Origin of the sequence: Bacillus sp. FSL R12-0074 (assembly GCF_038005725.1) — a bacterium.
GTDB classification, from domain to species: Bacteria; Bacillota; Bacilli; order Bacillales; family Bacillaceae_G; genus Bacillus_A; species Bacillus_A mycoides.
In genome coordinates, this window is the sequence record NZ_JBBOTR010000001.1 from 3,059,426 (window position 1) to 3,117,096 (window position 57,671).

Genomic DNA, 57,671 nt, shown 5'->3' on the forward strand with positions numbered 1-57,671 from the left:
AATCTTGAATACTATCAGTTATTTTATTCGCAGCTAGAACAGTCAAACTAAAGAAGATTATCGGAACCATTGGAATCCAAGTATCAGCAGATAGAGAAGGATAGTACATCCCAATTAAACCAGTCCACTCATGTGTTACAGAATCAGCCTCATCACCATAAAGAACTGTTCCACCAAAAAACAAATTTATTAAACCTAAATGAAGCAACAATGTTAGTGTTTGTACGAATTGTTGCATAAGCATTATTATAAACGTTGGAACCAGGTGAGGAAGAATGTGCTTAACAACAATGTATAATTTTCCGCCACCGAGTATCTTTGCAGCTTCAACAAACTCTTCAGTTTGCAATTTCCTTACTTCATTTGCAACATATAATGATAGAGTGGGAACACTTAAAAGAACAATCACAGCCAATTGGAATAGAAGTCTTTGGTAAAATGGAGCCGGTATCGTCCCATTAGCATAAATAAGTACTTCTGATAATATGAAATAACAAATCATAACCATTGGTACGATTGTAAAACTATCAAAAAATGCTTCAATTTTTTTAAACCCTCTTTTAACATATGCACCAAGTAAAAAACCGATTATAATGCCTAACACCATGCGTAATATGGCTACTACGATTGCAAACCCAATAGTCCATTTTGCCCCTTCAATTATCAGATTGAGTAAGTCGTACCCCGCTCTGTCGGTACCAAATAAAAATTGCATTGAAGGTGGAAATGGAGGCACTTCAGGATAACCAGTTTTATCATATTGAAGGATTACTTTATGTATATTTCCGTCATTAAAAACAGTATTTCCTATACTTAGGACCATTAATATTGTTAAAAATAAACCACCTAACCAGAACCGTTTATCACGTTTTAAATAATTCCACATATTATATTTTCTCCTTCATCGCAGTAGGTACCAACCAATGGAAACATTTAAAAAATAAGAATATAGGTAAGTAAATTAATATTAATCCAACCGTGAATACCTCAACACTTTGGTATTCTTTAATAAAAACAAAGAATCCGAGAGTATTGAAAATCGATTCTATTATGTATAAGTTAGAGAGCATAAACCATATATTAGCTTTTACAAAGAACAAAGTACTTAATAGAACGTTTCTTAGTACATGGTGGTTTAAAATATGAAGACGATCCATACCCTTTGAAGCAGCGAACAACACATAATCCTTTCTCAACTCATCCTCAAATCTTAGAAGTAAGAACTTAACAAACATGATAACGGTAGGTATACAAAAACAGATAATCGGTAAGAGTCGCACCTTCTGGTCTCCAATTCCTGCTACTTGTGCTGCCATAACACCAGTTTTCTGGAATATCCATACCACCAACAATTGGGAACCAACAATAAACAATATGTCAGGTAAAGATTGAAGAAATAACATGAATTCTTTAATCCTATTCTGCCATTTTTCGTTAACCCTTAAGATTACGTGTACTAGTATAAATGACACTATTAATGAAACAATCAGTGAAATTGAGAGTATAACCATCGTCTCTTTATAGTGAAAAAATATTTGTGGGAACAAATCCTTTTTAATCTTCATACCATACCGCATAGATGAAGCATGTAGTATTATCTTCTCGCAAATTTTATAAATACTACTAAAATACCCTGGAATATCTATTGAAAGCCCTTTGAATAGAATTGGTAGAGAGCCAACCGCTAGTATACCGACAAACGACAACAATAGATGAATAATTAGCTCCCAGCCTGATAGAATGATTTTCTTCGACACATAACCACATCCTTCTTACTTAATTTTCCACCCTTAATAATAGATTTAATTTTCAGAAATGTAAACCCTTATATCGGTATAGGTAAACTTTCAACGGGGCATTTACAAAAATATGATTTAATTCAAAATTGAATTAATCCATATTTTTGTAAACACTAAACTTATAAACTTGGAGCTCTATTATAGAATTGGCTAAAATCTAACATCATTTAGAGCATCGTTATTTTAAAGCCCTTGATAGTTTTGTATTTCCTATGATAAGGGAAGTCCGTGAAAAAACGGATGATCTTTAGCCTATTCTATTACCGTTGAGGAGTTTGAAAAGGCCGTAATGGAACTTCTTACAGGGGTACCGTCACATTGCTATCAGGTAAAAAAATACAACTACCCACAATGAGATTTTGTGCTAACTTGTAATAAAAAGCTTATTTTTTCGTTTTGGGGGTATTTGCTTTTCTTAGCTTGATGGTGATGGGGTATTACCACATGCCCATCAAGCTAAAATTTTATAGTACCCCCAGAACGAAATTTTGTACTAACTTGTAACAAAATACTCATTTTTTCGTTTTGGAGTATTTGCTTTTCTTAGCTTGATGGTGATGGGGTGGTACCCCTACTAGAAAAATTGTCTCCGCGTGAACGTGAAGAACTTGAAAAATTTAAAAAAGAAGCAATGGAAGAATCACCGGATTTCTTTGAATATATTCAGTCTACCGAAAAAGATAATAAATGATACATAATGCCTCCAACAGAATATTTATCAAATTGATAACATATGTATTCCTTTCATTTTTTACAGAAATTGTAATAATATAAGTATATGCATATGCGTATAGAAGGGGAGGCATAGATTCTATGAAAAATGTTAAGTTTTATGGGTTAATTCTAGCATTCATCTTGCTACTGGCAGCTTGTAGTAGTAATTCCTTTGAAGGTTATACATCAAAAGCTGATAAGAACATTAAGGATAAAAAGTATAGCGAAGCTATAAAGAATTATCAAGAGGCTTTGAAGTTGAAGGATGATAAGAAGATTAGAAGTAAGTTAGAACAAACCGAAAATTTAAAGAAAGCGCAAGATGCTTTTGATAAACATGAAATCGGGAAAGCTATGAATAATGCTCAAAAGGCAAAAAGTGATGAAAATAAAGAATTAACAAAGCAAGCCAATGCATTGCAAGGTGAGATTCAACAAGAATTTTTAGCTACATTTAATAAGTTGAACATGAATGATATTACTGGCGATGTAAAAGAAGCCCGTAAATCTTTAGATGATCTTAAGGCTTGGATACAACAATCTGACCTATTAAAATCTCAAAAGGATTTTGTTGATACGTTACCTGAAAAAGAAGCAAGTATCTCTAAACTAGAGAAAAGTAAAAAATAAAGAAAAGAGGTTGCCCAAAAGTAACTATTCAGCAACTTTTGGGACAACCTCTTCTTTTCGTTGTGTACTTTCAAGAAAATTTAGAATAAAATAAAAAAATAGTCATCTACCTATTATTCACTAATGAAAAGAAAAGGGGATAGCGAAATGCAACTGAAGTATGGGAAGCACATTAATATATTATCTATTGTTCTAACTTTGTTCTCTTTTTCCGTAATTGTAAGTTTCTCTACCTGGTTGAGTGGATATTCAATTCCCAACCTTTCTACAATGGTTAAGGTAACAATGTGGAGTGCATTTATTCTTGGAATTATAGGGTTTAGACAAGAGAAAAGCGCACTAGCGATTATAATTATGGGAATATGTGCCTTTGGTCTAGTCGTTCTATATACTTATGCGGTTATAAGTTTTCTTGAGCATTAAACACCAAAAAAAAGAAACAAACATTTTTGTTCGTTTCTTTTTTTGTGATGATTATTATAAAATAGCCTCTTCTAATGATTGAGTGCTGAATCCAAGAATTGATTTTTGAGTGTTATTTTCATGATCTTTTACAATGATATATGGAACGCCCTGTACGTTAAAGGAATTATACTTTTCTTTTCCTTCTGGGGTATTAGGGGTACCACCCCATCGCTATCAAGCTAACAAAACTAAATTTCCTTAAAATGAAAAAATACGTTATCCTTTCTGTAGAATCATAGGAAAGAATGGCGTTTTTGTATGTCTATTTCTGTATCCGATGAATTACAACTATTTGCTCAAGAGATTCAAAACCTTTTATCTCCAAATATCTTACGAAATCTTTCTAAAAATGTTGGTTTTGTACAACGAACTAGTAAGTACCAAGCAAAAGATTTAGTTGCTTTATGTGTATGGATGAGCCAAAATGTCACTACGACTTCTTTAACTCAATTATCTAGTTGCTTAGAAGCATCAACAGAAGTGCTCATCATTCCTGAGGGATTGAATCAACGATTTAATAAAGCGGCCTAATTCAAAAAATGAAACCCGATAGGGTTTATTTCGCATGCAAATTTTTAAATTCTCTACACTTAGCCTTTTAAAAAAGAAACAACCTCTACTATAATTGAAGTTGTATTTTCTTAGCTTGATAGCGATGTAGTGCTATCCCTAATTAAGTTGGATATATTAAAGTTTAGTAGTTGTATTATAAATTAAAGCTATTGAGTAAAAAATCCGACTCATAAGCTTTAAGTCGGATTTTCACTTATAAATTTTCATAAAGTTTCCCTAAATCTTTCTTTATCTGAGATTTCAGTTGATGATTTTCGTCTTCTAGTGTCTTAACTTTCTGTCTTAGTAGCTTTATTTTATTTTTTAAAGTTTCTATAATTACATCTTTTGAAGCATCAGATGTATTTCTTTTTATCTTTTTTAAATCGTGTATTCCTTCTTGCTGTTGACGCAAATCTTCAATCCTTTTTCTGATTAAGGGTTCTCTATATAAATATGCTTTAGAAACAAGGGCTTTTTCTGAAACTGAATTAAAATTGATTTTTTGTCCTTCTTTAATCATTAACTGTATTACTTCATTCACTCGATATTGTGTTTTCTTCTTTTTTTTAGAAGCATGATTCAATAACCCCGTTGTATTCGGATGTTTGTTAACCATCAATTTTTCTTTCCTCTCCTATATATTCACGTTTATGTTTCGGCATACCGAAGATCCCAATTTCATTTTTCAATGAGTCTCTAATTTCCTTATACTTATTAAGTTTTGGTTTAATCAATTCAATAGAACGAGTACGACCGCTAGTTTGATATTTTATAATATCCTCTTCCATCTTCGATATCTGTACATTATAGTAATCTAAAAATGTTGTATCTACATGAAAACTTCTACAATTATTTTTAATACAAGGGGTTTCTAACGAATAATCTAAGAATTCACAGCTAACCTTAGGACTTTTTATGCATAATCCATGATCTAAACGAATAGAGTCCATGTTATGGCGAATCCATTCTAGTTCCAAACCGTTTTCTTCTGCCTGCTCGGGGAGACTAGTTTGTATTAATTCTCCAGTTGTATCGATACGTATTGAGTTTTGAACTTTTTTCCATTCCATACGCAGAGTGTTATCTGAAATTTTCGCATAAGTTAATGTCATTTCAGGACTAGTATGTGCCATTAACTTTTGTACATGAAGAATATTCATGCCATTATTAATTAGATTAACCCCATATCTATGTCGAAAAGCATGGTTCTTAAACAGAAATATTTCTCCATTTTTATCAAGGATTTTATATTTTTCCCCTAGTTGATTTAATGCATAGGTAACCGATTTTTGTGAAAAAGCCATTCCCCTATTTTTCCCAGTAAGAACAGGGAACAAAAATTGATTTAGGTTATTATGCTTTTTTTCATGATTGTTAATATATTCTTGTTGTATTTTAACGATTTCTACAATTTCTTCTGAAATGGGAACAATATGTTCTTTTACATTTACCTTTCGTTGATCTCCTACCAACCACCAACCATCTTGCTTATATACTAAACAATTTAATTGTAACTGACACACATCTGAAACTCTAAATCCTGTTGCTTCCATAATGACTATTAATCGTGCAATTTCAGAATCTAAATTGTGTAGATTTTCCAATACTTGCTCCCATATAAAATCTGGTACATGTTTAACATGCTGATGATAGTTTTTCTTTTCTCTTCGTGGGAAATCTTCCGAAAATATTAGCCTGTTAAGAGGAGTTTTAGGTGCTTCTTTCCATTCGAAACTTTGCATATATTCAATTATTCTTCTTACATTTGAAAGGCACTCTAACACATGACGATTACTAGGAACACGATTTTTCGTATAACTCTTTCCTCCCATCTTACGATTTCTGACATAGAATAAAAAATCTTCAATATCCTGCCTTTGAAGATTCTGTAAATCTATCCACTTTGGATGGGTTTCTACAATGAAATCAAAAAACAAATACATTTTCTTTAAAATATTTTGGGCTGTCGCAAAGGTAATTTGTTGATGGACAAGTAATGTTTGATATACATATTTTTTAACTAATTCCCGAAAGGGAAATTTTATACTGGTGAAATTAAGAAATCTGTCTCTTCGAGACATATTATATGGAATCCCTAATCTTTTTACATTCCATTTATCTTTTTGATGTTCAGGTCGTTCGTCATAATAATTAGAGAAAAAATCGTATAAACTTTTACATACTCCAAGATAAGGTGAAATAAATTCTCCTCCACGATGATGGGATTGTTTTAACGGCTTATTATTTTCAGCTAGATATAATTTGTACTCATCTAATAATGTAGTGTAAGGAATATCAATTATCGATGTGACTTGAGGGAATTTTTCGATTAAAAATTTTGAAAGAAAGTACATTTTACTAAAATGCATGTAGATAAAGCTGGATAAATGCCAAATTTCATTGGTTAAAGAATAAAAAGAGTAGTACTTTATCTCCAGTTTAATAAATTCGTTACTAATTTTACTGAAATCAACAGATTTTATATTGTCTTTAATTTTCCCCCTTCTATCTGGTATAGGAAACGCTTCAACAGTCCATTCATCTAGAGCCCAATAACCTTTAAGTTCACTCATAGCTTTACGTTGTATTTTATTGGAATTAATAGATACTATACTCATTTTCTCATTCTCCTATGCTGCTGGGCTTCATCCCAGTGCTTTCTTATAGTTTCTTCTGATGGATGAATATACATGTTTAAAGTAGTTTGTACCTGGGCATGTCCTAATAATTTTTGAATGATACCAGCATCCATACCTAAATCATAAAGGTGTGTTGCGCATGTATGTCTAAGTGTATGAGCGGTAAAGTCTATCTTCGTTTTTTTAGACAATATTCGTATAACAGCTTGCAAAGCCCAATATTGCATCGGTTTCCCTTTATTTTTTCCTTTTAAATTAATAAACACATGGTTAGAATCTACATCATTAGTATGATAATCAATAATATAATCTTGAAATAAATTCATTGTTTCATTTGATACATATACTTTTCTTTTTTCTCCAGCTTGTGTTTTGGATTCTCTAACAGTGATACTACCATCATTGATATTGAAGTCCTCTATCCATAAACTTAATAGCTCAGAAGCTCTTAATCCTCCTTCATATAAAATACGAATCATTAACTCGTCTCTTATGTTGTTACATGCTATATGAATTAATTCTGCCTGTTTAGTAGTAATTGTTTTTATTTTTCTTTTAGGTTCCTTAAGTTTTAATATATTAATTTTTGTTGTTGAGGTATGTGTTATGTGATCTAAAAATTTACGATACTTACGCCTTGTATTATGGATTTCTTTTGTAACTTTGGATTTTACGTTAAAAAAGATTTGACCACTACGCCATTGATAATCTAAAAATTCGATAACACAATTAGCAATTAAATTAACGGAAGATTCAGTTCTTTTGGTGTACGCTAACTTCTTTGTATCATTTAAATAGATAGTATTTATATCATCTGTTGGCTTTCTTAACCAATGAATGAATTCTGTTAATAAACTTAAATCCACTTCTTTGTAATCTTTATTCTTTTCGTTTAGAAAACACCAGAATATTTTCAAATGATAACAGTACGTTTTAAGCGTATTAGGTGCTTTTCCTAAAGAATCCTTATGTTTTATAAATTTCATGACTGGGATAACAGGTTCACCATTGTTATGTAAAACCATCCAACGTTCTTCCCCAAATGATGTAATAATACTCTGTACTTTAAACATTTTTCCACCTCCAACTGTTCAATCTATCTATACTATAAATACTATCTCTTTTTACTATTATTATAGCTTCTACAAAGAGACAAAAAAATAGAATCAACTATCATTGTATACGTTATCTCTACTCATATATTATACTATTGTTAATACCATTCCTCTTCCTTTTGGCATATTAGCATTTCTCACGATTTGTGCCCTCCTAATAATGTGTTTCTGTATCTTGCTGTTGCGACGCCATCGCTATCAAGCTAATAAAAAGAAATGCCCCCTAGAATGAAAAAATACGCTATTCTTTCTGTAGAATCATAGGAAAGGATGGCGTTTTTTATGTCTGTTTCTGTGTCTGACGAATTACAACTATTTGCTCAAGAGATTCAAAGTTTTTTATCTCCAAATACCTTACGGGATCTTGCTAGAGATGTTGGTTTTGTACAACGAACCAGTAAGTACCAAGCAAAAGATTTAGTCGCTTTATGTGTATGGGTGAGCCAAAATGTAGCTATGACTTCTTTAACTCAGTTATCTAGCTGTTTAGAAGCATCAACAGCAGTGCTTATCAGTCCTGAAGGACTGAATCAACGATTTAATAAGGCGGCCGTCCAACTTTTACAACACATACTAGCTGAACTACTAAACCAAAAACTGATCTCATCTATGCCGATTTCTTCTCCATATACTTCTGTTTTCAAGCGTATTCGTATTTTAGATTCAACTGCATTTCAACTCCCGGATGTATTTTCATCGGTTTATCCAGGTGCAGGAGGATGCAGCCATACAGCTGGGATAAAAATTCAACTTGAGTATGATTTGTTAAGTGGACAGTTCCTACATATTCATACAGGTCCAGGTAAACAACATGATCGCACTTACGGCTCTCTGTGTGCCCCAACTGTGACAGCGAATGATTTATGTATCCGAGATTTAGGTTATTTTCATTTAAAAGACCTTCAATATATACAAGATAACGAGGCCTACTATATCTCTCGTATCAAGTCAAATACACGTATTTATCAAAAAAATCCTAACCCTGATTATTTTCAAGATGGAAGAATTAAGAAAGGTACAGAGTATATACAGATAGATATGGAGACGTTAATGAACTCCCTTCAACCAGGACAAACATGTGAAATAGCTGATGCTTATGTAGGAATGATTGATAAAGTGCCAGCTCGTGTAATTGTTCATCGATTAACAAAACAACAGCAACAAAAACGATTACAAGATCAAGCTGTAAGAGAAAAAAAGAAAGGAATGAAGTATTCTCCTCGTAGTAAACGACTCAGTGGTATCAATGTATATATGACAAACACCCCTACAGATATTGTCCCGATGGGACAGGTACATGACTGGTATTCTTTGCGTTGGCAAATCGAAATTTTATTTAAAACGTGGAAGTCATTCTTTCAAATTCATCATTGTAAAAAGATAAAACCAGAACGATTGGAGTGCCATTTATATGGTCAGTTGATTGCCATTCTACTCTGTTCTTCTATCATGTTTCAAATGCGCCAATTGCTCCTCATGAAGAAAAAACGAGAGCTTAGTGAGTATAAAGCCATATATATGATTAAAGACTATTTTCTTCTTCTATTCCAAACTATACAAAAAAACACTCAAGAGCTATCAAAGGTGTTACTTCGCCTGTTCAATCTCCTACAGCAAAACGGGCGGAAATCTCATCGATATGAGAAAAAAACGGTCTTTGATATATTAGGTGTCGTTTACAATTGTACCATGCCTGATAATCAAGCCGCTTAATTCAAAAAAGTGAAACCCGTTAGGGTTTATTTCGTATGCAAATCTTTCAATCACCCACACTTGCCCTTTAGAAAAAAGAAACAATCTCGCCTAAAATTGACTTTGCATAAGCTTAGCTTGATAGCGATGTGTTGCGACGCTTGTGTAAGAAATCCCACGTAAAATACTGTTCTTACCAAATCGTGTTCGAATTTCGTCCATAACCTTCGTTAATCTCATTTCTTTTTCTCTTTGTATAATGTTATCGAAAAGCGAAATTTGCTCTTCTCCTTCATGTATTAAATTTGTTAAGGAAAGACTTATCGAGCGAATCGGCTCTCCTGTATGCCGTTCGTATAAAAAATATGTACAAACGTTGTAAATATCCATCGTTAAATTTGTTGCTCTGTTTAACGTATGTGCTTTTTTTATTCCTCCTCCGTATTCCCTACTATACCCAACTGAAAAATGAATCGTTTGCGCGTATTTCTTTTCTCGTCTCAATCTGTAACAAACTTCTTCTATATGCTCTAATAAAATAACTATGAACTCTTCTATCGAATAATCCCGTAATAATATTTGGCTTTTCGCTATAGATGTTGTCGCTGGAACGTATTTCTCTGCTATTCTGCTAAAATCAATCCCGTTACTATGTAGATGTAATTCTTCCCCTATTACACCGAAAGATTGCTTTAAATATTTCAAAGGATACTGAGCTAATTCTCCAATTGTATGTATACCTTTTCGATTCAATTTCATTTCAGTTTTATACGATATACCCCAAAATTTACTGAGCGGTCTAATACTCCATAACTTCTCGGGTATATCGTCATACGTCCACTGTTCTATTCCATCTTTATTCTTTTTTGCCTCAACATCCATCGCTACTTTACTCAATAATAAATTCGGACCAATACCAATCGTACTTTCGATCCGTGTACGTTCATATATTTCTCGCTTGAACTTTAATGCGAATTCGCACGGATTACTCGCAAATAAATGAATACTTGCAGTCATATCCATGAAAAACTCATCGATACTATATTGATGAAAATCTTCCGGCGCAACATACTGTAAAGCTAAGCCCGTTATGTAATTTGAACATTTCACATACGTATGCATAATCGGATTCACAATAATAATATCTGGCCGCTTCGGTATTTCGTACAACCGTGCCATTTTCTTAATTCCTAACGCTTTTAATGGCGGTGTTGCCGCTAATACGATTGATCCACTACGGTTTACATCTCCTACGACAGCCAATTTTGTATATCGTGGATCAAGTCCTTTTTTAATGCATGATACGCTTGCATAAAAGCTACGAAGATCTACACATAAAATAATGCGATTCGGTAAAAGAGAATAATCATACAAGGTTATCACTCCCAACAAAAGAACGTTTGTTCTTATTATATACGAACTAACGTTCTTTTTGAAGGTATTTTCATGAAAATTTTGGTTAAAATAACCGTTATTAAAATCTTTTTAAGAAAAACTTAAAAAATTTCCCTCTATATTCATAAGAACTATTTTCTATACTTAAAAATGTAAATAGATAAAAGGAGAAACAACTGAATTCTTCGTGAATAAGCACAGTATTTTAGAACCCATTCTTTAGTATTCAAAAAAGTCATGTATTTAAATAAATATTTTTATATTAGGAATATACTTATATAAGAAAGACTTATTTCGAAAAAGAATACTATTTAGTAGTGCTTTTTTATAGAAAATAAAATATTATTGGTTATTTTCTCAACGTTGTTTTTCTAGTTTTATCATTCAAATTTAGACACATATTTATCTAACCTACATAAACTAAAAGCGTATAATTGCATACTTTATCTATTTTTTATAACAATATCTCGAACGGACTATCATGAATCATAAATTTAATAAATCGGATACATTAATCTTTTTCAAGAAAGATTGTTTATCTGTGTTTCCCTTCTTTAAGAGAGACAGCAATTTCCCCTAATCGAATCTCTAATTACATAATTTTGTACGAGAAAGGAATTGAATTTATGCACAACTTTAATTTCATTTGTGAACAATTTGCTACAATACTTAAAGGGAAAAGTAAAATAAGTCATGTTGGTTGTTCGGTGTCTTTTCACCGCGATTTTAGAGTGCTTGTACAAGGAAAACCAAGTACCTATGTAGTACCCGCCGGAGTAAGTTTTGAATCGTTGGATCAAAATGGTGATGCATTAAATTTAGGCGAAATCGCTGTTCTACAAGAAGAGATTCCTGCATTTATGAGTTCCATTGTGCAACAAGGAATTATTGTTAGTGCTTTACATAATCACTGGCTGTACATGAATCCCTTAATTATGTACATTCATATCCAATCGGTAGAGCCCCCATTACATTTTGCAAAAAAGTTGGCGAATTCTTTTTTGTCCTTAAGTAGCTATCCTATCGCTAATAACGAGGGACATTAATTGGTGTTTGGGATGTATTTACATCTTATATTTCCCATATGTGTGAAGATAATAAAATCGTTTCACTTTGTACCCAAAAATAAAAAAGACTGCCTAACAAATTTTCAGATAGGCAGTTGTTCAAGTTAGTAAAATAAAGTATCGTACTGTTTTATAAACAAAAATATGTTAATCTACTTCAGCTTTATTTTCTCTTATTCATATATTCTTCTAAAGTTAGTTTTTCCTTGTATATTTTTTCAGCAACATCCCCTACATAGCGAATGTGCCAAGGTTCATACGCATAAACAGTTATATTTTCTTTTTCCCTCGGATAACGAATGATAAATCCCGCACGATGCGCATTTTCTTTCAGCCATTTCCCTTCCTTAGTCTTAGCAAACGATAGCTCTAGTTCATTATTTGCACTTTTTGAAGAAACATCCATCGTTAAGCCTGTTTGATGTTCGCTATGTCCTGTTTTTTCAAAAAAGGACTCCCTGTACGTTTAAGATATCGACTTTTGTTTACTTCATTGTTTTCGGCACTCTGCATCTAGACGGTATATCCACTGGCCACGGTAAGACGCTATTTCAAATCCACAAAAAATAGATTACCTGCACACTAAAAAGTATAGCGCACAGGTAATCTAGTTGTTTTTAAGATTAATAAAAAACTAATTTATTCTTTGAATTCTTCCATCAATAATAGGTTGAATTGGTTCTGTTGCTTGTTTTATATAATCTACTAATGCTTCAAAATCAGTTGGTCCTGTTTCAGCATCTTTCCCGTTTTTAAAGGACACAAATCCATCTCCTCCTGAAGCTAAAAATGCGTTCGCAACGACGCTGTAAGTTTTAGAAGGAATAATTTCTTCTCCATTTGTTAAGCTAATACTTGTTACTTTTTCTCCATTAGGCTTGTTCGCATCCCAAGTGTATTGGATCCCTGAAATTTGAAGCATTCTTGTTATGTCTTTTTGCCATTGTTGATTTAAAATATCACGAATGTCCTGACCTGTTAAATTTACTTTTATTAATTGATTTCCGAATGGTTGAATACCATATATCTCTCCCCATGTAATATCACCAGCATCTAAGTCATTACGAATACCACCAGGATTCATAAGTGCAATTTGAGATTGCATTGTTGTACGCTGGGCATCAGCAACTAAATTTCCAAGAGTAGATTCACCAGCCGTATTTAGTTTGCGATCTAGTGGAGCAATAGACTTACCTACAACTTCATTAACAAGAGGTGCGATTTTTGCTTGATATTTCTCCATCTTCTTCTTTATTTTTTTATCAGGCTCCATACCTTCATGGTAAGTTGTAACAATTTCTGCTTTTTTCTCAACAATATCTTGTGTCTTACGATCAATCTTTACATCAACATCAGCAAAAGCCATACCATACGAATTTGCTTGTACGACAAGTTTATTATTAACAGTTCCATTTACATAAGTGTGGCTATGCCCACCAAAAATAACATCGACTTCTGGATCAGTCTCATTTGCTAATCGGACGATATCACCATTTGTTACGCCGTTCCCATCTGTTGTACCTCCGTTATGTGCAAGAACAACGATAGATTTAACGCCTAGTTTTTTTAATTGCTTTACGGATTTGTTAATAGCTTCAACTTCATCTGTAATTTCCACATTCTTTAGCATAGTAGGCATAACAAGGTTAGGAACATCCGTTGTTACGACTCCGATAAATCCAACAGGAACTCCTTGTACCTTTTTTATAGTGAATGGTGGTAAAAATAAACGACCAGTGGATTTATTATAGAAATTTGCGGCAACATATGGGAATTTTGCTCCTTTAAAATTCCCTGTTTTCTCATGGTACCCACCATAAATAAGGCGGTTCATTTCTGCAACACCTTCATCAAATTCATGATTTCCTATAGTTCCAACATCGAATTTCAAATCATTTAGAAATTCAATCGTAGGTTCGTCTTGTAATAATGCTGAAACAGGAGTACTTGCTCCAACAACATCGCCAGCATGTACCTTTAATGTATTCGGATTTTGTTTTTCACGATCACGTAAATAAGCTCCTAAGTACTCAATTCCCCCTGCATCTTTATTGTTAATTTTTTTTACAGTGTCTAGTTGCCCATGAAAATCGTTAATACCGAGCATTTGCACATCTATGTAGCGGTTTGGTTCTGTACTTGCTTGGGCTGAAGGCGCAGCAAATACACTAGTAAAAGTAACTGTACTTAGTGCTAAAGCAACTGGAATAATTTTTTTCAACATAAAATTTCTCTCCCCTAATTAAAATCTGACATAATACGATGTTATTTTAATATATTAAGAGAATTATTTCTATAAAAATTCAACTAATTATAAAAATTAATAAAATTTTATTGTTTTCTGACAAAATATTTCTTCCTCAAAAATGTGAAGGTGTAAAACGACAATTTTTAGAGGGAGATGATTATTTGTAGGCTGTAAGCCTACACTTTTGGATTAGGATATAAAGGCCCCCACTCAACTTAAGAAACTTCACTACCCAAAAGAAGAAAATGTGCATTTCTTTATTTTGAGGATTATTCAAAATATTATCTTGATAGTAATATAGCAATACATCTAAGTGACCTAAAAAAACTCTAATCAATAAATTTTTGCTGTTAAGAAGAATATTCAATTCGAAACTAATGAGTATATATCAACCTAACATCTCAATATCACCATTTAAAAATGAATAGAAATTTCATAATGGAAGATTACCGTTGTGCACTACTCCTAATTTAAAAAGATACTCCTGGATTTATCCAAGAGCATCTTTTATAAAGCTTTATTTTTACTTGTTTATAATTTATCGGTTAACAATTATATAGTTGTAATCAGTCCTTTAAAAATAATAGGAGTGCTTCATTAAATTCTTTGGCATGCGTTGCATTTAGCCCATGTGGACCACCCTTTATTAACGCTACTTTAGAATTAGGAATTGCTTCATGTGTTAATTTCCCACTATATTCAAATGGTACAGTTGCATCTGAATCACCATGAATAACAAGGGTAGGTATATTAACCTTGGCTAAATCGCCTCTGAAGTCAGTTTTGCTGAAAGCAGCGATACAATCTAGTGTTCCTTTAGGTGATGCACCCGCAGCGATATCCCTATTGTAAAGTCGAAATGGTTCACTAACTAAGTCAGTTCGATCTCCAGCAGCAAAAAATCCTTTCGTAAACTCATCAAGGAATGCTAGCCGATCACTTTTTACTCCATTTTCAAATCCTTGAATTGCTACATCATCTAATACACCCTCAGGATGATCTGCTGACTTGTAAAGGAATGGTGGTACAGCTCCTGCAAATACAGCCTTCTCTACTCTATTGGTTCCATATTTTCCAATATACCGAGCTACCTCGCCTCCACCCATAGAAAAACCAACAAGTGTGACATTTTGAAGCTCTAAATGTTCTAATAGTTGATGTAAATCAGAAGTAAAGGTATCATATTCATACCCTTCCCACGGCTGAGATGATTTTCCAAAGCCTCGACGATCATATGTTATAACTCTGTATCCAGCCTCAACAAGAGCGGGAACTTGGTATTCCCAAGATCGACCACTTAACGGCCAACCATGAATTAGTACAACTGGTTTTCCTATGCCATGATCCTCATAATATATCTCAATTGGTGCTTGATTTTCGGTTCCTACAGTAATTTTCGCCATTCTTCTACCTCCAAAAAATATTTTAATATATATCCTTTTCTTCAATAATCCGGATGAATCTCGTAACCTATTTATGCGTGTTTATGTTGTTAACTCTAAGCATGAAACTCTATTGTTCCAATGAATTCATTCTCTGTTTATGGAACAATTCCCCCTCTAATAACTTTTTCATCACAAAATAATTGCTGAATATTCCTCATATTCAATTCTAGTAACAAAAATAGGTGACTATCAATACTGTTCTATCTATAGAATGTATAGGTAAAACCAATCAATTTTATGGTGAAAATAACTATAGTCACCATCTATCCGAATTATAGATAATTTAGAATTGATTAATGAATCGGTTTTCAAATACTATAAATTTGTATAGCGCTTCATATTCTGTGAATGCTGTTATAACTAATATTATCGTTCAGCTTAGTTACAAACTAATCGTAACAAACGAAGAAAATCATGATAATATTCGACTATTTAAACTTTCTTCGATTACTTAATTTTTAGGAGGAATACATAATGGCTGATCTCTATTCTCGTATTAACAAAGATGATGCTGTCGTTCTTTTAGTAGATCATCAAACTGGTCTTATGTCCGGGCTAGTACGTGACTATGGTGTTGATGAATTCAAGAACAATGTTTTAGCTCTTGCTCACACTGCTAAGTTTTTTGATTTACCAGTTATTTTAACAACAAGCTTTGAAAACGGACCTAACGGACCTTTAATGCAAGAATTGGTTGATCTCTTTCCTCACTCACAAAAAATAGCTCGACCTGGACAAATTAACGCATGGGATAATGATGATTTTGTAAAAGCAATCGAAGAAACTGGAAAAAAACAACTTATCATCGCGGGCGTAGTTACGGACGTTTGTGTTGCTTTCCCGGCACTTTCCGCTATAAAAGCTGGATATGAAGTATTTGCTGTTACTGATGCTTCAGGAACTTTCAGTAAACAAGTTGCAGATGCTGCCAATACTCGTATGGCACATAATGGCGTGCAACTTATGAACTGGTTTAGCGTAGCTTGCGAATTACAACGCGATTGGCGCAACGATGTCGAAGGTTTTGGCAATTTGCTTGCTAGTAATCTTCCAGGCTATCAAAATATAATTGGAAGCTATATGGGAGCTCAGCGAGATCTTAGTAAACAAAATGCATAAATGTATTTCAAAGAAATAGCTTTAAATCACTTTCAAAAAAATGGATAGTATAAATTTAGTGCTGATTAAATCAGCACTCTCTTTTAAATTAAAAAGTATAGTAAAGCTTTTATTTTTACGATTACAGCTTATATTGACAGAAGATACATTACTTTCAAAATTTAATCTTAAATAATAAAAAAGGAGCGTTTTATTATGAGTAATTTAGAATTGTTAAACCCGGAGAACAGCGCCTTAATCTTGATTGATTTTCAGCCTCAAATGACTTTTGGTGTTGCAAGTATTGATAGACAAACATTAATTAATAACGTTATGCTGCTTGCTAAATCAGCAAAAACTTTTAACGTACCTACTATTCTTACTACAGTTGAAACACGCAGCTTTTCTGGTTATTTTTGGCCACAAATTCTTGACATATTCCCAAACCATGAAATTATAGAACGTAGTTCAATGAACTCTTGGGAAGATCTAAAATTTGTTGAGGCAGTTAAAGCAACAGGTAGAAAGAAATTAATATTTGCAGCACTTTGGACTGAAGTTTGCCTTGCATTCCCTGTGCTTGAAGCAATTAAAGCTGGATATGAGGTTTATGCAGTTGATGATGCTTCAGGTGGTACTAGTTTGACAGCGCATAACGCTGCTATGCGTCGTGTAGAACAAGCTGGTGCAATTCCAGTGACAGCGATTCAAGTTTTACTTGAATACCAACGCGACTGGGCACGCAAAGACACTTATGATGCTGTAATGGAAATTGTAAAGGAACACACTGGTGCTTATGGTCAAGGCGTAGAATACGCATATACTATGGTGCATGGCGCGCTTCCAAGCAGGAAAATATGAAACAAGAAGGAGTAGCTGTCGGAGAGACTCATACAGGGAACACGATGGATGCTGGCGATCCAGTAACAACGATTGTTACATGGGAAATTCAAGAAGGTAGCGAAAAACAGTTTGAAACATGGAGACATGAAATCGAAGCTGCTGCTACTAAATTCCCAGGGCATTTAGGCGTAAATCTAATAGTCCCCAATAACGAATCCAGGGAGTATACTGTTATTTTTCGTTTTGATACGTATGAGCATCTACGTGCTTGGCAAGAATCAGATGTTCGTCGAGATTTGTTAAAAACGGCAGAACAATTTCAAGCTACTAATCCAACTTACAAAACTGAAAGCAGTTTGGCTTATTGGTTTGTTACTCCGAAAACGCCAGTTCCACCGCCAAAATGGAAAATGTCTATTGTTACCCTTCTGGGTGTATGGCCTCTTAGCATGTTAGTTCCTAAAGTGATAGGACCTATAATAAAACATATGAATCCTATTATGTCAGCCTTTTTTGTTTCTGTATGTATAGTGTCCTTACTATCATGGGTAGTTATGCCGATTTTCGGTAAATTATTTCATCCATGGTTACAAAATAATAGGAAGTAGACGAGGTGTGAACATGAATTTACCGGATATGATCTTATATAACGGAAAAATTACTACCCTTGATCCCTCTCAACCTGAGGTATCTGCTATCGCCATAACTGATGGTTTAATAACTGCAGTAGGTGGAGATGAGCTTCTTGATAGTGCCACAGAAAAAACAAAAAAAATAGACCTTAAAAGAAAGAGAGCTATTCCAGGCCTGAATGACTCTCATATACACGTTATTCGTGGCGGTCTTCATTATAATATGGAATTACGATGGGAAGGTGTCCCTTCACTTGCCATTGCTCTCGAAATGCTCAAAGAACAGGCAAGGCGTACACCTGCTCCTCAGTGGGTAAGGGTAGTTGGAGGTTGGTCTGAATTTCAATTTAAAGAGAGACGGCTGCCAACTTTGGAAGAGATTAATGCTGTTTCTGAAGACACACCTGTCTTTGTGCTACATCTTTACGATAGAGCACTTGTAAATCGTGTTGGGCTGCGTGCACTGGGATACACAAAAGATACTCCAGACCCTCCAGGCTGTTTAATTGAGCGGGATAAACAAGGTAATCCAACGGGCCTTTTAATTGCGAATCCTAACGCTTCTATTCTTTATTCAAGTTTGGGTAAAGCTCCAATACTTAATTTTGACGACCAGATTAATTCAACTCGCCATTTTATGCGCGAATTAAATAGATTAGGTATTACAAGTGCCATTGACGCAGGTGGCGGTTTCCAAAATTATCCTGATGATTACAAAGTTGTTGAACATTTAGCCGAGAAGGAACAATTAACTTTGCGTATTGCTTATAATCTATTTACGCAAAATCCTAATCATGAATATGAAGACTTTGCTTCATGGGCAAAAATTGTTTCTCCAGGTCAAGGAAATGATAAGTATAAAATGAATGGTGCCGGAGAAATGTTAGTATTCTCGGCAGCCGATTTTGAAAAATTTCAAATGCCACGGCCCGAACTAGCTACGATGATGGAAGCTGACTTAAAGAAAGTAATTTCTCTATTGGTAGAAAACCGTTGGCCATTTCGTTTACATGCAACTTATGACGAGTCAATAACACGTTTCTTAAATGTATTTGAGGAAGTCAACAAAGAAATTCCTTTTAATGGTCTACGATGGTGGTTTGACCATGCAGAAACAATCTCAGATCGCAGTATGGAACGTGTTAAGGCTTTAAATGGCGGTATTGCCATCCAAGACCGCATGGCTTTTCAAGGTGAATACTTTGTTGATTTATACGGAAAGGAAGCTGCAAAGCGTACTCCTCCGATTTATCGTATGTTAGACCTGGGTATACCTGTTGGTGCCGGTAGTGATGCAACCAGGGTTTCTAGCTATAATCCTTGGGTTGCTCTTTACTGGATGGTTGCCGGAAAAACCATTGGCGGTCTTTCGATATACGATGAAAAAAATAAACTTGATAGAAAAGTAGCCCTGGAATTATATTCAAAAGGAAGTGCATGGTTCTCTGGTGATGAAGGTAAAAAGGGAACCCTTGCAGTAGGTCAGTTTGCTGATATTGCTGTATTGTCTGCCGACTACTTTACTGTGCCAGAAGAAGAAATCAAAGACCTTGAATCATTACTCACCATTATGGGTGGGCAGGTTGTTTATGGAAATGATGAATTTAAAAATTTATCACCTGAACTGCCGCCAGCATCACCTGATTGGGCACCGACGGGAGTTTATGGTTATGGTGGTGCTAACCTAGCCCACACTATACTTTCTCACGATGCCCATGATCACAAGTTACATAGTTGCAGTAACCCTCTCCATCAACACACTCATACTGTAATAGGAAAAGATGGAACTAAATGGGGTATTGGTTGTACTTGCTTTGCTTTCTAAGTCAAAACCACCGGTATAATGCCGGTGGTTTTCTTTCTACAATAAGGGTTTGGAGCCGAAGACGGATCCAAATAGTATTGGTATTAAGATCATAATGGTAATATGGGCTCTATGTAGATTCGAAATAGCAGTATATCCCTAACGAAATCTATTACTATGCAATAAGACCGAATAGTTGATTGATTAACTTGATTTGTTTTTTGACAGACTTCTTTCCTTGCAAAGTTTGTCCTTTTTCCCTTAAGTAAAAGTCAATGGTATTCCCATTTAAATCGGATACACCACACATATAAATCCACTGCCCTTTGACTTTAATATAGGTCTTATCCCAAGAATTATGTATCATTTTTAATTCTCACACTATAATCATTATTGTTTCTATTATACTGATACTTTTTCAGGCTCATTTAACTTCTGCATAAAGATACGTGCTGCAAAACTTAAAAATTTATCATCAAAGTGAATAAGATTAATATCCTGACTTGGTGTCGGATCAGTAATACGAACCATGCTCAAATTATCATTATTAACAAAGTCAACCAGTGAAAGAGGTATTATGGCAACCCCATGTCCATTGTATACAAGGCTCAATAGAGAAATAGAAGATTTTGTTTCTATGTTTGCTTCAGATAAAGATAACCCTAAACTCTCAGAATATATCTTAATAGATTCCCGACAACTACATGAAACCATTATTCTACTGAGCCCTGCTAATTCTCGAAAAGAAACAAATGATTTTTCATTCAAAGGATGGTTTTTTGGAATTACAAGGACGAGCTCTTCGCTATACAAAAGGGTGCTTGTTAATGTGTCTGGAATTTGAGCACTACGTGTGATCCCTAAATCAATATTTTTGTCAACGATTTGATTTACAGCAACTTCGGACTCTATAATTTTTACTACGATGTTGGGATAATGTTGTTGAAACTTCATAATATAAGGTGTTAAATAAGTGAGATCCTCTAATAAACCTCCTATAGTAATCACACCTCTTTTTACACCCTTTAATTCAAAAATTTCATTATAAACGTCATCAAATTGTTGCATGATAAATTTTCCTTTATCAAATAGCAGCTTACCCGCTTCAGTCATTTTGATCCCTCTTCCAACTCGATGAAACAAGGGTGTATCAAGTTCACCTTCTAAAACACGTATTTGTTGACTTAAAGTCGGCTGTGAAATACCTAGAACTTCCGCAGCTTTAGTAAAACTATTATTATTACAAACTTGAATAAAATACTCTAAATGACGTAATTCCATTCTTGATACCCACTCTCCGCTTTATGAAAGATTTATAATGAAAAGGACGATATGTATACGTTATACATAACAACTATCTTTCCTACTATATCAATTGCAATTACATGATTTATTCATTTTGTATTACAATAAATTTACTACCATTTATTAATTTTTCCTCCTATTTATTTAACTTATATTTAATTAGGATATTACTAAACAGAAATAATCTCCAAAAACTCACAATTCCTGTGCGTAATATCCTAACTTTTTCAACTGTTCAATTATCATTTTTTCTCCATATAGTCCAAACTACCAAATATTTGCCGAATCCCCTCTTTATGCTGAAGGAAAATAGTATCCATTAATTCACTATCTTCTAAAATAATTGACGCATACGTGACACGGCGGTCTTTAGGACATGGTTTTCACCTCTTCTTTTCCAACCTATCCACTACATACGTGATACTACTACTTGCAGGTAATATTTTGTCTCCAATTTTTTTATAGGCTGATTGCCTTTACTGTATAGTAGCTCAAGCAATGCAAAATTAGTTGGATTAAGTCCATAATTTTTTATATCCTTTTCAATACGCTTAGTAATTGACTGTACTGCCCTTGATAATATAACAAATAACTTTAAAGATAAGCTCTCATCGTTAATCACGCTCATAATTACCAATCCTTTACAAGTTATCTTGAATTCGAGATTCATTATATTATCGTCTAAATATTATGTCAATAATCCTTTTTAGTTTTATTACACCACTTATAATTTATTTCTCAACATGAGACATATGGAATTAGAAGAAAACAATTGTTAATATATAAGTATCTCAATTACGTTATTTCTTTTAAAGAGAGCTTGTTTTCTAACGCAAGTTCTCTTTTGTCATATTCTAAATTGAATCCGGACAAATTTCAGATGATGAGTCTGCCCCTGTATATAATATGGTTTTAAAAAAAAGATTAGAGCCCTCCTACAAGAAGGAGAGCTCTAATCTTTCATATAAATATTCACCATTTTTATCATTGCGGGGACATCAAAACTTTAACTTGATGGGGATATGGCACTACCTCAATTAATAAATATTACTAACCATATACCTATGGTTAATATCTATCATATTTTTTATAAACAGGATTAATGAGATTTAAAAAAAGATTTCTTTTTCTTTACTCGTAATAAATCACCTGTCCATCCTTTGACTCGCATATACAAATACATACCACCTGTTGTGAAAATAATAAATAAGAGAGCGATTAAATAGCTATATTTCCATTCTAGTTCAGGCATATATTTAAAATTCATCCCCCACAATGCTCCTAAGGCCGTCAAAGGCGTACTTACAGCAGTTAATACAGTAAGGGCTTTCATAATTTCATTCCCACGATGAGAAGAAACAACTTCTTGTAAATGAATCATCGTGTCTAATTCTTCTTGGTACTCTTTAACAAGTTGTAATCCACGCTCTAATTTTACGTGTGTTTGTTTATAACAAAGGGTGTTTGTTATGTTTTCTAACCAAGCTTCTTTCAGGCCTTGTAACACTTCTTGTATTAAGCGAAACACATGTGTGTTCATAAATAATTCATGACGAATATGATAAATTCTTTCTAAAACTGCTATGTTATTATGATGATAAAAATCCCATAATACATTTCTAAAATGGTTTTCAAAATAGTCAACCTCTCGCAAATAGTGAGATATAAACATTGATAAGATGGCACATAATCCTTCAGCGGAACTATTACAATTTTTTATACCCATAGGGAAATTATGTATTAATTCTTGAAAATCCTCTTCCTCTTTTTCCTGGACCGTTATCAATATTCCATGAGCTACGAAATAATGAAGAAATTTTTGAATTTTGGCGTCCTTTTTATCTTGATCATATAAAAACGAACCATATACACAAGTTTGACTTGGTGATAACGTATAAACATATAATCCATTTTCACAAGGAGAACTTATTTTCTTTACAAATTGAGAGAAATAAGATGTTACATCACGAGGGATTATAGAAGAAAGTTTTTCAAGCTCACTAGTTTTCACATGATACCAATTCCATTTCGGCATTTTTATGCATTCCATATTATTCTTCCTTTCTGAATAGTTTTATGTTTGATCGAATAATATCCGTAATATGAAATTTGTATGTAGGTATTCATGTCTTCGAGGAAAAGTTTTTAGATCATCTAAATTACAAACTAAATGGCATAGGAGGTCTTATTCTGTTAGAAGGAAGACCCCCTATATATTAGTTATTTGTATTCTCAATTTTAAACATTTCCTCTATACAAGCACTTTTTATCTTTTCTTATTTATATGTGGAGAAGAAGCCACATAATTTGGCCGTCTATTCAACGAACTCCATTTCGGTCGTTATTATAATTTGGATTCATATGCAGATTGATTGGTGATGTCGTCACATACTTGACTTCCAATCATATAGTATCCATGAAGTGCAGCCTCTTTCGAAGCGTCTACCATACGGAAAGAAGAAATTTCACCTTGCATTTTTTCAATTCGTTTTTTGTGGATATCTACTATTCCTCCTGTCCAAATAATAGTGTCATACTGGTCTAACTTAAATTGTTCTTGTAATACACGCATAACGTCTTGGAAGTGTGTATCCAACTCTTTTTGAATCAAAGTATCAACCTGACTTGTCTGAGGATTTTCTTCTCGACCTCCATATCCTTTTTCTAATATTTTTGGCATGTCGTTAATATGCAAGTGATTACTTTCCCCCGCATGATTCTGCAGGATATTCTTAATATTTTTCAAAGGCTTGCTACATCCTAGTTCTGTCTCATAATGATTTAAAATGACATTCTGTTTCATATCTGTCATTTCTAATGTACGAAATCCACCATCAATAATTAAGATACGATCTCGTTCCTGAATGATTCCCTCTTTTAAGAAATAGGCATGTAAAGCGACCGGTTGCTGAAGAATCAAAGCATTTTCCACCGTAATATTAATAAATTTCCCATCAATTTGCACGGAAGTTTCTTTTTTTAATACATTTTGTAATTGTTCATGCTGACTACCAAAACAAGTAACGGGAAGCCCGGTAACAACTAAAGGTAACACGATATTTTCTTTATAATCCTTTGCAATGCAACCAAATATTTGTTGTTTAAACTGTTCGCTTTCATAATAATTTTCTATTTCTTCGTCAAATGGAGGAAGAAATGAAGCGTCAGATTGATGTGCTTCATTTCCCATGTAGTATGCAAAGTCTAAGTCTATAAAACTTACCTTTGTTAAATCTTCACTTTCAGCATGATTAGGTACAGGGGCTAGTGTGGAAGCTTCACTCTTAATCGTCACCTCAGAATCTACATCCTGTCGATATGCCCGCTTGGTAAAGCCAATTCCTACATCAATTGCATACAGAGATTTCATACTTTTTTCCTCACTTTCTCTTTTTAGAATTAAATCTAAGCACTCTCTTCTTTCCCTTCTTTCATATATTTCTTTTCATTTTTCGTTTTCTCCCCGTCTATGTCCTTACTATTTTGATTTATTTCGTAATCCTTTTCATCTTTTTTCTTTTTGTTATTTTCGTTTTCTGTTAAATCTTTAATGGTAGAAATGACAACTGGTGTGGCTGTAAGCAGTTGTGGTAATGTTTGTTTTGCAACATTAGCTGCAGTTACAGAGAATTGTTTACTTGTCTCAGTTACCTTCTCTAATGTTTCCTTTATGTTTCCTTCTTGTAGTTTGTCTTTTACGCTTTTTCCTTTTGTTTGTATAGCTTTCCGATTTTCTTTTTTTAATAAGGAGACCATGACTCCAGTCGTAATCCCGATCACAGTATATTTAAATATTGTATGTTTCATTTTTCTCACCCTTCTCTACTTTTATTTTCTTCAATACTAACTTCCGATTTATCAGATGTTGCAATCTATTAGAGAGAATGATAGTTTTGCGGCTGCCTATCACTCGCCATTGGTGTTTCAGCTGTTACTAGGAGTAAAATTCTCCCTTGATCTAGTTTTTCTTCATATAAGTTAGCTTCCTCCTTCGACAACCCCATTTCTTCCATTTGATTTCGGAGTTCGTCCCCTTTTTTGGAGAAAAAGTTGATAATACTTGTGCCCAATCCTTGTTCTTTTACTCCAATCGTATTTGTGTTTGTATCATCCGCAATCCTTTTTGTTAGATGTTTTTCATGTGCTAAGACATAAATGTCATCTTGGCGAATCCCTTGCAATTCTAGCTCTTTTACTTTCATAACTACTTCCTGTTCATTTTGATATTCATGAACCACCGGTTTTCTTTCATTCTTATGCATGGTATCTTTCCTCCTTTAGATTTTTTATTTAGTTGTTATGTAATATGTAATACACCTATTTTAAAGATGTTAAACCTAAATTTTCAAAAAACTTAATACAATAGGTTATTAATGTTTTTGAATATCAAAGCGATGTCACGAGAACTTTACTTTAATAAAAGCGTTACAAATAACGATTTGTTTGGAAGGCAAGCCCCTTATTTTATAGAAAATTTCTATTTAGAAAAAGTTACAAAAGGAGTACAAGATATTTTTTTCGTTAATTAAATCAAAGGAAAATATAAAAACACTCCTTTTCAAAGAGTGCTTTTAAAAAACATATAACCTAATAAAAATGTTTCTATTTTGATTACAGAAAGAAAGTCTTTATTAAAACATATGGTTGCTAATTTAATTGCGATCTTCCTTGCACCCAAGCAGCAATATCATTTATAACATACTCAGGTATATTAGCAGGACTATAATATTCATCCGGCTTACTTATTTCCCCATCACCCTCTGTAAAGAAATGATTTAACTTTGGATATAGTCGATAATCAACGTTATCTCGTTCTTTTAATTGTTCTTTCCAAAGAGGAATTTCGATTTTTGATTGAACTTGATAGTCTCTTTCTCCTTGAATAATAAGAAGCGGTGTCTTTTGTTCTTTTGACATTTCTGCTGCTTTAATTTTCCGGATAGAATCCCAAAATACTGCTGATCCTAAGTAAAAATCTTTTGGGGGATTCTGACTAGAGAAATTGGGATCATTTAATAATTCAAATTGCGATTTGTAGAATTTATATTCCTCTAGGTTCATTGCTCCAATAGAAAAAAGGTACTCAAATTGATCTAAAACAACGTCTTGGATCGTACGAGCTGGCCCTCCCATTACAATTGCCCCAGCAATATTTTGATTTTGGTCTTTTTCAATCATTTTCGGAAGCATCATTCCACCTTGACTATGACCCAGAATATAAATTTGATTCTTATCTATTAGAGGCTCATTTTTAAGAAATTGAGTTACAAGAAGAGCATCATCTGTTGTCTCTTTATCAACTGTATAAAAGGGACTGAATTGTGTTTTCAACCCATGTTCATATGTTCGTTTATTATAGCGAAGGACAGCAATTCCCTTCGATGCAAGACCTTCAGCTAAATCGCGAAATGGTTTTAAAGCAAACGCTGTTTCATCCTGATCAGTTGCTCCAGATCCTTGAACAAGAATAACCGCTGGGAAAGGACCCTTTCCTTTTGGAACAGACAATGTTCCTGGTAATGGAAATGCACCACTTCCAACTACCACTTCTTTATCAACAAATGATTCAGGCTTACTATATGATGGACGCTCTGCAACAGGACTAAACGACATGCTGAGTTGAAAATCGTCTATTTTTCCAGATGGATCTAGTTTTATTAGTAAAGGTACAGTCATTTGTTCAAAAACTAATTGAATCTCCACATTTGTATGAACAGGATTTGTCTCTTTTTGTGTAACCTCTCCAATTTCTATAAAAGAACCTGCTTGTAATTGAACTGGCAGTCCCTCCCAATAGCTCTTCAACCATTCTTTGGATATTATTTTCTGTAATGACCTTGAGGTTAAATCAAATGCAGATTTATAATCTTCACTATTCATATGGCGAATAAATGAAAGAGTAGTAGATATAATAGGATTTTCATCATCACTATTGTCTACTTTTTTTATAGTTGTGTTTGCTTCCTTTAATTTCGAAATAAATTGGTGGTTAAACAGATAATTATATGTATCAGGATATAAGCTTGTTTTCAATACTTCCGTATTCCGTCCCTCATACAAACTTGAAGAACTCGTAAAATTTTCAGGTGAAATTACTTCCTCCGCATATGAGACTGAGGGAATTATTATTGTACAAATTGCACTGACAAGTAATAACTTATTACTTATTCTTCTTTTCTTACCCATAATTATTGATTCTCCTTTCAAAATTAAAAATTTCTAATACAGTGTGCCAAATACTATAAGGAAAATAAAAATTATCAAAGAGATTAATAATCTATTTTACGATCCCCCCTAACAAGTTAAAAAGCTATCATTAACAAACTTCAATAAAAAACGCCTTCCCCCTCTTTTTTTATCATTGGATTTTCCAATGACATAGAAGCACAGCGCTGAATTACATGTAACTGACCCATGGGATTCTCTATTCCAAAAGAAAAAAGCACCCCACTAGATGCTTTCTTTAATTGTTCTCACTATAATTTATTTAGATAATTCTCTTATTACTGTAAGATAAATTTATTCTAGTTCCTAAATCCCACTTATTTCTTAATTCACTCATACCAATATAAAACCAAATAACCTGCCATCAAAAAATAAAGAAAACAGGTTATTTGGCTATTCATTCCGTAAGCTTAATGCTCAAGTCAATCTTTCTTCACACGGTTAAACTTTATTAAGAAAACCTTAAGGAATTTCCCTCTATATTTATAAGAATTTTTTTCTATACTGAATCATGTAAATGAACAAGAGGAGAAACGATCATGAAGAAATTTGTAATTTGCATACTAGGAATAGGCCTACCTATATACTTACTACCTTTCATATTACGCGGAGATTTAGACAGATTTAATCCGATTGCTGAAGAAAAAAATGTATACGCTATTGCGGAGGAATATGGCGTTCCAGATTACCATCATAAAGGAAGAGCTATGTACTCGCTAAAAGGTGTTGATGAATTAAGGAATGAGAAGGAATATAAAGTAGGAACGAACACTCCTAATGATTTTATAAGAAAAACTTACTTAAAAATTCATGTGAAAGGTAAGTATGTCTATTCCTACGACATTATTTCTGAAAAGGACATTCCGGAGAAAATAAGGGGACAATTGGAGATAGCAAATAAATAAAAGAGCCAATGCGTACGAGTTGGCTCTTTATTATCTCTCCCACCTACCGTTAGGCTATCTTCCTACACATACTTGAGGTGGGAGAATCCTTTCGGTAAATTTATTACATTCGCTATCATTGTTTTAATAACCATTCTTCAATTACTTTCACTGTTTCATCTTGTTGTGCTTTTGACGTAATTAAGCTCGCATTATCACCTTTTTGCTCACCATACATGCCAAAATGAGCATGGTTTCCGCCTTTTATCATGTGCATAGTTGTATTCTTTGACATTAACTTTTTATTGTTCTCTATTTTTTCTACAGTTGCTAAAGCATCTACTTCCCCATAAATTGATAACATCGGAATCGATTTGATAGAAAAATCTTCTGCAGGATACGAACCTAAGAAAATGATCCCCTCTACCTTGTCTTCATGTTGAAAGGCATACTTAGAAATCATAGCTCCCCCCATTGAATGCCCCGCAACATACCATTTTTGAACTTCAGGATACTTTTCAATTACACTGTCTACCGCATTGATTCCAAGTATCGCTAAGTTTAATGGTAACTTAGGCATCACTACAAAATGCCCATCTTTTGCAAGAGCTTCCCCTAAGTAACTATAAGATTCAACTTCTACTTTAGCACCTTGATAAAAAATAACCCCTATTTTAGCCTCTTTCTCTCCAAAAACTATATTATCCTCATCTTTTTTATCATCTACTAACGACAAAGCCTCTTTCGTTGGTTTATAAGTAAACTGAGACCAAACAAAAAACGTAACACTTCCCATAAGTAAAATACCTAGTAAAGAGTATAGAACAATTTTCATCCACTGCTTCACATGTATGCCCTCCCTAAGATGTGTATATTCTATATTCTATACTTTAAATTATCATTACTATACTTATCGAATAATCTTAACTAATAAAGTGAAACTTTAATCAGTGGGGGTTTTGTTCATCCCCCACTGATTATTAGTTGAACCAATCGGGCTTTTACGGGCAGTTGATCCCCCACCTAACTTCTTTGCTTCCGCTGAATTTTGAGGTGGGGGTCTTACTGCCCGTTAATGCGGGATAAGTTTAGAAAAAATAATACGAGCCCTGAAATGCCGTTTTAACATAAATTCATATATTATTTTAAAACGTAAGCTTCATAAGCTAAATAAAATTTTATAAAGAAAAAGCCGATTTCCTTATCGTATAGGAAATCGGCTTTTGGCTTAGTTATTGATTTAGTAATAAAAAACACCTTGTTAAGATAACCTCGTTCACTATAAACGTTGATCTTTCTGGAAGTTTAGACGAAAATGATCTTCATCATTATATACCCCAAATTCATACCCTTGCTCTTTATAAAATTTAATAATTTCAGGAAGAGCTTGTAATGTTTGCGCCTTTTCATGCATTAAAACAACTTCTACTTCTTCTGTTGTTTGTTTCTTTACATTTTCGATAATCTGAGTTGGATTATCTTTTAATTTCCAATCATTTGAGTCTATTGTCCAATCCCAAACTTTTATTGCTGCTTCTACAATTTGATTCCGAATTTCCTCTCCCTTTAATCCTGGTGCAGATCCATATGGCGGACGGACCAGTTTAGGATTTGTACCCGTAATATTATGAATAAGATCTAACGTTTCTTTCATCTCTGGTACAAATTGTCCTTTTTTGTATAGCTTCTCACTATTATGTGTCATACTATGAGCACCAATATAATGTCCTTCTTTTACCGTTCGTTTTACGTTTTCCTGAAAACCTGTATTTTGTAAATTGCTACCTTGCATAAAAAATGTAGAGGCAACATTTTGCTCTTTGAGTACATCTAAAATTTTCCCAGTTAATTCGCTAGGACCGTCATCAAATGTTAAATACACAACTTTTCCTACCGGTTTTCCATCAGGTCTTTTCTGTTTTGTCGGTGGTGTTTCCTTTTTCTTTTCTTGTTGTTGCGTATTAACTTGTTTACTATTTTCATTAGCTACTCCCCTTGCTGGGATAGAGTTCCATTTCCCTATTAAAAAGAATGTGAAAAAGGTCGTTGCTAAAACAACTCCTAGAGATATTATTACCTTAGTTAATCGACTTGTTTTTTTCTTACTTTGTGATTCTTTCATTATTTTTCGATCCTTTCCCTATTAATTTTCATATTCGTTATTTATAAGGCTGAGCCTTTACTCGACTGAATCATTCGTTTCAACCGGTGTTTACAATAAATAGATTAATAGAGATGGATAAAGATAAAATGCAGATAATGTCGAAATCAGTTAAAGAATAAAGTTAAGTTAATTCTTAAATTTGAAAACTGGATATACACCAAAAATAAAAAATACTACTCTTCCTAATTAAGATTTAGAAAGAATAGTATTTTTCTATTTGCCTATTTTATTACATCGTAAAATAATTAATAATGCCATCCACAATTCCTTTTTGCGATTTTGCTTGGAATTCTTCTGAATTCATTCTTTTTTCATCACTCGCATTAGATGTAAACCCTAATTCTATTAGGATAGCCGGAGAAGGATTTTCTCGTAAGACAAGAAAATCACTGCCATGAACGCCTCTATCTCGGCTGTCTATATTTTGATCAAAAATAGCTTCTTGTACGATCTTAGCTAATTTTTTATCTTTCCTTTTATTAGATCCATAATGAGTTGTTATTCCTTTTACATTTGTATCCTCAAAAGCATCATGATGAATGCTAATATAAAGATCCGCCGCATGTTCTTTCACTACTTTGACACGCGCTTGCAATTCTTCCTTTTGTTTTGTTTCTGAAAGTAAACTCGCATCTTTTTCACGTGTTAATATAACTTTTGCATCCGTTCTTTCTTCTAATTCTTTCTTTATATTTTGTGCTACTTTTAAATTAAGCTCTTTTTCAATCGTTCCAAATTTCTTTCCTTTCGTCCCTCTATCTCCTCCACCATGCCCTGGATCAATTACAATTGTTTTTCCTCTTAATCGTAAATCCTCTTGTGATATATTTTTATGCCCCTTAGCATGTATGAAACTAACTCCTGTGCCCATTATTAATATTATAAATAAAAGCAATGTCGCTCTTTTTTTCATTTTAACAATCTCCTTATTAGCTTTTCATTCAGTTTCTAATGAAAATAGTAATGAATGCTGATAAAGATAAGATGCAGATAATGTCGATTTTGTTTAAAAATGATAAAAACGTGTAGAACGACAATTCTACACGTTTTTATTTAAATAGAAGAAAAATAATACTCCATCTTCTGTATTCGAAACACCATATTCCGCGCCATGCAGCTCTAATATATTTTTTGAAATAGCAAGGCCCAATCCTGTTCCGCCTTTGGAACGTTGACGAGACGTATCTCCTCGATAAAAACGATCCCATATTTTCTCTAAATGTTCTGGCGCGATATGAGCCCCTTTATTTTCTACACATACTTTTATACGTTCATTTTCTTCTAATGTAGAAATAATAATATTCTCATGTTCTGGTGTATAACGAATCGCATTCGTAATAAAGTTAGTAACCACCTGTTCTATTCGATGTGGATTTGCAACTACCTCAATTTTAGAAAGTTGTTTATGGACATGTAATTGCTTAGCTGTTATATCCGAGGTTAATTGCTCACATATATAATCAATCATCTCATCAATATAGAAAACATCCATTTCCATTTTATACGTACCAGACTCGAATTTTGCTAACTCCAGCATATCAATAATGAGCATATCCATTTTATCTACTTCTTTTGACATTGCTTTAAAGTAATACTCCTTTTTATTACTAGCAACACCATCCTCCAAAATTGAAATACAGCTCTTCATAATACTTAAAGGTGTTTTTAACTCATGTGAAACACCAGCGATAAATTCTTTACGTGTATTTTCTAATTGCTTTTCTTTCTCTATATCTTGCTGCAATTGATTAATATACGAATGCAAAGCCTTAGAAAGTGTATTAATATTTTGTGATAAAGCACCTATTTCATCCTTTGTAGTAATAGGTATTGTCTCTGAGAAATCTAAACCAGCGATTTTTTTTGTAGTATCATTTATTTGTAATAGTGGTTTGGCAATTTTATTTGAATAATAGAACGATATCAAAACGATTAAAATCAAAACAAATATAATTAAATATACATAATAATCCTTTATCATTTGCACAGCTTCATCAACTGGCTGTAATGATGTCATAGCAAATATATAATTTACCTTACCATCTGCATCTTTTGTTGGTTTGATTAATAGTTTATATTTAATATCATTTTCTTCATAATCCACTATTTCTGTAGAAGTAATATTATTTGGTTTTTGATTTAATATTAAATCAACCTGAAATTGTTTTATTCTATCTATTAACACACGATTTCCATAAATAGAGTTAGTTCCTACAGTACCCTCCGGTAACTGCACGTTCTTAATACTTCCTGCTAAATATAACTGTGAATTTCCTTTTGAAGATGCGGCTTTTGGGCCATATAACTTCTCTGACAACTGCTTGTTCTCCAAACCAACATTCTTCTCTTTTATTGTTAACATCGCAGGGACTACTGCATCACCTTCCTGCACTCCATCGATAATAATATGATTCCCCTGTTCTAAACTATCTTTTATCCTTTGTATATCTTCTAAATTAACAAAACTATACAACGGTATCTGAATTAAACGTTCAGAAAAGGTCTTATTTTGGTTAGGATCTAACTGAATTTCTAAAGAAAAATCACTTGCATATTTTATATTCCCTACACTATCTAACGTTGTAATCCATGTCGCATTATCTTGGTAGAAATTTTGTTCCAATTCTTGAATCCTTTTCGCGTCATCTCCAGCTTTTATATATGCCTTTTCAAAGGATTGAATATTCGTTTTAATATCATTAACTTTTCGATTCGAATAATATTGCTTAAAAAATATGGTTTGTCCAATAAAAATAGTCACTAAAATAAGTGTGCATAATGCCGTAGTTAATATAAATAACTTTAATACAATTCCTTTTTTCATACCTGTCCCTCAAATTTATAACCAGCTCGCACAACAGTTACAATACAAGTCGCTTTTTGTCCTAATTTATGACGCAAATTACGGATATGACTATTAACAGTACGATCATCCCCAGCGAATTCATAACCCCAAATTTTAGTGATTAGTTGTTCTCTCGAAATTACAATCCCTTGATTTTGCATGAAATACGTTAATATTTCAAATTCTGTATGTGTCATACTTATGTCTTCCCCATCTACAGTTACTGTACGAGAAGGGAAATGTACATGGATACCACTACTAGTTAATGTGTCTGCAGTAGATACATTAACAGTGGAAGAATATCGGCTTTCAATTAATCGTTTTGCTCTTGCCAATAAAATAGGAGGACTATATGGTTTTGTAACATAATCATCTGCTCCCAGTTCAAATCCCAGTAAAGTATCATCCTCATCCACCCGAGCCGTTAGCATAATAATAGGTACATTAGATTTCTTACGAATTCGCCGGCAAACCGCCCAACCATCTAATTCTGGTAACATAATGTCTAAAATTATTAAATGCACCTCATGTTCTTCAAATATAGATAATGCTTCTTTCCCATCAATCGCCTCTAAGACGTTATATCCTTCGTTTAGTAGGTAATCCTTCATTATTTCACGTAAAATGTCTTCATCTTCTACAATTAAAATTGTTCTTTGCATATTTCATCTTCCCCACGATTAATTTTATTTTTATGAAGAAATAGTTCATTTTATATTTTAACCAATTAGAAATCTTTCACTATTTCTGTCACTACTAAATGCAACATAGTTATATCAAGATAATAGCATGCTGATATAAAGATAAAATGCAGAGATAACTGTAATTCTTCAGCAAATAATGAAACTCATCTTGAATCGAAAGATCCATACAAAAACGCCATCCTTTCTGTATATTTCTACAAACAGGATAGCGTTTTTTCATATTAAAGGTAGAATTATAAGGTAATATCAATTATAGGTAATACTTGATATTTAATTGATATTAGAACTTATTACTTTATATTTATCTTCTTTTGCAACATCTATAATTGCATCAATTTTTTGTTGTTCATTATTCAGCTCATGTCCTTCGATCCAAACTTTATATCCTATTTCTCCCACTACTCCAACTTTAGTTATAACAACATCTAACTGTTTTTCTTTTTGAAAATATTCAATAGCAGTTGCCTTTGCTTTTTCTTGAGTTTTTAGAAATTCTTTGTCACTTAATGGATCTTTCGTTGTTAATGTAATGTAAGAGACAAAACCAATAATAATCAAAGTTATGGTAGAAAGTCCAACTAAAAATATTTTTTTCATTCTTCTTCATCCTTGTCTATCTTTTTTTAAAGATTAACATAACATTTATCGTTTTTCAATAAATAAATATTGTATTTTACTATTTATTTATTGAAAACCTCTATAACTTAGACAAATATAAAAATCATTCCTCTAACTATCCTGATCTTTATCTCAATTAATCTATTACATAATGTAGAGTTATAAAAGAGTTTGATCATTATTAAAGAAATACAAAAATAAAAACCCCAATCTCTCTATATTAAAATTGAGAAATTGGGGTTAAGTTACTTAACAATATTTTTTATTTAAAACCAGTAACTGATTAATAATCCTGCTGATAATAAGAAGCCAAAAATCGTATTTGTCATCGCTGTTGATTTCATTGCGATGCGCATATACCCGGGATCCTTTGCTCCTTTTTTGAAGCTTTGAATAGCAGAGATTGGCTTTTTCAAACCTAGGAACATAACTAATGCCCAAGGGCTTATATAACCCATCAACACAATTACGGCAATCCATAAATAAGCAATGAAAAAGGCTACAGCTAGTGTTACCACTGCTTTTTCTCTCCCAAGGAGGATTACCAACGTCTTTCTTCCACCTTTAATATCTTCTTCGATATCTCGGATGTTATTCGACATGTTAATTGCACCGACTAAAATTCCAATTGGAATGGAAATCAATACACTTTCAATCGTTATCGTATTCGTTTGAATAAAGAAAGCAATAAGTACAAAACATGTCCCCATTAACAATCCAGAAACTAATTCTCCAAATGGAGTGTACGCAATTGGTAATGGACCACCTGTATATAAGTAGCCAACCGCCATCCCAATTAAACCAATAACGACTAACCACCAGCTGCTATTCATACAAATATAAATGCCAATAAATGCTGCTACCACATACAATAAAAGCGCAACTGTTAAAACATTTTTTGGTTTCAATCCATGACGGACAATTCCACCACCGATGCCAACAGAATCAGCGGTATCTAATCCACGTTTGAAATCATAATACTCGTTAAATAAATTCGTTGCTATTTGCAACGCTAAACATGCAACCATCATCGCAATAAATAAAAGCCAATGAATTTCGGCAACATAAAGTGATGCCACTGTCCCTAAAATTACAGGAGAAAACGTCGCCGTTAATGTATGTGGGCGCGTCATCTTCCATATTAATTTAGCGGAACTAATTTCTTTTTCATTCCCCATAACTCTGTTCAATCTCCCTACATTTTAAGTATAAAATCACTAGAAGTATCTTTCTTTCTATTTCTTGATTCACATCCATTAATTATATCAAATAAATGATACCCCTTCTAACAAATCTAATAATAGTAAAGTAAAAAATTTAAAATTGAATTACTATTAAGCTAACAAAACTAAATTCCTTTAAATGTGGTACCGTCACCTGCCCATCAACTTAAGAAAACAGATCCACCTTAAACGAAAAAACGAGCTTTTTTATTGCAAGTTAGGGCAAAACCTCATTCTGGAGGTAGCTCTATTTTCTTAGCTTGATAGCGATGTGATATAAAATTAAGATTGTTCAAGTCAGAACAAGGCACTCTATGATTGATTTCATTTTATAAGGAATCCACTGCAGAAAAAGAAAAAGAATTCAAATTAACTCCACACAACACCTCGCCTCTCGTATTCCATTCTATATTCAACAGCAGCTGCAATTTTGGGACTTGCAAACCTTTCCGTGATCCAAAGACCTAAATCAATTCCTGAAGTAACTCCTCTTGCAGTAATAATATCGCCTTGATCCACAATTCTGTAATGAAGAAGTTCTGCCCCATATTGACTAATTTCACTCTGCGCCAAATGATGCATTGTTGCCTTTTTATCATTCAATATACCGGATGCAGCTAGTAACATACCTCCAGTACAAACTCCCGCAACAATCGTTCCTTCATTTTGCATCTCTCTAATCATTTTGGTCAAAGTTCCAATCTCTGCTTGCTTTCTCGCCCCATGTTCAGCTTTATGATTCCAGCCACCGCCGGGTACAATTAACAAATCTGGACGATTATCCATTCGTAAAAAATCATGTAGTTTAACCGTAACTCCAAACGAAGTAGTAACCTCTTGTTTTGGTTCACTAGAAACTAATTCAACCGTAAACGGAGCCCCTTCTTCTATCGCTCTTTTCAATACCTCAAAAGGTGCAAAGGAGACAAGCTCTCCAAAACCGTCAAACACTACAATTTGTATTTTCATTTTTAGAACACCTCATATGCTTTGTTTTATAAATCCCAAAAGAGAAGAAATATTATCTACAAATTAACAATGAAGACAACCTTTCTCCCCTTACTCTATAAACTTTCAAATGTTCCTCTAATTCTCTCCCGTCACCTAATAGACTCATCGTCTTTTTAACGAAGTTCCAATTTAAACTACCAGATAACCATAGCAACGAAGAAAGTCTTTTATACTCATTTGAAGTTAAAATGTTACTAGCTTTATACCCTTCTAAAAATGCTCTAGCAACTTCCGGACATACTACATGTGACTCTATTCCTTTCGTTCGAGAGTACCATTTTATTAAAAAGGCTAATCCTTCAATGCGATCTACATATCCAATCGATTCAAAATCTATAATTCCTTTTACACATTGATTTGAATCCCATATGACATTTAAAGGATTTAAATCAGTTTGTACAATAAACTCCAAATCACTCGTATGTGCACATTCTATATGATACTTAGCTAAATCCATATACCTCTGCAATTCCTTACATGTACCACCCTTATTTTCTAATAGCTTTATAAACTCACCATATCCATCTAAATGAGATTTCTTTTGAAAAGTCGAGCTTTGAAACGTACTAGAAATATCATGTATCTTTCTTGCTTCTTTTCCGAAGGCTTCTGCCATAATTTCTGTACAATGTGTAATATGTTCCCCTTCAATCCAAGTAGACAATACAAACCGGTACTGTTCACCATTCCAAGTAACAAATGTAAATGACTCTCCCGCCATATTCTCCTTAATCTGCATAAATGGTATTCCATGCTCTCGTAAATAATACGTAAACCGTACTTGCTCTTTCAATTGTTCATTTGATAACGTCCCAAAGGCCGGATTGATTGTTCGTTCGCTATTTATAAACCGTGCGGAATACCGATTCCCATTCACCATGATTTTATAATGCAAATCTGTATGCCAACTGTCCTTATGTAATTCTTCTTCCACTAGTAGTGAATGAATTTCTTTAAAATAATTTATTAATACGTCTTTGATTATTTGTTTCATCCTTTTTTCCTTTCATGTGAGAACCCTCGATGATAGGTTTGTAACATACACTTAATTTACTCAAAAGGAAAATAATAACCAACATAATTAAACACATTTGTAAAACCTACATTTTCTACAACGGCCACAGAAGGCTTATTTATTTCCATGCAGTCCCAATATGGAATGATATTATTCTCCAAACATTCTTTTACGAAACTATGAGCTATCGTTTGAGCTAATTTTCTCCCTTGGTGACCTTCTATCGTTTCAATATCTATACAATGTATATTTTCAAAAACAAACCCTGAAAAACAAACACTTACAATCATGTTGTCAAAAACTATACAATAGCCTATTCCCTCGTTAAAAAATTCATCAGGTGAGGACCAAAACTCTAAAATTTTTGATTGTAAAAACTCCATGTTCTTCAATGCATCTCTTTGATTTTCATAAAGAGTTTTGCTCATTTTCAACACTGTATACCCTGGTTCAATTTTAGGTTCATGATTACCTTCATAATCCTCTTCCTTTAGCGTATACACTCTTTGATTCCAACTCTTTAATTTACGATGTTGAAATATTTTTTCGATTGTTTTATTCCACTTTGAATGATTACCGATTGCTTCAAAGCAATTTAGTCCTACCTTTCTCACCTCAGGTTGTATCATATCATCAATAAAACTACTAATTTCATTATTAAACTTTTCATTTTCTGCACTTCCTATAAAAAAGAATCCATCGTTATTCCCTAACCAAATAAGTCTTGAATTAGGAGAATAGATGTTATCTACAAATATACGACCAGGATTCACCCCTGCAATTACAGCCTTTACTTCTAATTGCCCTTTTTCATTTACTAAACTATTACATTTATAAAAATCAGTCTTGTTTAATTCAGAAATCATATGTTATCCCCCCCTGAAACTGCTCTATTCTAACTTTACCACCATGACAAAATATTCTCTAATCGTTGTAATAGTTGTTTTAAACCAATGAAATATAAAATAAAAAAGAGCCAATCCCTATAAAATAGAAGATTGACTCTTTACTTTACTCCCCTGTTTCAGAAAATCGTTTTATACGTTCTCCTATTTCATCGCGAACACGTTGAAATTCAGACCATTCTTTTCCTGCCGGGTCATCAAATCCCCAGTGAACACGATTTACGTGCGGAGGTGTCGAAGGACAAACAGAATCCGCATGACTACAAAGGGTAACAACTAAGTCAGCGTTATTTAAAATATTTACATCAATTATATCTGATGTTTGATCTGTTATGTCGATATTTACTTCTTTCATCACTTTAATAGCATTTGGATTTACTCCGTGTGCTTCGATTCCTGCAGAATATACATTCCACTTATCTCCTACATATTGTTTGCCCCATGCTTCCGCCATTTGGCTTCGGCATGAATTTCCTGTGCATAAGAAATAGATTGTCTTTTTGTTTTCCATGTTGTTTTCCGCCTTTGTTTTTAAATTATACTGGTTGATCATTAAAATATTTACGCTTAAACCAAAAAGCGACGTTTACAAGGGCAATCATTACAGGTACTTCCACTAACGGTCCGATAACAGCTGCAAATGCTGCACCCGAATGAATACCAAATACACCAACTGCTACAGCAATTGCTAACTCAAAGTTATTACTACCTGCTGTAAATGCTAACGTTGTAGTCACCCGATAGTTTGCACCAATTTTTCTTCCCATAAAGAAAGAAACAAAAAACATCACAATAAAATAGATTAATAACGGAATTGCTATTCTTACTACATCTAATGGTACACTAACAATCATTTCCCCTTTTAAAGAGAACATAACGATGATTGTAAATAATAATGCAAGTAATGTAAGTGGACTAATCTTCGGTATAAATACCTTTTCATACCACTGTCTTCCTTTTAACTTAACTAGTACAAAGCGTGTTAACATACCTGCTATAAAAGGAATTCCCAAATAGATAAATACTGATTTCGCTACTTCTATCATTGTAATATCGACAATAGCCCCTTCAATCCCTAACCATTCTGGAATGACTGTTACAAACACGTATGCATAAACGGAGAAGAATAACATTTGGAATACTGAGTTAAAAGCTACTAAACCTGCTGCATACTCTTTATCCCCATCAGCAAGGTCGTTCCAAACAATTACCATTGCAATACAACGTGCTAAACCAATCATAATGAGCCCGACCATGTATTCTGGCTTATCTGGAAGAAAAATAATTGCTAAAACAAACATAAGTACAGGACCAATAATCCAGTTTTGCACTAAAGATAAAACCAATACTTTTACATCTTTAAATACCCGGCCCATTTCCTCATAACGAACTTTCGCCAACGGTGGATACATCATGACAATTAAACCAACAGCGAGCGGGATAGACGTTGTTCCAACTTGTAATGTATTTAGTCCGTCTACTACACTAGGAAACACAAACCCTAAACCAATCCCAACAGCCATAGCTAGAAAAATCCATAGTGTTAAATATCGATCTAGAAAAGATAAACGTTTCATTTTATTTTCCATCTCCTATTAACAACAAGAATTTTTTTCTACTACGTTAGAAGTCGTGCAACAAGATGTATCTTCAATTTTATGAACATCACTATGTGCTTTTGTATAAAAGAATTCCCACTCGTTCCCATCAGGATCTGTTACCCAAAACTTATCTTGAACCGCATAGCAACAAGTCGTATCCATCTCATCACGTGCAAAGAACCCTTCTTTTTCTAATCTTTCTTTATGCAATGTAATCTCTTCAGCTGTATCCACTTGGAAACCGAAATGATTTACCTGATTTCCCTTCACTTCATCTCGTACGTTCAGCGTGAAATTAAGTCCTGGCGTCTCTAATAAAAATTTTGCATAATCCACTTTCACCTTAACTGGTGACACACCAAATACCTTTTCATAAAATTCAATAGACTTCTCTAAATCCGTAACATTTATACCAACGTGAACATATCTCATAGCTTATTCCTCCTCTTTAAATACTATTAATCAATTTTTTTTGATTAATAGTGCAAAATTTTAACAGCAACTACCTTTGCCTGTTTTTCTAAAGATACAGCATAATTCTTCTGATAATAAATTATTTACTTCCGCATCATTTAAATCATAATAACTCCACGTACCTTTTGTTTCTTTTACAATTAAACCTGCATCTAATAAAATCTTTAAATGATAGGACAACTTAGATTGCGTCATTTCAAAAATCTCCGTTAAATCACATACACAAGTCTGACCTCGCTGGCAAAGTTCATACATAATCTCTAACCGTTTCTGATCAGCCAACGCTTTAAATTTTTTCTCATAGAGCTGAAAATCTTGTGCCACTGTAGTTCACTCTCCCTTCATCAACTTTTTTTGATATTTATAGTATATACACTATTTAGTTATTTACGCAACTTATTAATCAATTTTTTTTGATTAATACAACTTCCACTCATCATATCCATGCCACCATTAAAAAAGACCATAGCCTTTTCAAAAATAAAAAACTATGGTTCTTTTTACAACTTAATAGTTACAATATTTCCGAGGAATGGAGTCTCTATAACTGTTTTAAATTTTAATTTGACCATTATAGAGTAGTGCCCCATCACCATCAAGCTAAGAAAAACAAATACCCCCAAATGAAAAAAATCGATATAACTCTTCGGCAAATAAAGATAACTCTTGTTTTTCGTGCATATTCATAAAAAGCACGTCACCCTTTCTCATTAACATAAGAGAATAGTAATGTGCTTTTAATTTCAAAAATAGTCTAAATCCTTAAGTTGATGGTTGTGGGGCGGGACCCCAATAAGAACGGTATCTAAGGTTGTATGAGCGGTGTTAGTTCCATTCCAAAGGCCTCAGCCGACGATTAACTCAAGTACCGATTTCGGATGACCCCCATGTGATGAAGTTCGTGTCCTGCGATGCCGTACGCGAGGGCGCGCGCCGTAATGCTTAGGTTGTTGGCTGTGCCCTTGCGGGTCCACGCCTCCGCCGGTAGCCCGCGCAGCAATGTGATCGTTGATTGCCGTACGGCCCGGTAGTCTTCGGCCAATTGCGCGGTTGTCCAGCTTCCGAAAGGAGGCATGAACAATTCCTGATCGAAACCAGTCAGAGGCGTCTGGTCCCCTCTTGCGAATCGGAGCAGGCGGTAGGTCATGACGCGTTCCGAGTCTGCAATGTGACCCACGACTTCTTTCAGCGTCCATTTTCCTTCAGCATACCGATACACGTACTGGCTTTCGGTCAACGATGCCAGGAGCTCGGTCATTTGCTTTTCCTGGGCCAGCAGAATATCGATGATGTTACCGTCCGGTACCAAACGGATATATTCGCCGGAGTTCCCGGCGTATTCTTCTTCTGACGGTCTTTGATTCATGCGTAGTCACCTCTTATATGTAGATATAGAAAATTATAGCACTCGTCTATGTCTAATAAATTCGCGAAATGATAGAACTGTCCTTCTAATAATTGAGGATAAGCAACTATTTAGTTTGTCGGTCGCCACACTATCCTGATTCGTTAGCACAATAAGCAATGTTAATCAATAATGCATAAAAATTATCTGTTATACAATATTTCGAAGTTATTAATATATAAAGGTAACACCTTCTTTTTTAATTTAAAGATGGATTTTCAATTATATTTTGAAATGAATCGGAGTAACACACACTAGTCTAACTACTTTTTTATAAACATCGTAACATTATTTCCCCCCATATTGCCATCAATTTGAGAAATGTATTCTTCTCAAAAATGAAAATCGACCTAAGATCCTATGGACAACTATGAAAGGATGAAATTTTCGTTTTGGGGATATTTCAGAAGTATAGCTTGATAGGTATGGGGTGGGACCCCATACAGTACGATTTTATTTCAAAGACACAACGATCTTACTACACACTGTTTATTTATCCCACACTCTCATCTGCTAGTATTACTATTTTTTATTACTAATGTTGCCGTTTCACTCGGATGGCTAAGAGGAAAATGATGGCCATATGGAACAAAATCAACCTTACCAAGATGCGATGGAGCAGAATAGCCTCTGTCATACTCCCCCCAAATAATGTGAAGATTATACTTTGTTACTTCATTGAAGTCACCTTGATCGTTTTTCAGTAGTAAACTGTTAAGCTGAACCGTAGTATTTAAAATTCTAGGAGAAGTAAAACTGTTACTTATTTTTTCGATATAATGTTCAGGGATGCTCTCCATACTTTCAAACAAACCATTACTTAATAAATAACGCCCTATCAAATTAGTAGTTGCCAATTTTAATGTCCATTTGTTCATAAATTGGGGAACATTTAGCGATTTAGCATTTTTTTTAGCAACAGGTGGCTGAAGTAAAGTGATTGAATACTTCTTATCTATGTACTCTTGTACCAATGCTTCCAGAAGAATAAACGCACCGAATGAATGGCCAATTAGATGTGCACCATTAGTAGCTTTCTCCAATAACTTTTTCACTACATCCAAATAGATATCTAGAAGATTTTTCTCTTGTTTAAAAGGAGAACGTCCCAAACCTGGAAGATCCAAGATCCATACAGGTTGACCAGTTTTTTCATGAAGCTCTTGTGCTAAAGGAAATAAATCCTCTCCATCACTCAATAAACCATGTAATAAAATAAACGGTTTACCCTCTCCTTGTAATTGGTAAAGGGTAGTGTTATCGCATAATGTTCGTTTAAATAAATGATTATGCTGGCCATTTTGATACATCATTCGATAATCCAGATCAGCTACTACGGCAGGGAAAAATTTCATTACACTCGTCTTCTTAAACCAATCTCCTCCCATAATTTTTTTCGCTGAAACATTTGAAAATTTTCGTTTTGTAATAAAATTCAGTCCATCAGAAGGAATTTTTGTTATTTTACTTACTCCACTATTCATAATTGCTTTCATAAGTGGCATTGGGACAGAGATTTTTGGTGCCCTCATATTCATACTTTCCGACATAATACTTAATAATTCAGCAATGTTCTGATCGTGCTGTTTGTCTTCAACAAGTGTATATGTTTGAATAGTCGGTTGCTCCAATCTGAAAACCTGCACAATAAACTTCGCAAGCTCATCGTTTGAAATAAGTGGTAACCTATATCCCTTACCTCCAGGAATCACTGGCATGAGCCCTCTTCGCATACTCATCACAAGCAAACCTAATCCTGCTATCTGCTCTGTACTCCCTGTTTTACTACTACCGACTACAGTTGGCGGATTAATTACAGAAAGCGGATAACCTACTGCTGATGCCTGGTGACGGATATAAAGATCTGCTAAAAATTTTGTTCTCTCATATGGATTTTTCATTTTCAAATAATTGTTTCCTTCTTTAAACACATCAATTGCAATCTTGCTATTTTTATCATCAAAGGGACTCATATAACCTACAACATGAATAAATTGTTGCAAGCCCTTCAATTGATGAATACTTTTAGCTAATTCACTAATATGTTTGGCGCCATTTAAAAATACGGAAGCTGCCTCTTTACTTGTCACTTGAATATCCATGGGGCCTCCTGCGTGAATAATCACATCCGTTTTCAATATCCTCTCCTTATCTTCAGCACCTAGACCTAAATCTATTTTCGTCAAATCACCTTCAATAAAGTGCATAACTGCCTTTTTTAAGATGCCTCTTTCTTGAAAAATGCGTGTTGCTTTACTTTTCGACCTCACTAAAAGAAGAATTTTAACATCCTCTTTGGCTAATTCTTTCACTAATTGCTTTCCAATAAAGCCTGTTCCACCAATTAAAAATACTGTTCTCATATAAAACCTCCTTTTTAGTACTATTCAGTACTAATTTGATGTAAAAAAAAAGCTTCTTTTATCGAAGCAAGTTAAATAAATGATCTGCTGTTTTCGTGATTACAGTTGCATCCTTCAATGTTTCTGAAATAAATAACGCTCCTTCAAGATTTGTAATAAAAAGTGATGCAACCTCATCAATATTAATCGTATTTCTGAATTCTCCATTCTCTCCCCCTTGTTTAAGTAATAGAGAAACTTTCTTTTGTAATTCTGTAAAAAAAAGACCTATTTTTTCTTTTATTTGCGTGGCCTGTGTAGGACTTTGAATATAAAGAGTAATAAATGGACAGCTCCCCTTATACTCTCTCGACTGAACTCCTTGTGATAATTGCTTTAAAAACAGTTGGATACGATCTTCAACTAAAAATTGGTTCTGAGAAAGTACGTCATCAATTGCAGATTGATACATTCCAATCCAATAATCAACGACCCCTTCTAATAATACTTCCTTATTAGAAAAGTGATAATACACATTAGACTTTGAAACTTTGCTTACACGTACTAATTCATCCATACTTGTATAAGCAAACCCTTTTTCTAAAAATAATGTTGCAGCTACTTCAATCACACGTTTTTGATTCATTAATTTTACCTTTGTCATAACTAGAACTATATAGTACTAATTTAAATGTTGCAAGTATTTATGTTAATTTAGAAAAAAGTTTGATTAAAAAAGTTCCACTAACATTGATTTTACTGCAAAAAAATCTTATTTTGAATAAAGTTGAACTGAACCCCGAAATTGTTAATTCACTATCGTCTAATAGGGGTCACCATACATACCCAGCAACTTAAGAAAAAGAAATGCCCCCAAAACGAAAAAATGAGCGGCTTCTCAAAATAGCTATCTGTAGAGAAAGAAAATTTTAATTTAGGGGGATATGAAAATATTAGATTGATGGGTATGAAGTAGTGCCCCTATAAACAAAATCCTCCAGAAACATCTAAAATTTGCCCTGTTACCCAGCGGCTATCAGAAGAAGCAAGGAATGCTACTACATCTGCAATATCTTCAACTTGCCCTATTCGTCCGAACACAGATGAATTCGTAGCAAAATTTCGTATTTCCGGATTATCTAGCAATTTCGCATTTATATCTGTCTTCGTATATCCAGGCATAATTGTATTCACTGTTATACCTCTTTCTCCAAGATGTTTAGCTAGAGGAAGTGTCATCGTATTTAGTGCACCTTTACTTAAACCGTATGCAATGGACCCTGCAAAACCAAGTCTTACTTCAGCTGATGAAATGTTAATAACTCGCCCCTCCGCTCGTAATAACGGTAATGTTTGCTGAATTAAGAAGAACGGTGCTTTAATATTTACAGACATAATTTCATCAAAAACTTCTTCTGTCGTATTTTCAATTGTTCCTTGTGTACCTATCCCTGCATTGTTTACTAAAATATCAATCTCTGATGTACCAACTCTTATTTGTAATTCATTCTTCAATTGTTCTACTATCTTTTTGACACCATCAATTGAATTGAAATCCGCTTCAATTAAGAATGCCTTTCCTCCATTTGATTCAATCTCACTAATTGTTTCATCTGCAGCTGCTTTATTTCGACCATAGTGAATCGCAACTAATGCCCCATCTTTCGCCAATCTTATTGCAATGGCACGGCCGATGCCGCGACTCGCTCCCGTTACTAACGCTACTTTTCCATCAAGATTCTTCATTTTTTTCATCCTTCCTAAATTTCCGTTTAATAAATCCTATACTTATATTTTTAAGCAAATACTAATAATTTTAAATATAGATTTATAGGTAATTTAGTTCCTTCACTTATGATATTATAGTTATAATTTACGATTTACTTTAGAAAATAAAAAAGGGGGGCTATCCAATGCAAAACGCAGTAAAACTAGATGAAATTGACCATAAAATTATGAACTTGTTGTATGAAAATGCGAGAATTTCCGTTTCAGAAATAGGACGAATTATATCCATGACGCAGCCCGCTGTAAAAGAACGCATTAACAAGCTTGAAGATCAAGGGGTTATAGCTGCTTACCGAACGAAATTTGAGCCTTCCAAAATTAATAAAAACATCCAAGCATTCATTATGTTCAAAACGAGTCAATGCTCTGATTTTATCCAATATTGTAATGCCGCTCCTGAAGTAACAGATTTATATCGAATTAGCGGGGAATTTAATTATATGATGAAAGTCATGAGCGATTCGATGGATTCTCTCGCTGCATTTTTAGACTCTTTAATGCAATTTGGATTATCATCTCCTTTAATTGTTTTAAAGAGTGAATTTGAAGAGAAATTGTCGTTCTGATAAGAGGGTACTAAGGTAGAAATATGAAGTGTATGTGGAAAAATTCTTTTATAATATAATAAAACCAGCCATAGGCTGGTTCTTTTTTCATTCAATTTCCTACTAAAAAATCCCGAGTATAATTCTCCTTCTTCCCTATCCCTGATTCTTCCGCTCCTCCCTAAACTCCTCCTTCACCTTCTCTAACAGCCCTTCTTCTGTAATTAATCGATACGCTGTATTTGCTAGTGCTTTTGCCGATGTGATTAGCGCTTTATCTCCAAGTTCTGAACGTGCTGCTTCTCTAAATTCATTCGTATGCGCAATTAAGTCATCTGGTCCGATTTTAATGTACGGATGAATTGTCGGTACAACTTGGCTTACATTTCCTGCATCTGTTGAGCCAATTCCTACTCTTTCTTTACGGTTTACCTCTTCACCTAGTAGTTCTAACTCTTCGGCTACGACGTCATTAAATGTTTTTGTTACGAGTAGTTCATCGATTTCATTTTGGAATTGATGAATTTTTACTTTTGTGCCTGTTGCTAACGCTGCCCCTTGTGCAATATTTCTTACTTTTTCTGTTACTTCCGCACATCTTTTTCTCGTTGCAGCACGGATGAAGAAGCGTGCCGCAGCATAATCCGGAATAATGTTAGGTGCTTTGCCACCTTCTGTAATGATTCCATGAATTTTCACATCTGATGGGAGTTGTTGGCGAAGTGCATTAATACTGTTATACAGCTGGATAATCGCATCTAATGCGTTAATTCCTTCTTCTGGTGAGGCTGCTGCATGAGCTGTTTTTCCGTAAAAATGAAAATCAAGTGGATCGACCGCTAGTGATGGACTCGTTGGAGCTGTTTTTCCGCTCGGATGAATCATAAGCGCCGCATCAATGTTTTTAAATAAGCCAGCTTTCACATAACTCGATTTTGCGCTACCATTTGGCCCGCCCTCTTCTGCTGGTGTTCCGAACACGACAACTTCTCCGCCAATTTCTTCAAGCGTTTCTGATAATGCGATCGCTGCTGCAACGCTAATTGTGCCAATTAAATTGTGACCACATGCATGACCTAGTCCTGGTAAAGCGTCATACTCCGCTAAAAATGCGATAACTGGTCCTTGTTTCCCGGAACTTTTCCGCGCGATAAATCCTGTTTCATGACCAGCTATATTGTGCTGCAACTGAAATCCTGCGCTTCCTAACAACAAACTTAACGTTCTTGATGCGTAAAATTCTTGGTTACCAATCTCCGGATTCGCATGAATATTATGACTTGTTTCTATGTACTTTTCCTTATTTCTTTCTATACTCTCTTCAATTGTTTTTCTTTGTGACGTTACTCCTGTCGCTCCCATTTTTCTTCCTCCTTTTATTTTCACGTAAAAAAGCCTCTTTCTAAAAGATAGAAAGAGGCTTCTGTATATACAGTCAAAATGAGCTTCTTTCTTATCTTTCAAGTTACCTTGCTGGAATTGGCACAGTATTCATAAAGAATCCGCTGCCGAGGTGTCATAGGGCCAGTCCCTCAACCTCTCGTGATAAGAATTTTCATAAAATTGTATTAAATTATTTTCATTCTAAGTTCATTCCAGGCAAAAGTCAAGGAATTCCTATCTGAATTTACCGAATATCTAAAAACCCTTTTAATACGCCAATTGTTTCAGGTGCTTGTAATCTTGCACATATGTACGGAAATTCCATACTACCTTCAAACATCATTTGAGATGTAAGAGGTGCTCCTGCCCAAAAGATTTCATCATCGATTACTATAAACGGGAACGCTTTGTTTTGCCTTTGTAATTTTACATTTTTTAATGGAACTGGTCCATCACTATACACCGTTATTTGCGCATTTGTACGCATTAACGCTTGCCATACTCGTTTATCTACTTGCCTTGTACTTGGAAGTGAAATGATAATTTTTCGTTTTGCAGCTAAAATATCTTTCAATAACCCTTTCGGTTCTTCAAGATTCATTTCCATAAACCAGCGTAAACGTTTCGAGATTTTTCGCTCCCACAATTGTCTTGATGTCGTGCGATCATACACATCTCCGTGACGTTCTATATGAGCTGTTAATTGCGATAACGCTTGTTTTCTCGAAAGATTTTTACGCATGTAGTGGCAATCTGATAATTGAATGAACTTCCCTCTCGCCCTTGTCACTGCAACGTTGACGAGGCGATGGTTTTTATGATCAAAGAATAACACGCCAGGGCGTTCTTGCGGATAACTATCTACCGTATCAAAGATCATCATATCTCTTTCAGACCCTTGAAACTTATGAACTGTCGCCGCTAAAACTGGTATGTTTTGACATTTCGTTTTCTGCAACATTTCTCTAATACACGTTGATAAAAAGCGGGACTGTGCCCTGTAAGGCGTAACTACACCGATAGATTGAACACCGTCTAACAATCCAATTAACATCATTTGCATCGCTACTAAACCAGACATAATATTAAAACGAGAACCGGAAGCAGCGTCTTTTAAAGAAAAGGCTCCCATTAAGCTCGTATCAAATAAAACACTCGCCTCATTTGCGAACGGTTGCAGTTTCGCAAGTTCTTTACGCTCTGAAACAGATGGATGATCGTATACTCTGTTTTTATAAATAAATGAATTCGTAAACTTCGATATATCCGTATGCATACGTCTTTGCTCCTGCAGCATAAAAAGGTTCGGATGTGCTTCTGATTTATTTACAGAATCAACAATCCCTGCATGATAAAACATATCTTCACCGAGCCATTTTCGAACGAGTTCATGGTTCGCCATCGCAATCGGAGGTAACTGTAAAAAGTCACCACAAACGACAATACGTTTCCCAAGTGAAGCAGCTAATGCGATTTGCGGAACATAAGCCATACTTACTTCATCTACGACAACTAAATCAAATGTACGCTCATAAATAAGTGAATCAATTGCACATTTCGATAAAGTCGCACCGATTACTTTCGCATTTTCAATGTATTCTTTTTCTACTTCTTTAATTTTCGCTTTTTGCTTTCGAAGATCACTTTCAATCTCTTGTATACGCTTCTTATCAGCAGAAGTCGCTTTATATGATAAAACCTTTTCACGAAGATCTTGTCGTGTCTCTTCTAAATAGAGTCTTTCTTCTCCCCAAGATCCATTCGTCGTTTCAACTAACTTCGATGCAAGTAACGTTTCATGATTTCGTATATGTTCATGTTGACTATAACCGTAACGAACAATTTCTCCAGGCGTCCATTTCCTCTTCTTCTCAATTTGCTTCGTTACTTCACTCATTAATACGTCAACTGCCGCATTACTATGAGCTAACACAAGTACCGATTTTCCTTTTTGATAATGAGCAGAAATAATACGCGATAAATTGTAAGACTTCCCTGTTCCCGGTGGTCCCCACACGTACGTTGTTGGATTGTAAAAAGAACGATACGCCAATTCATTTTTCGTATTTTTCATCTTTTCAATATGTTTCGGACTGCTCGTCCCATCAACAAGACGCTTTATACGATTACGTTTTAGCTTATCTTTATGTGCCTCTTTCAATCGCTCTTGTAGTTGTTCTAACAATTGCCACGGTTCACTGTATAAAACCGCTTCTCGTATTTCACCTTGTATATAATCATTTAATTTCAGTTCTATTTCTAATCCATGTACAGATAATACTTCCCCCGTCGCTTCCTCACCATCGAACTCAATTCGAATTGGTGAACCTTCAGGTAAGCTTACTTCCGAAATAAGCTGAAATACGTATACTGTACTTTCATAATCTGTATATAAAAAACGACCGTTCATGATAGAAATTTTACTACCACCTATCGTTTTCCAATGTTTAATTTCATACGCTAATGCATAATGCCACTCTTTCATCGTTGCCGATAATGAAGGAGTTTGAGTAGGTGTATTCATCGTATAATCTCCTTCCTTCTCCCCAAACATACTTTCTCACTATACCATATAACACGCTAAAATTTGTAAGGTTTTTATCTTGCTTATTTTCTTAATTTTCAATAATATATTGTATATAATTTTCAGAAAGAAGGAAGGAATCTACATGCCAGTTAGAAGAATCGAACACGTTGGACTTATGGTTGCAAACTTAGAAACATCTATTTCATTTTATGAAGAAGTAGTCGGCTTACAACTCATTAAACGTATGGGACATCCAAATCCAGACTTAAAACTCGCTTTTTTAGGTGTGGAAGAATCGAAAGAAACGATACTTGAACTAATTGAAGGTTACAACTCTTCCCTTCCGGCAGAAGGAAAAGTACATCACATTTGTTTTAAAGTGGATTCATTAGAGGATGAAATCGAAAGCCTAAAGAAACACAAAATAACCTTCCTACTAGGAGAAGAAATTGAAACATTACCAGATGGAACACGTTACATATTCTTCGCTGGTCCTGACGGAGAGTGGATTGAGTTTTTTGAGACGGGGAGATAAAGTAAGACTTTAATTAGGGAGCTTTTGCGGGATAGAAAAAGAGCCGGAATTCCGGCCCTTATCTTTGCAAGTGCGCAACCAGTAACAATAAAACACACCTTCAATCCGAAAACTCACCTATAAAAAAACAATCATTTTGTTAGGAGTAAAGAATGATAAATACAATCTATGTTATTGTCTTTTGGGTACTTATACTATTTCCAATCCTTTATGTAATCATGATAAAGCATTGGAATATAAAAATAGTTGCCGTATTTATTGGAAGGATTCTATTAAGTATCGTCTTTTTCTTAAATGGAATTTATGTAGGACTGCAACGAAATTGGGCAGAGCCTCCCTATGAAACAGAATGGGATTTCTTTATAAAGTCTTTGCAGCATGGGAAAACGGAAGCACTTATAGAAGTATTACTTCTAATTATTATCATTACTTTGGACCTAACAATTATATTTTATTATAGAAATAAAAAGAAATAGGGTATTTTCCCTATTTCTTTCTTTACTGGGGTACCGCCCATAACCATCAAGCTAAGAAAAGCGAATACCCCAAAACGAAAAAAATGACCTGAATTCTCATAAATAACTGTTGTAGTGATATAAAATTTTCGTTTTAGGGATACTTCAAAATATTAGCTTGATGAACATGGGGACGAGCCACTAAAATACAATTCCCCTAGAAATTTTCGCGCTATATTCTCTTTTATTTATGATAGTTGATTAACAACACTTTCTAAAAATTTGTCTACCTTTTCTTTTGATGTATCCGGTGTATGATAACCAATCGTAAATGTAAGTCTTCCATTATAAAAGCTTGCACCCATTGAAAAGAATGGCGCATACATAATGGGTGATGTCATATACCCGTCCTCAGCTTGAACTTCACCAAACTGAATAGGTTCATCAGCGATCACCCCGAAATTTGTCAGTAACGGCAACGCCATCCCCATCTGTAAAGCCTGCTCGTATTGCTGATTATACATTTCCTTCACCACAGATAGCTTCATACCTGCCAGTAGCTCCATTCCTGCTGCTGAAGACAGACCTGGATTTTGAGACTTTATTTTATCCATTGATTGTTTAATTCGAACGAGAGTCTGATTAAATGATTCATTATCCTCCATTTTAATCACTGGCATTTCCATGCCGGATAAGTTGCAAATAGCACCAGTTGTATAATTAGGCAGATATCGACGTAAATCAATTGTTAAACCGATCATTTTTTCTGCGGTGCGAGGTTCTGCATACACAGTGAAATGTGATAAAGCTCGGAAGTATGCAGTCATGATTACATCATTCAAGGTAGCCTGTTGTGCTTTTGTCCATTGGGTTAGACGTAGAGATTGCTCATGGCTCAACCGCCGTACGGACATTTGAGGGGATTTATTTTTGTTGGGTTGAGATGGAAAAGACCATAACGATGCCTGTTGTTCTTGGTTAGGACGATACGCGCTTTTTATGTCCGATATTCCAGCATATTTGAATACATGTGATTGATCTCGAAAACTCTCATTTCCCTCACCAAATTCCTTCATAATTTGATTCTTAGATTGTCCCAAGGAAAGTTTAGTATAAATTGCTCCAAGCAAATTAATATATTCCTTGACCCCTGCGCCATCTGAACATAGATGAGATAATTTCACAACTAACATATCTGTTGTAGTGCCTCGTAATAATTTTGTTTGAACCATAGGCCCCTGAATACGATCACCGGGTTCCTTAATAAAGTCTATTGCCATTATTTCAAGTTCTTGATTATTTCCTTCTGCAAAAAGGCAAATAGGTGAGTTAGTGGCAGATGCATGTTCCTCCCAGTAAGGGATATCATTTTCTACAAACCGGCTGTTCAAAACCGGCTGCAATTGTAACGTTATCCTTACTGATTGTTCAAGTATTTCCTTTGATATACCTACAGGAAAATAAAGAACTGTATTAATTTGTTGATCTGCAGAATAAAGACCTAATACATAATTCATTCGATCTTGAGGTGTTACTGAAAACTTTCTTTGTTCCATAATTTCGTCCCCCTTTTAAGACTTTTTTGTATAACCTTATTCTCCATATGGTTGTAAATTTTCTTCAAGAGTAAATAATTATTATTTTTTGAATTTTTCACAAAAGTATCTTTTCCGTACTGGTTCCATTCTTTTTACGGCTCTTTGTAGGTGATATAACCATTATTTTATTATTATTAACACTTACTATCTCCCTCTATAAAATCAAACGAAAATCTATTTAGTTTATATATATACAAACATTTTACAATTGTGTTTGGTAATTATCAATAGAAATAAATTATTTTTATGTTTTTTAATAAAAAACAATAATATAATACGTTTAGGTGTTACTTCATAATAAAAGGTTGATGGGCATGGAGGACCACCAACCTTTTATCATATTTCTTTAGATGTTTGTATTCATTATTACATTGTTTACAAATAACTCCTGTTTGCACTTGTATCACCTCATCATTTTCAAACTTCCAAACTAACTAGGTCTTCATAAAGTGAAACTTTAATCAGTAGGGGGTTTTGTTCATCCCAACTGATTATTAGCCTTCCCAATCGGGTGTTTACGGGCAGCAGGGCTCTCACCTAACTTCTTTGTTCCAGCTGAATTTTGAGGTGGGAGTTTTACTGCCCACAAATAGCGAAAAAAAGGAGCCGGAATTTTGGCCCCTTTTTTCGCAAGTGCAGCAACGGTTTGAAGAACCGTAACCTTCAACCTAAAAATTCACCCAGATTAAGAAACAATCATTTTGTGAGGAGTAGAAAATGATGAATACAGTCTATATTTTTGTTTTTAGATGAGTGTATTTCTTAACTTGATAGCGATGTAGCAAGTCCCCTTTTAGAATAGTAGAGTATAAACGTGAAAAAACTTCTAACAAATTTTGTTAGAAGTTTTTTAAAATACGTGATATTTTATTTGTCAATTTTTTTAATCTTCCTTATTGATTTCTATTGTGCCTGTTCTAGCACTAACCTTTAAAATATTTAATAGATTCTCAGGTGTCTTGATTTCCACTTCATATTCAAATTTAGATTGTGCTAAGTTGTCATCTTCTAATTCGAATTCTTTTTTCACATTAATAATTTCTCCATTTGTATGAGCTAAAGAAATTTCACGAACCTGTTTCTCTGTATAGTTTTCATTCTTTTTCGCATAATTGTAGCCCATACCATAATATCCACCAACAATAGCAATACCACTTACTAAAATAGCAATTACACTTATAATTATTTTCTTTTTATGTTTTAACATTTCCATCCACTCCTTAATAATTAATCATTTATTCCAAATCTTGCTTCAAGTACATTTTCTGCTTGCTCTAATTGATCTTCAAGTATATCTTGTTCTCTTTCTTGTATTTGATATTGTTCAACAGTTATCGTTCCAGCGTGAAAATCTGCTTCTAGCTGATCATCAGATAGATCTATCTTGTCATCTAATTGGTCAATTTCTTTTTTTGCTGCTAAGTACGTATTTAAGTTATCTTCTTTTGCTCCAACTGGTTTCGTATTATTTGCCTTTTCTACAATAGATGTGACTTCGTTTTTGAAATCTTGTGTTTGCTTAGTATCATTCATAGCAGGCCCTGTTTTGTGTGGTTCTTGTTGTAGTTGAGCACCTTCTTTTTGTGATTTATCGTTTTCTACTTTCAGTTGTTGTACTTCTGTATCGTTATCAGCTTGAGTCGAACAAGCTGTTAAGAATAAACAAGACATTGCTCCAATCATCATCCATTTTCCCATTATGTTCTCCTCCCTTTACATGTGCACCTTATCCATGTCCTTATATTACTGAACAAACATTAAAGGAAGATTAATGTGCAAAAAAATAAAATGATATAATTAAATAGTTTCTAATCTTTCTTTAATGTTTTGAAATTATAGTGATACATATAAATAAGAAGAAAAGGAGAATGTTAATGCGAGTTCTTATTGTCGAAGATGAACAAGACTTACAAAATATATTAGTAAAACGATTAAATGCAGAATATTATAGTGTCGATGGATGTGGGAATGGAGAAGATGCATTAGATTATATAAGCATGGCTACCTACGATTTGATTGTGCTTGACATTATGATTCCCGGAATAGATGGTTTACAAGTATTACAAAGATTACGCGCGGACAATAATACCACTCCTGTCTTGCTTCTTACAGCTAAAGATACAATTGATGATCGCGTAACAGGACTCGACTTAGGTGCGGACGATTATTTAGTAAAGCCGTTTGCTTTTGATGAACTGTTAGCAAGAATTCGAGTGTTGATGCGAAGAAAAACAGGAAATACATCTAATGTGTTTGAAATCGCTGACCTAGTGGTGGATTGCAATATGCATAAAGTAACAAGAGGAGATCAAGTTATCAATCTTTCCAGTAAAGAATTTGCTATTTTAGAATATATGATTCGTAATAAAGAAGTTGTGTTGACACGAGATAAAATTGAGCAACATGTGTGGAATTACGACTATGAAGGTGGCTCGAATATTATTGATGTTTACGTCCGATACCTTCGTAAAAAAATTGATAGCCAGTTTGAAACGAAGTTAATTCATACTGTACGAGGCACTGGTTACGTATTGCGAGTTGAATCATGAAAAGACTATCAATAAAAATGAGAGTGACCCTATGGTATACGGGGCTAGTTGTAATTATTATGGCACTCGTGTTAGCTTTTATTTTAACTTCTTCAGATAAAGTTGTGCTTTTTAATATGAAAAATCAATTGAAGAGCACAGTAAAAGAAAGTGTTGAAGATATCGAATATAAGCATGGACAGTTAAAGATTGACGATGAATTTGAAGCCTTAGAAGATGGAGTAAATATCATCATTTATAGTAAACAAGGTGAGCTGCTGGCAGGACATAATCCAACAACCTTTAATAAAAAGGTATCGCTTAAATCCGATGAAATACAAACCATTAAAGACGGTAATAAGGAATGGATAGTATATGATTTTCTCCATAATGTAGGCGGCGATGAGCAAGTCTGGGTTCGTGGCATAATGACCATGAATCAATTATCATCGACCATGAATACGCTTATTGTGGTAACACTCATCTCATTTCCATTGCTTATTCTCATTGCGGCAGTGGGAGGATATTTTATTACGCAAAGAGCGTTTCGACCTGTGCAACAAATGAGTGATTCAGCCAGTGAAATTGGTGATGGTAAAGACCTTTCGAAGAGAATTAATTTACAAGGTTCATCGAAAGACGAAATGTATCATTTAGCACAAACCTTTGACAAAATGTTTGAGCGATTGGAGACATCATTCGAAAGTGAAAAACAATTTACATCTGACGCATCTCATGAATTAAGAACACCAACATCTGTTATTATTTCGCAATGCGAATACGCTTTATCGCAGAGGAATAATCCGAAAGAAATGGAAGAATCGTTAGAAGTAATTTTAAGGCAATCGCGTAAAATGTCCGCGTTAATCTCGCAACTCTTATTATTAGCACGAGTTGACCAAGAAAAGCATAATACTTTTCAATTTGAATGTATCAATATGAGTGAATTAACGGAAATCGTTGTAGAAGAGCTTTCATTAATGGTTCAAGAAGCTTCGATTAATATAACAACAAATATAGAGGAAGACCTGTTTATTAAAGCAGATCAAACATTGATGATGCGTTTATTAATGAATTTACTAACGAATGCGATTGCTTATAGCAAAGCGAACGGCACTGTGAATATGCAACTGTTCCGGGATGAAACCAACATAATAGGTAAAGTCTCCGATAATGGCATAGGCATCAGCGAGCAACATATTGCGAAAATATGGGACCGCTTCTATCGAGTTGACGCAGCACGAACATCTTCAAACAATGGAAACACAGGTTTAGGATTGTCGATGGTAAAATGGATTATAGAACTACACGGAGGAGAAATTACCGTTGAAAGTGAATTAGGAGAAGGCAGTACTTTTACATTTAAACTACCAATTGAAAACCGAGCATAATGTATGCTCGGTTTTCGCTTTAGAATAAAGATTGATTAAAAAGCTCTCTTCAGTCCTTA

Annotated in this window: 54 protein-coding genes, 3 pseudogenes and 1 riboswitch (1 of these 58 cut by a window edge); of the genes and pseudogenes, 17 read left to right on the top strand and 40 right to left on the bottom strand. The window is 34.1% G+C overall.

Going from position 1 to position 57,671, the window contains the following annotated elements; all coding sequences use genetic code 11:
• On the bottom strand, positions 1-886 hold the 5' portion of the coding sequence (locus NSS97_RS15970; RefSeq protein WP_341113331.1) for an ABC transporter permease. The gene continues 104 nt to the left of window position 1, outside the view; the window shows 886 of its 990 coding nt (coding positions 1-886); its start codon is at positions 884-886; its stop codon lies off the left edge, out of view.
• Between the two features lies 1 nt (position 887).
• On the bottom strand, positions 888-1,757 hold the full coding sequence (locus NSS97_RS15975) for an ABC transporter permease subunit (protein WP_341113333.1): 870 nt from the start codon (positions 1,755-1,757) through the stop codon (positions 888-890).
• Positions 1,758-2,361: 604 nt separating this feature from the next.
• Between NSS97_RS15975 and NSS97_RS15980 the strand changes: the two genes are divergently transcribed.
• From NSS97_RS15980 to NSS97_RS15995, 4 genes and pseudogenes are all read left to right on the top strand, one after another.
• On the top strand, positions 2,362-2,490 hold the full coding sequence (locus NSS97_RS15980; protein ID WP_341113335.1) for a hypothetical protein: 129 nt from the start codon (positions 2,362-2,364) through the stop codon (positions 2,488-2,490).
• A gap of 122 nt (positions 2,491-2,612) precedes the next feature.
• Positions 2,613-3,143 carry a hypothetical protein gene (locus NSS97_RS15985; RefSeq protein WP_341113337.1) on the top strand — a complete coding sequence of 177 codons (531 nt, stop codon included), beginning with the start codon at positions 2,613-2,615 and terminating at the stop codon, positions 3,141-3,143.
• A 147-nt stretch (positions 3,144-3,290) separates the two neighbouring features.
• On the top strand, positions 3,291-3,566 hold the full coding sequence (locus tag NSS97_RS15990) for a hypothetical protein (RefSeq protein WP_106081257.1): 276 nt from the start codon (positions 3,291-3,293) through the stop codon (positions 3,564-3,566).
• A gap of 300 nt (positions 3,567-3,866) precedes the next feature.
• A pseudogene (locus NSS97_RS15995) lies at positions 3,867-4,136 on the top strand (IS4 family transposase); the annotation flags it as partial.
• Between the two features lie 238 nt (positions 4,137-4,374).
• On the opposite strand, the gene NSS97_RS16000 reads toward NSS97_RS15995, so the two are convergent.
• Genes NSS97_RS16000 through NSS97_RS16010 form a run of 3 tightly spaced genes read right to left on the bottom strand, consistent with a single transcriptional unit; the run spans position 4,375 to position 7,875 of the window.
• Complete coding sequence (locus NSS97_RS16000; protein ID WP_341113340.1) at positions 4,375-4,779, bottom strand: DUF6262 family protein; 405 nt, start codon at positions 4,777-4,779, stop codon at positions 4,375-4,377.
• Positions 4,772-6,781, bottom strand: coding sequence for a tyrosine-type recombinase/integrase (locus tag NSS97_RS16005; protein WP_341113343.1), 2,010 nt, complete (start codon positions 6,779-6,781; stop codon positions 4,772-4,774). Before NSS97_RS16005 ends, NSS97_RS16000 begins: the two co-directional genes overlap by 8 nt.
• Positions 6,778-7,875, bottom strand: coding sequence for a tyrosine-type recombinase/integrase (locus tag NSS97_RS16010; protein ID WP_341113345.1), 1,098 nt, complete (start codon positions 7,873-7,875; stop codon positions 6,778-6,780). Before NSS97_RS16010 ends, NSS97_RS16005 begins: the two co-directional genes overlap by 4 nt.
• A gap of 324 nt (positions 7,876-8,199) precedes the next feature.
• Between NSS97_RS16010 and NSS97_RS16015 the strand changes: the two genes are divergently transcribed.
• Positions 8,200-9,630 carry an IS4 family transposase gene (locus NSS97_RS16015; RefSeq protein ID WP_002184625.1) on the top strand — a complete coding sequence of 477 codons (1,431 nt, stop codon included), beginning with the start codon at positions 8,200-8,202 and terminating at the stop codon, positions 9,628-9,630.
• Positions 9,631-9,720: 90 nt separating this feature from the next.
• Here NSS97_RS16015 and NSS97_RS16020 read toward each other — a convergent pair whose 3' ends face one another.
• A complete protein-coding gene (locus tag NSS97_RS16020) occupies positions 9,721-10,983 on the bottom strand; it encodes a Y-family DNA polymerase (protein ID WP_341113347.1) in 1,263 nt (420 codons plus the stop codon).
• Positions 10,984-11,630: 647 nt separating this feature from the next.
• Between NSS97_RS16020 and NSS97_RS16025 the strand changes: the two genes are divergently transcribed.
• Positions 11,631-12,050: a DUF1259 domain-containing protein gene (locus tag NSS97_RS16025; RefSeq protein WP_107886646.1), complete on the top strand. Its 420-nt coding sequence runs from the start codon at positions 11,631-11,633 to the stop codon at positions 12,048-12,050.
• 184 nt (positions 12,051-12,234) lie between these two features.
• Here the strand turns inward: NSS97_RS16025 and NSS97_RS16030 are convergent.
• The 3 genes and pseudogenes from NSS97_RS16030 to NSS97_RS16040 all read right to left on the bottom strand — a co-directional run.
• A pseudogene (locus NSS97_RS16030) lies at positions 12,235-12,516 on the bottom strand (M15 family metallopeptidase); the annotation flags it as partial.
• Positions 12,517-12,705: 189 nt separating this feature from the next.
• The gene (locus tag NSS97_RS16035) at positions 12,706-14,295 is read right to left on the bottom strand and encodes a bifunctional metallophosphatase/5'-nucleotidase (protein WP_341113350.1); all 1,590 of its coding nucleotides are present in this window, start codon (positions 14,293-14,295) and stop codon (positions 12,706-12,708) included.
• Between the two features lie 590 nt (positions 14,296-14,885).
• Positions 14,886-15,722, bottom strand: coding sequence for an alpha/beta fold hydrolase (locus NSS97_RS16040; RefSeq protein ID WP_044440378.1), 837 nt, complete (start codon positions 15,720-15,722; stop codon positions 14,886-14,888).
• Between the two features lie 516 nt (positions 15,723-16,238).
• Here NSS97_RS16040 and ycaC point away from each other — a divergent pair.
• The 4 genes from ycaC (at position 16,239) to NSS97_RS16060 (ending at position 20,162) form a co-directional block, all read left to right on the top strand.
• Complete coding sequence (gene ycaC / locus NSS97_RS16045; protein ID WP_044440380.1) at positions 16,239-16,883, top strand: isochorismate family cysteine hydrolase YcaC; 645 nt, start codon at positions 16,239-16,241, stop codon at positions 16,881-16,883.
• 195 nt (positions 16,884-17,078) lie between these two features.
• Entirely contained in the window at positions 17,079-17,723 is a 645-nt protein-coding gene (locus NSS97_RS16050; protein WP_107886644.1) for an isochorismatase family protein, read from the top strand.
• The gene (locus NSS97_RS16055) at positions 17,720-18,313 is read left to right on the top strand and encodes an antibiotic biosynthesis monooxygenase (protein ID WP_044441728.1); all 594 of its coding nucleotides are present in this window, start codon (positions 17,720-17,722) and stop codon (positions 18,311-18,313) included. The genes NSS97_RS16050 and NSS97_RS16055 overlap by 4 nt, the downstream gene beginning before the upstream one ends.
• A gap of 13 nt (positions 18,314-18,326) precedes the next feature.
• Positions 18,327-20,162, top strand: coding sequence for an amidohydrolase (locus tag NSS97_RS16060; RefSeq protein WP_341113357.1), 1,836 nt, complete (start codon positions 18,327-18,329; stop codon positions 20,160-20,162).
• Positions 20,163-20,316: 154 nt separating this feature from the next.
• Here the strand turns inward: NSS97_RS16060 and NSS97_RS30520 are convergent, their stop codons facing one another.
• From NSS97_RS30520 to NSS97_RS16095, 7 genes and pseudogenes are all read right to left on the bottom strand, one after another.
• Positions 20,317-20,508, bottom strand: coding sequence for a DDE-type integrase/transposase/recombinase (locus NSS97_RS30520; RefSeq protein ID WP_044441732.1), 192 nt, complete (start codon positions 20,506-20,508; stop codon positions 20,317-20,319).
• Positions 20,509-20,543: 35 nt separating this feature from the next.
• On the bottom strand, positions 20,544-21,422 hold the full coding sequence (locus NSS97_RS16070; protein ID WP_044441733.1) for a LysR family transcriptional regulator: 879 nt from the start codon (positions 21,420-21,422) through the stop codon (positions 20,544-20,546).
• Positions 21,423-21,641: 219 nt separating this feature from the next.
• A pseudogene (locus NSS97_RS16075) lies at positions 21,642-22,074 on the bottom strand (MarR family winged helix-turn-helix transcriptional regulator).
• 471 nt (positions 22,075-22,545) lie between these two features.
• Entirely contained in the window at positions 22,546-23,496 is a 951-nt protein-coding gene (locus tag NSS97_RS16080; RefSeq protein ID WP_044441736.1) for a magnesium transporter CorA family protein, read from the bottom strand.
• A 294-nt stretch (positions 23,497-23,790) separates the two neighbouring features.
• Entirely contained in the window at positions 23,791-24,816 is a 1,026-nt protein-coding gene (locus tag NSS97_RS16085) for a ParM/StbA family protein (RefSeq protein ID WP_341113361.1), read from the bottom strand.
• Between the two features lie 35 nt (positions 24,817-24,851).
• Complete coding sequence (locus tag NSS97_RS16090; protein ID WP_044441739.1) at positions 24,852-25,253, bottom strand: hypothetical protein; 402 nt, start codon at positions 25,251-25,253, stop codon at positions 24,852-24,854.
• Positions 25,254-25,321: 68 nt separating this feature from the next.
• On the bottom strand, positions 25,322-25,708 hold the full coding sequence (locus tag NSS97_RS16095; RefSeq protein ID WP_044441740.1) for a general stress protein: 387 nt from the start codon (positions 25,706-25,708) through the stop codon (positions 25,322-25,324).
• Between the two features lie 111 nt (positions 25,709-25,819).
• Here NSS97_RS16095 and NSS97_RS16100 point away from each other — a divergent pair, with 111 nt between their 5' ends.
• Positions 25,820-25,975 carry an acyl dehydratase gene (locus NSS97_RS16100; RefSeq protein ID WP_080784555.1) on the top strand — a complete coding sequence of 52 codons (156 nt, stop codon included), beginning with the start codon at positions 25,820-25,822 and terminating at the stop codon, positions 25,973-25,975.
• 118 nt (positions 25,976-26,093) lie between these two features.
• On the opposite strand, the gene NSS97_RS16105 is transcribed toward NSS97_RS16100, so the two are convergent.
• Positions 26,094-27,632: an alpha/beta hydrolase gene (locus NSS97_RS16105; protein WP_044441741.1), complete on the bottom strand. Its 1,539-nt coding sequence runs from the start codon at positions 27,630-27,632 to the stop codon at positions 26,094-26,096.
• A gap of 578 nt (positions 27,633-28,210) precedes the next feature.
• Between NSS97_RS16105 and NSS97_RS16110 the strand changes: the two genes are divergently transcribed.
• A complete protein-coding gene (locus NSS97_RS16110; RefSeq protein WP_002013629.1) occupies positions 28,211-28,576 on the top strand; it encodes a YxeA family protein in 366 nt (121 codons plus the stop codon).
• 115 nt (positions 28,577-28,691) lie between these two features.
• Here NSS97_RS16110 and NSS97_RS16115 read toward each other — a convergent pair whose 3' ends face one another.
• The 18 genes from NSS97_RS16115 to NSS97_RS16200 all read right to left on the bottom strand — a co-directional run bounded on the left by NSS97_RS16115 (position 28,692) and on the right by NSS97_RS16200 (position 46,608).
• A complete protein-coding gene (locus NSS97_RS16115; protein ID WP_044441744.1) occupies positions 28,692-29,402 on the bottom strand; it encodes an alpha/beta hydrolase in 711 nt (236 codons plus the stop codon).
• A 432-nt stretch (positions 29,403-29,834) separates the two neighbouring features.
• Positions 29,835-30,677, bottom strand: coding sequence for a polysaccharide deacetylase family protein (locus NSS97_RS16120; protein ID WP_341113365.1), 843 nt, complete (start codon positions 30,675-30,677; stop codon positions 29,835-29,837).
• 271 nt (positions 30,678-30,948) lie between these two features.
• A complete protein-coding gene (locus NSS97_RS16125) occupies positions 30,949-31,632 on the bottom strand; it encodes an N-acetylmuramoyl-L-alanine amidase family protein (protein ID WP_113735225.1) in 684 nt (227 codons plus the stop codon).
• 126 nt (positions 31,633-31,758) lie between these two features.
• Positions 31,759-33,543 (bottom strand): sensor histidine kinase, encoded by a 1,785-nt coding sequence (locus NSS97_RS16130; protein ID WP_341113369.1) that lies wholly within the window; start codon positions 33,541-33,543, stop codon positions 31,759-31,761.
• Positions 33,540-34,226, bottom strand: a complete 687-nt coding sequence (locus NSS97_RS16135) for a response regulator transcription factor (RefSeq protein ID WP_088031549.1) — start codon at positions 34,224-34,226, stop codon at positions 33,540-33,542. Before NSS97_RS16135 ends, NSS97_RS16130 begins: the two co-directional genes overlap by 4 nt.
• Before the next feature lie 312 nt (positions 34,227-34,538).
• Complete coding sequence (locus NSS97_RS16140) at positions 34,539-34,865, bottom strand: hypothetical protein (protein WP_341113372.1); 327 nt, start codon at positions 34,863-34,865, stop codon at positions 34,539-34,541.
• A gap of 287 nt (positions 34,866-35,152) precedes the next feature.
• Entirely contained in the window at positions 35,153-36,064 is a 912-nt protein-coding gene (menA, locus tag NSS97_RS16145; protein WP_044438462.1) for a 1,4-dihydroxy-2-naphthoate polyprenyltransferase, read from the bottom strand.
• 414 nt (positions 36,065-36,478) lie between these two features.
• A complete protein-coding gene (locus NSS97_RS16150) occupies positions 36,479-37,078 on the bottom strand; it encodes a DJ-1/PfpI family protein (RefSeq protein WP_044438464.1) in 600 nt (199 codons plus the stop codon).
• Between the two features lie 52 nt (positions 37,079-37,130).
• Positions 37,131-38,114 (bottom strand): phosphotransferase enzyme family protein, encoded by a 984-nt coding sequence (locus NSS97_RS16155; protein ID WP_341113374.1) that lies wholly within the window; start codon positions 38,112-38,114, stop codon positions 37,131-37,133.
• A 56-nt stretch (positions 38,115-38,170) separates the two neighbouring features.
• Positions 38,171-39,001 (bottom strand): GNAT family N-acetyltransferase, encoded by an 831-nt coding sequence (locus NSS97_RS16160; RefSeq protein ID WP_341113377.1) that lies wholly within the window; start codon positions 38,999-39,001, stop codon positions 38,171-38,173.
• Positions 39,002-39,146: 145 nt separating this feature from the next.
• Complete coding sequence (arsC, locus tag NSS97_RS16165) at positions 39,147-39,551, bottom strand: arsenate reductase (thioredoxin) (protein WP_113770554.1); 405 nt, start codon at positions 39,549-39,551, stop codon at positions 39,147-39,149.
• A gap of 25 nt (positions 39,552-39,576) precedes the next feature.
• A complete protein-coding gene (gene arsB / locus NSS97_RS16170) occupies positions 39,577-40,617 on the bottom strand; it encodes an ACR3 family arsenite efflux transporter (RefSeq protein ID WP_148706583.1) in 1,041 nt (346 codons plus the stop codon).
• 18 nt (positions 40,618-40,635) lie between these two features.
• On the bottom strand, positions 40,636-41,073 hold the full coding sequence (locus NSS97_RS16175; protein WP_044438473.1) for an ArsI/CadI family heavy metal resistance metalloenzyme: 438 nt from the start codon (positions 41,071-41,073) through the stop codon (positions 40,636-40,638).
• A gap of 60 nt (positions 41,074-41,133) precedes the next feature.
• Positions 41,134-41,439, bottom strand: coding sequence for an arsenical resistance operon transcriptional regulator ArsR (gene arsR, locus NSS97_RS16180; RefSeq protein ID WP_000046014.1), 306 nt, complete (start codon positions 41,437-41,439; stop codon positions 41,134-41,136).
• A 532-nt stretch (positions 41,440-41,971) separates the two neighbouring features.
• Entirely contained in the window at positions 41,972-42,481 is a 510-nt protein-coding gene (locus NSS97_RS16185; RefSeq protein ID WP_107886632.1) for a DinB family protein, read from the bottom strand.
• 545 nt (positions 42,482-43,026) lie between these two features.
• Positions 43,027-44,883, bottom strand: coding sequence for an alpha/beta fold hydrolase (locus NSS97_RS16190; protein WP_341113387.1), 1,857 nt, complete (start codon positions 44,881-44,883; stop codon positions 43,027-43,029).
• A gap of 58 nt (positions 44,884-44,941) precedes the next feature.
• Entirely contained in the window at positions 44,942-45,508 is a 567-nt protein-coding gene (locus NSS97_RS16195; protein WP_341113390.1) for a TetR/AcrR family transcriptional regulator, read from the bottom strand.
• A 335-nt stretch (positions 45,509-45,843) separates the two neighbouring features.
• Positions 45,844-46,608, bottom strand: a complete 765-nt coding sequence (locus tag NSS97_RS16200; RefSeq protein ID WP_131929160.1) for an SDR family oxidoreductase — start codon at positions 46,606-46,608, stop codon at positions 45,844-45,846.
• 167 nt (positions 46,609-46,775) lie between these two features.
• On the opposite strand from NSS97_RS16200, the gene NSS97_RS16205 reads away from it, so the two are divergent.
• Positions 46,776-47,216, top strand: coding sequence for an Lrp/AsnC family transcriptional regulator (locus NSS97_RS16205; RefSeq protein WP_001178569.1), 441 nt, complete (start codon positions 46,776-46,778; stop codon positions 47,214-47,216).
• Positions 47,217-47,351: 135 nt separating this feature from the next.
• Here the strand turns inward: NSS97_RS16205 and NSS97_RS16210 are convergent, their stop codons facing one another.
• Positions 47,352-48,557, bottom strand: coding sequence for a M20 family metallopeptidase (locus NSS97_RS16210; protein ID WP_044438483.1), 1,206 nt, complete (start codon positions 48,555-48,557; stop codon positions 47,352-47,354).
• Between the two features lie 88 nt (positions 48,558-48,645).
• Positions 48,646-48,747, bottom strand: a riboswitch (SAM riboswitch).
• Positions 48,748-48,822: 75 nt separating this feature from the next.
• Positions 48,823-51,132 (bottom strand): AAA domain-containing protein, encoded by a 2,310-nt coding sequence (locus NSS97_RS16215; protein WP_341113393.1) that lies wholly within the window; start codon positions 51,130-51,132, stop codon positions 48,823-48,825.
• Positions 51,133-51,247: 115 nt separating this feature from the next.
• Here NSS97_RS16215 and NSS97_RS16220 point away from each other — a divergent pair, with 115 nt between their 5' ends.
• Entirely contained in the window at positions 51,248-51,640 is a 393-nt protein-coding gene (locus tag NSS97_RS16220; protein WP_044444161.1) for a VOC family protein, read from the top strand.
• Between the two features lie 152 nt (positions 51,641-51,792).
• Entirely contained in the window at positions 51,793-52,116 is a 324-nt protein-coding gene (locus NSS97_RS16225) for a hypothetical protein (RefSeq protein WP_341113396.1), read from the top strand.
• Between the two features lie 227 nt (positions 52,117-52,343).
• On the opposite strand, the gene NSS97_RS16230 is transcribed toward NSS97_RS16225, so the two are convergent.
• From NSS97_RS16230 to NSS97_RS16240, 3 genes are all read right to left on the bottom strand, one after another.
• The gene (locus tag NSS97_RS16230; protein WP_341113398.1) at positions 52,344-53,651 is read right to left on the bottom strand and encodes a condensation domain-containing protein; all 1,308 of its coding nucleotides are present in this window, start codon (positions 53,649-53,651) and stop codon (positions 52,344-52,346) included.
• Positions 53,652-54,576: 925 nt separating this feature from the next.
• Complete coding sequence (locus tag NSS97_RS16235; RefSeq protein ID WP_002084636.1) at positions 54,577-54,900, bottom strand: PepSY domain-containing protein; 324 nt, start codon at positions 54,898-54,900, stop codon at positions 54,577-54,579.
• Positions 54,901-54,920: 20 nt separating this feature from the next.
• The gene (locus NSS97_RS16240) at positions 54,921-55,391 is read right to left on the bottom strand and encodes a hypothetical protein (RefSeq protein WP_002165464.1); all 471 of its coding nucleotides are present in this window, start codon (positions 55,389-55,391) and stop codon (positions 54,921-54,923) included.
• A gap of 176 nt (positions 55,392-55,567) precedes the next feature.
• On the opposite strand from NSS97_RS16240, the gene NSS97_RS16245 reads away from it, so the two are divergent.
• Both NSS97_RS16245 and NSS97_RS16250 read left to right on the top strand, forming a co-directional pair.
• Entirely contained in the window at positions 55,568-56,242 is a 675-nt protein-coding gene (locus NSS97_RS16245; RefSeq protein ID WP_002084633.1) for a response regulator transcription factor, read from the top strand.
• Entirely contained in the window at positions 56,239-57,612 is a 1,374-nt protein-coding gene (locus tag NSS97_RS16250) for a sensor histidine kinase (RefSeq protein ID WP_341113400.1), read from the top strand. The genes NSS97_RS16245 and NSS97_RS16250 overlap by 4 nt, the downstream gene beginning before the upstream one ends.
• Positions 57,613-57,671: the final 59 nt, after the last annotated feature.

Excerpts from the sequence above, each read along its gene's own strand:
- NSS97_RS15985 (WP_341113337.1), top strand. The coding sequence starts at position 2,613 with ATGAAAAATGTTAAGTTTTATGGGTTAATTCTAGCATTCATCTTGCTA.
- NSS97_RS15990 (WP_106081257.1), top strand. The coding sequence starts at position 3,291 with ATGCAACTGAAGTATGGGAAGCACATTAATATATTATCTATTGTTCTA.
- NSS97_RS16000 (WP_341113340.1), bottom strand. The coding sequence starts at position 4,779 with ATGGTTAACAAACATCCGAATACAACGGGGTTATTGAATCATGCTTCT.
- NSS97_RS16005 (WP_341113343.1), bottom strand. The coding sequence starts at position 6,781 with ATGAGTATAGTATCTATTAATTCCAATAAAATACAACGTAAAGCTATG.
- NSS97_RS16010 (WP_341113345.1), bottom strand. The coding sequence starts at position 7,875 with ATGTTTAAAGTACAGAGTATTATTACATCATTTGGGGAAGAACGTTGG.
- NSS97_RS16015 (WP_002184625.1), top strand. The coding sequence starts at position 8,200 with ATGTCTGTTTCTGTGTCTGACGAATTACAACTATTTGCTCAAGAGATT.
- NSS97_RS16025 (WP_107886646.1), top strand. The coding sequence starts at position 11,631 with ATGCACAACTTTAATTTCATTTGTGAACAATTTGCTACAATACTTAAA.
- NSS97_RS16035 (WP_341113350.1), bottom strand. The coding sequence starts at position 14,295 with ATGTTGAAAAAAATTATTCCAGTTGCTTTAGCACTAAGTACAGTTACT.
- NSS97_RS16040 (WP_044440378.1), bottom strand. The coding sequence starts at position 15,722 with ATGGCGAAAATTACTGTAGGAACCGAAAATCAAGCACCAATTGAGATA.
- ycaC (WP_044440380.1), top strand. The coding sequence starts at position 16,239 with ATGGCTGATCTCTATTCTCGTATTAACAAAGATGATGCTGTCGTTCTT.
- NSS97_RS16050 (WP_107886644.1), top strand. The coding sequence starts at position 17,079 with ATGAGTAATTTAGAATTGTTAAACCCGGAGAACAGCGCCTTAATCTTG.
- NSS97_RS16055 (WP_044441728.1), top strand. The coding sequence starts at position 17,720 with ATGAAACAAGAAGGAGTAGCTGTCGGAGAGACTCATACAGGGAACACG.
- NSS97_RS16060 (WP_341113357.1), top strand. The coding sequence starts at position 18,327 with ATGAATTTACCGGATATGATCTTATATAACGGAAAAATTACTACCCTT.
- NSS97_RS30520 (WP_044441732.1), bottom strand. The coding sequence starts at position 20,508 with ATGATACATAATTCTTGGGATAAGACCTATATTAAAGTCAAAGGGCAG.
- NSS97_RS16070 (WP_044441733.1), bottom strand. The coding sequence starts at position 21,422 with ATGGAATTACGTCATTTAGAGTATTTTATTCAAGTTTGTAATAATAAT.
- NSS97_RS16080 (WP_044441736.1), bottom strand. The coding sequence starts at position 23,496 with ATGGAATGCATAAAAATGCCGAAATGGAATTGGTATCATGTGAAAACT.
- NSS97_RS16085 (WP_341113361.1), bottom strand. The coding sequence starts at position 24,816 with ATGAAATCTCTGTATGCAATTGATGTAGGAATTGGCTTTACCAAGCGG.
- NSS97_RS16090 (WP_044441739.1), bottom strand. The coding sequence starts at position 25,253 with ATGAAACATACAATATTTAAATATACTGTGATCGGGATTACGACTGGA.
- NSS97_RS16095 (WP_044441740.1), bottom strand. The coding sequence starts at position 25,708 with ATGCATAAGAATGAAAGAAAACCGGTGGTTCATGAATATCAAAATGAA.
- NSS97_RS16100 (WP_080784555.1), top strand. The coding sequence starts at position 25,820 with ATGTTTTTGAATATCAAAGCGATGTCACGAGAACTTTACTTTAATAAA.
- NSS97_RS16105 (WP_044441741.1), bottom strand. The coding sequence starts at position 27,632 with ATGGGTAAGAAAAGAAGAATAAGTAATAAGTTATTACTTGTCAGTGCA.
- NSS97_RS16110 (WP_002013629.1), top strand. The coding sequence starts at position 28,211 with ATGAAGAAATTTGTAATTTGCATACTAGGAATAGGCCTACCTATATAC.
- NSS97_RS16120 (WP_341113365.1), bottom strand. The coding sequence starts at position 30,677 with ATGAAAGAATCACAAAGTAAGAAAAAAACAAGTCGATTAACTAAGGTA.
- NSS97_RS16125 (WP_113735225.1), bottom strand. The coding sequence starts at position 31,632 with ATGAAAAAAAGAGCGACATTGCTTTTATTTATAATATTAATAATGGGC.
- NSS97_RS16130 (WP_341113369.1), bottom strand. The coding sequence starts at position 33,543 with ATGAAAAAAGGAATTGTATTAAAGTTATTTATATTAACTACGGCATTA.
- NSS97_RS16135 (WP_088031549.1), bottom strand. The coding sequence starts at position 34,226 with ATGCAAAGAACAATTTTAATTGTAGAAGATGAAGACATTTTACGTGAA.
- NSS97_RS16140 (WP_341113372.1), bottom strand. The coding sequence starts at position 34,865 with ATGAAAAAAATATTTTTAGTTGGACTTTCTACCATAACTTTGATTATT.
- menA (WP_044438462.1), bottom strand. The coding sequence starts at position 36,064 with ATGGGGAATGAAAAAGAAATTAGTTCCGCTAAATTAATATGGAAGATG.
- NSS97_RS16150 (WP_044438464.1), bottom strand. The coding sequence starts at position 37,078 with ATGAAAATACAAATTGTAGTGTTTGACGGTTTTGGAGAGCTTGTCTCC.
- NSS97_RS16155 (WP_341113374.1), bottom strand. The coding sequence starts at position 38,114 with ATGAAACAAATAATCAAAGACGTATTAATAAATTATTTTAAAGAAATT.
- NSS97_RS16160 (WP_341113377.1), bottom strand. The coding sequence starts at position 39,001 with ATGATTTCTGAATTAAACAAGACTGATTTTTATAAATGTAATAGTTTA.
- arsC (WP_113770554.1), bottom strand. The coding sequence starts at position 39,551 with ATGGAAAACAAAAAGACAATCTATTTCTTATGCACAGGAAATTCATGC.
- arsB (WP_148706583.1), bottom strand. The coding sequence starts at position 40,617 with ATGAAACGTTTATCTTTTCTAGATCGATATTTAACACTATGGATTTTT.
- NSS97_RS16175 (WP_044438473.1), bottom strand. The coding sequence starts at position 41,073 with ATGAGATATGTTCACGTTGGTATAAATGTTACGGATTTAGAGAAGTCT.
- NSS97_RS16185 (WP_107886632.1), bottom strand. The coding sequence starts at position 42,481 with ATGAATCAAAGACCGTCAGAAGAAGAATACGCCGGGAACTCCGGCGAA.
- NSS97_RS16190 (WP_341113387.1), bottom strand. The coding sequence starts at position 44,883 with ATGAGAACAGTATTTTTAATTGGTGGAACAGGCTTTATTGGAAAGCAA.
- NSS97_RS16195 (WP_341113390.1), bottom strand. The coding sequence starts at position 45,508 with ATGAATCAAAAACGTGTGATTGAAGTAGCTGCAACATTATTTTTAGAA.
- NSS97_RS16200 (WP_131929160.1), bottom strand. The coding sequence starts at position 46,608 with ATGAAGAATCTTGATGGAAAAGTAGCGTTAGTAACGGGAGCGAGTCGC.
- NSS97_RS16205 (WP_001178569.1), top strand. The coding sequence starts at position 46,776 with ATGCAAAACGCAGTAAAACTAGATGAAATTGACCATAAAATTATGAAC.
- NSS97_RS16210 (WP_044438483.1), bottom strand. The coding sequence starts at position 48,557 with ATGGGAGCGACAGGAGTAACGTCACAAAGAAAAACAATTGAAGAGAGT.
- NSS97_RS16215 (WP_341113393.1), bottom strand. The coding sequence starts at position 51,132 with ATGTTTGGGGAGAAGGAAGGAGATTATACGATGAATACACCTACTCAA.
- NSS97_RS16220 (WP_044444161.1), top strand. The coding sequence starts at position 51,248 with ATGCCAGTTAGAAGAATCGAACACGTTGGACTTATGGTTGCAAACTTA.
- NSS97_RS16225 (WP_341113396.1), top strand. The coding sequence starts at position 51,793 with ATGATAAATACAATCTATGTTATTGTCTTTTGGGTACTTATACTATTT.
- NSS97_RS16230 (WP_341113398.1), bottom strand. The coding sequence starts at position 53,651 with ATGGAACAAAGAAAGTTTTCAGTAACACCTCAAGATCGAATGAATTAT.
- NSS97_RS16235 (WP_002084636.1), bottom strand. The coding sequence starts at position 54,900 with ATGTTAAAACATAAAAAGAAAATAATTATAAGTGTAATTGCTATTTTA.
- NSS97_RS16240 (WP_002165464.1), bottom strand. The coding sequence starts at position 55,391 with ATGGGAAAATGGATGATGATTGGAGCAATGTCTTGTTTATTCTTAACA.
- NSS97_RS16245 (WP_002084633.1), top strand. The coding sequence starts at position 55,568 with ATGCGAGTTCTTATTGTCGAAGATGAACAAGACTTACAAAATATATTA.
- NSS97_RS16250 (WP_341113400.1), top strand. The coding sequence starts at position 56,239 with ATGAAAAGACTATCAATAAAAATGAGAGTGACCCTATGGTATACGGGG.